54 protein-coding genes (1 of these 54 running past the window's edge) are annotated in these 57671 nt (G+C 74.5%); 27 read left to right on the top strand and 27 right to left on the bottom strand.

Annotated features, from left to right (window positions below; all coding sequences use genetic code 11):
* The 3 genes in view from ACI798_RS02055 to ACI798_RS02045 are tightly spaced (each overlapping or abutting the next) and all read left to right on the top strand, a layout consistent with a single transcriptional unit that may run on beyond the window.
* A protein-coding gene (locus ACI798_RS02055) for a Z1 domain-containing protein (RefSeq protein WP_457047077.1) crosses the window boundary here: on the top strand, positions 1-531 show its 3' portion. The gene continues 2379 nt to the left of window position 1, outside the view; the window shows 531 of its 2910 coding nt (coding positions 2380-2910); its start codon lies beyond the left edge, outside the window; it ends in the stop codon at positions 529-531.
* Positions 518-1528 (top strand): PD-(D/E)XK motif protein, encoded by a 1011-nt coding sequence (locus tag ACI798_RS02050; RefSeq protein WP_457047076.1) that lies wholly within the window; start codon positions 518-520, stop codon positions 1526-1528. Before ACI798_RS02055 ends, ACI798_RS02050 begins: the two co-directional genes overlap by 14 nt.
* A complete protein-coding gene (locus ACI798_RS02045; RefSeq protein ID WP_457047075.1) occupies positions 1525-3555 on the top strand; it encodes an AIPR family protein in 2031 nt (676 codons plus the stop codon). The genes ACI798_RS02050 and ACI798_RS02045 overlap by 4 nt, the downstream gene beginning before the upstream one ends.
* Before the next feature lie 368 nt (positions 3556-3923).
* On the opposite strand, the gene ACI798_RS02040 is transcribed toward ACI798_RS02045, so the two are convergent.
* From ACI798_RS02040 to ACI798_RS02015, 6 genes are all read right to left on the bottom strand, one after another.
* Entirely contained in the window at positions 3924-4364 is a 441-nt protein-coding gene (locus ACI798_RS02040; RefSeq protein ID WP_457047074.1) for a hypothetical protein, read from the bottom strand.
* A 356-nt stretch (positions 4365-4720) separates the two neighbouring features.
* On the bottom strand, positions 4721-6730 hold the full coding sequence (gene dcm, locus ACI798_RS02035; RefSeq protein ID WP_457047073.1) for a DNA (cytosine-5-)-methyltransferase: 2010 nt from the start codon (positions 6728-6730) through the stop codon (positions 4721-4723).
* On the bottom strand, positions 6727-8013 hold the full coding sequence (locus tag ACI798_RS02030) for an ATP-binding protein (RefSeq protein WP_457047216.1): 1287 nt from the start codon (positions 8011-8013) through the stop codon (positions 6727-6729). Before ACI798_RS02030 ends, dcm begins: the two co-directional genes overlap by 4 nt.
* Before the next feature lie 49 nt (positions 8014-8062).
* Complete coding sequence (locus ACI798_RS02025) at positions 8063-8491, bottom strand: very short patch repair endonuclease (RefSeq protein ID WP_457047072.1); 429 nt, start codon at positions 8489-8491, stop codon at positions 8063-8065.
* Between the two features lie 176 nt (positions 8492-8667).
* Positions 8668-9186: an HNH endonuclease gene (locus tag ACI798_RS02020; protein WP_457047071.1), complete on the bottom strand. Its 519-nt coding sequence runs from the start codon at positions 9184-9186 to the stop codon at positions 8668-8670.
* A gap of 98 nt (positions 9187-9284) precedes the next feature.
* Positions 9285-10544: a diguanylate cyclase domain-containing protein gene (locus ACI798_RS02015; protein WP_457047070.1), complete on the bottom strand. Its 1260-nt coding sequence runs from the start codon at positions 10542-10544 to the stop codon at positions 9285-9287.
* Between the two features lie 149 nt (positions 10545-10693).
* Here ACI798_RS02015 and ACI798_RS02010 point away from each other — a divergent pair, with 149 nt between their 5' ends.
* Complete coding sequence (locus ACI798_RS02010; protein ID WP_457047069.1) at positions 10694-12238, top strand: acyl-CoA synthetase; 1545 nt, start codon at positions 10694-10696, stop codon at positions 12236-12238.
* Positions 12239-12355: 117 nt separating this feature from the next.
* On the top strand, positions 12356-12979 hold the full coding sequence (locus ACI798_RS02005; RefSeq protein ID WP_457047068.1) for a hypothetical protein: 624 nt from the start codon (positions 12356-12358) through the stop codon (positions 12977-12979).
* Positions 12980-12985: 6 nt separating this feature from the next.
* Here ACI798_RS02005 and ACI798_RS02000 read toward each other — a convergent pair whose 3' ends face one another.
* On the bottom strand, positions 12986-13732 hold the full coding sequence (locus ACI798_RS02000) for an enoyl-CoA hydratase/isomerase family protein (protein ID WP_457047067.1): 747 nt from the start codon (positions 13730-13732) through the stop codon (positions 12986-12988).
* Between the two features lie 125 nt (positions 13733-13857).
* On the opposite strand from ACI798_RS02000, the gene ACI798_RS01995 reads away from it, so the two are divergent.
* The 4 genes from ACI798_RS01995 to ACI798_RS01980 all read left to right on the top strand — a co-directional run bounded on the left by ACI798_RS01995 (position 13858) and on the right by ACI798_RS01980 (position 17547).
* Positions 13858-14898, top strand: a complete 1041-nt coding sequence (locus ACI798_RS01995) for a hypothetical protein (protein WP_457047066.1) — start codon at positions 13858-13860, stop codon at positions 14896-14898.
* Between the two features lie 66 nt (positions 14899-14964).
* Positions 14965-15558 carry a DUF6318 family protein gene (locus ACI798_RS01990; protein ID WP_457047065.1) on the top strand — a complete coding sequence of 198 codons (594 nt, stop codon included), beginning with the start codon at positions 14965-14967 and terminating at the stop codon, positions 15556-15558.
* Positions 15559-15908: 350 nt separating this feature from the next.
* A complete protein-coding gene (locus tag ACI798_RS01985) occupies positions 15909-16454 on the top strand; it encodes a hypothetical protein (protein WP_457047064.1) in 546 nt (181 codons plus the stop codon).
* A gap of 82 nt (positions 16455-16536) precedes the next feature.
* On the top strand, positions 16537-17547 hold the full coding sequence (locus ACI798_RS01980) for a hypothetical protein (RefSeq protein ID WP_457047063.1): 1011 nt from the start codon (positions 16537-16539) through the stop codon (positions 17545-17547).
* On the opposite strand, the gene ACI798_RS01975 is transcribed toward ACI798_RS01980, so the two are convergent.
* Complete coding sequence (locus tag ACI798_RS01975; RefSeq protein ID WP_456939620.1) at positions 17544-18113, bottom strand: TIGR03086 family metal-binding protein; 570 nt, start codon at positions 18111-18113, stop codon at positions 17544-17546. The two genes, ACI798_RS01980 and ACI798_RS01975, sit on opposite strands and share 4 nt — an antisense overlap.
* A gap of 38 nt (positions 18114-18151) precedes the next feature.
* Here ACI798_RS01975 and ACI798_RS01970 point away from each other — a divergent pair, with 38 nt between their 5' ends.
* Together ACI798_RS01970 and ACI798_RS01965 are read left to right on the top strand one after the other, a co-directional pair.
* The gene (locus ACI798_RS01970; protein ID WP_457047062.1) at positions 18152-18628 is read left to right on the top strand and encodes a TY-Chap domain-containing protein; all 477 of its coding nucleotides are present in this window, start codon (positions 18152-18154) and stop codon (positions 18626-18628) included.
* A 25-nt stretch (positions 18629-18653) separates the two neighbouring features.
* A complete protein-coding gene (locus ACI798_RS01965; protein ID WP_457047061.1) occupies positions 18654-19430 on the top strand; it encodes a hypothetical protein in 777 nt (258 codons plus the stop codon).
* A 66-nt stretch (positions 19431-19496) separates the two neighbouring features.
* Here the strand turns inward: ACI798_RS01965 and ACI798_RS01960 are convergent, their stop codons facing one another.
* Both ACI798_RS01960 and ACI798_RS01955 read right to left on the bottom strand, forming a co-directional pair.
* On the bottom strand, positions 19497-20729 hold the full coding sequence (locus ACI798_RS01960) for a hypothetical protein (RefSeq protein ID WP_457047060.1): 1233 nt from the start codon (positions 20727-20729) through the stop codon (positions 19497-19499).
* On the bottom strand, positions 20726-21487 hold the full coding sequence (locus tag ACI798_RS01955) for a hypothetical protein (protein ID WP_457047059.1): 762 nt from the start codon (positions 21485-21487) through the stop codon (positions 20726-20728). Before ACI798_RS01955 ends, ACI798_RS01960 begins: the two co-directional genes overlap by 4 nt.
* A gap of 153 nt (positions 21488-21640) precedes the next feature.
* On the opposite strand from ACI798_RS01955, the gene ACI798_RS01950 reads away from it, so the two are divergent.
* The 5 genes from ACI798_RS01950 (at position 21641) to ACI798_RS01930 (ending at position 24272) form a co-directional block, all read left to right on the top strand.
* Positions 21641-21925 carry a hypothetical protein gene (locus ACI798_RS01950; RefSeq protein ID WP_456939615.1) on the top strand — a complete coding sequence of 95 codons (285 nt, stop codon included), beginning with the start codon at positions 21641-21643 and terminating at the stop codon, positions 21923-21925.
* 41 nt (positions 21926-21966) lie between these two features.
* On the top strand, positions 21967-22188 hold the full coding sequence (locus tag ACI798_RS01945; RefSeq protein ID WP_456939614.1) for a hypothetical protein: 222 nt from the start codon (positions 21967-21969) through the stop codon (positions 22186-22188).
* Positions 22185-22568 (top strand): type II toxin-antitoxin system VapC family toxin, encoded by a 384-nt coding sequence (locus ACI798_RS01940; RefSeq protein WP_457047058.1) that lies wholly within the window; start codon positions 22185-22187, stop codon positions 22566-22568. The genes ACI798_RS01945 and ACI798_RS01940 overlap by 4 nt, the downstream gene beginning before the upstream one ends.
* An 82-nt stretch (positions 22569-22650) precedes the next feature.
* Positions 22651-23073 carry a DUF1810 domain-containing protein gene (locus ACI798_RS01935; RefSeq protein WP_457047057.1) on the top strand — a complete coding sequence of 141 codons (423 nt, stop codon included), beginning with the start codon at positions 22651-22653 and terminating at the stop codon, positions 23071-23073.
* Positions 23074-23216: 143 nt separating this feature from the next.
* The gene (locus ACI798_RS01930; protein ID WP_457047056.1) at positions 23217-24272 is read left to right on the top strand and encodes a glutathione S-transferase family protein; all 1056 of its coding nucleotides are present in this window, start codon (positions 23217-23219) and stop codon (positions 24270-24272) included.
* A gap of 58 nt (positions 24273-24330) precedes the next feature.
* On the opposite strand, the gene ACI798_RS01925 is transcribed toward ACI798_RS01930, so the two are convergent.
* The 6 genes from ACI798_RS01925 to ACI798_RS01900 all read right to left on the bottom strand — a co-directional run bounded on the left by ACI798_RS01925 (position 24331) and on the right by ACI798_RS01900 (position 29840).
* Positions 24331-24549, bottom strand: a complete 219-nt coding sequence (locus tag ACI798_RS01925; RefSeq protein WP_457047055.1) for a hypothetical protein — start codon at positions 24547-24549, stop codon at positions 24331-24333.
* Between the two features lie 54 nt (positions 24550-24603).
* Positions 24604-24774 carry a hypothetical protein gene (locus ACI798_RS01920; RefSeq protein ID WP_457047054.1) on the bottom strand — a complete coding sequence of 57 codons (171 nt, stop codon included), beginning with the start codon at positions 24772-24774 and terminating at the stop codon, positions 24604-24606.
* 343 nt (positions 24775-25117) lie between these two features.
* Positions 25118-25288: a hypothetical protein gene (locus ACI798_RS01915; RefSeq protein ID WP_456939607.1), complete on the bottom strand. Its 171-nt coding sequence runs from the start codon at positions 25286-25288 to the stop codon at positions 25118-25120.
* A gap of 323 nt (positions 25289-25611) precedes the next feature.
* On the bottom strand, positions 25612-27609 hold the full coding sequence (locus ACI798_RS01910) for a hypothetical protein (protein WP_457047053.1): 1998 nt from the start codon (positions 27607-27609) through the stop codon (positions 25612-25614).
* 731 nt (positions 27610-28340) lie between these two features.
* Positions 28341-29075, bottom strand: a complete 735-nt coding sequence (locus tag ACI798_RS01905) for an alanyl-tRNA editing protein (RefSeq protein ID WP_456939605.1) — start codon at positions 29073-29075, stop codon at positions 28341-28343.
* Positions 29076-29105: 30 nt separating this feature from the next.
* The gene (locus ACI798_RS01900) at positions 29106-29840 is read right to left on the bottom strand and encodes a type 1 glutamine amidotransferase (protein ID WP_456939604.1); all 735 of its coding nucleotides are present in this window, start codon (positions 29838-29840) and stop codon (positions 29106-29108) included.
* Between the two features lie 140 nt (positions 29841-29980).
* Between ACI798_RS01900 and ACI798_RS01895 the strand changes: the two genes are divergently transcribed.
* On the top strand, positions 29981-30601 hold the full coding sequence (locus ACI798_RS01895) for a hypothetical protein (RefSeq protein ID WP_457047052.1): 621 nt from the start codon (positions 29981-29983) through the stop codon (positions 30599-30601).
* Between the two features lie 46 nt (positions 30602-30647).
* Here the strand turns inward: ACI798_RS01895 and ACI798_RS01890 are convergent, their stop codons facing one another.
* The 4 genes from ACI798_RS01890 to ACI798_RS01875 form a co-directional block, all read right to left on the bottom strand.
* The gene (locus ACI798_RS01890) at positions 30648-31721 is read right to left on the bottom strand and encodes an acyl-CoA dehydrogenase family protein (RefSeq protein ID WP_457047051.1); all 1074 of its coding nucleotides are present in this window, start codon (positions 31719-31721) and stop codon (positions 30648-30650) included.
* The gene (locus ACI798_RS01885) at positions 31718-32887 is read right to left on the bottom strand and encodes an acyl-CoA dehydrogenase family protein (protein ID WP_456939601.1); all 1170 of its coding nucleotides are present in this window, start codon (positions 32885-32887) and stop codon (positions 31718-31720) included. The genes ACI798_RS01890 and ACI798_RS01885 overlap by 4 nt, the downstream gene beginning before the upstream one ends.
* Before the next feature lie 117 nt (positions 32888-33004).
* The gene (locus ACI798_RS01880) at positions 33005-35644 is read right to left on the bottom strand and encodes a SpoIIE family protein phosphatase (protein ID WP_457047050.1); all 2640 of its coding nucleotides are present in this window, start codon (positions 35642-35644) and stop codon (positions 33005-33007) included.
* Positions 35641-36447 carry an alpha/beta fold hydrolase gene (locus ACI798_RS01875; protein ID WP_456939599.1) on the bottom strand — a complete coding sequence of 269 codons (807 nt, stop codon included), beginning with the start codon at positions 36445-36447 and terminating at the stop codon, positions 35641-35643. The genes ACI798_RS01880 and ACI798_RS01875 overlap by 4 nt, the downstream gene beginning before the upstream one ends.
* Positions 36448-36596: 149 nt before the next feature.
* Between ACI798_RS01875 and ACI798_RS01870 the strand changes: the two genes are divergently transcribed.
* The 5 genes from ACI798_RS01870 (at position 36597) to ACI798_RS01850 (ending at position 42912) form a co-directional block, all read left to right on the top strand.
* The gene (locus ACI798_RS01870) at positions 36597-37322 is read left to right on the top strand and encodes a hemerythrin domain-containing protein (RefSeq protein WP_457047049.1); all 726 of its coding nucleotides are present in this window, start codon (positions 36597-36599) and stop codon (positions 37320-37322) included.
* A gap of 417 nt (positions 37323-37739) precedes the next feature.
* On the top strand, positions 37740-38465 hold the full coding sequence (locus ACI798_RS01865; RefSeq protein ID WP_456939597.1) for a hypothetical protein: 726 nt from the start codon (positions 37740-37742) through the stop codon (positions 38463-38465).
* 8 nt (positions 38466-38473) lie between these two features.
* On the top strand, positions 38474-39220 hold the full coding sequence (locus ACI798_RS01860) for an alpha/beta fold hydrolase (protein ID WP_457047048.1): 747 nt from the start codon (positions 38474-38476) through the stop codon (positions 39218-39220).
* Between the two features lie 109 nt (positions 39221-39329).
* Entirely contained in the window at positions 39330-41654 is a 2325-nt protein-coding gene (locus tag ACI798_RS01855) for a HelD family protein (protein WP_457047047.1), read from the top strand.
* Positions 41655-41709: 55 nt separating this feature from the next.
* Positions 41710-42912 (top strand): hypothetical protein, encoded by a 1203-nt coding sequence (locus ACI798_RS01850; protein WP_457047046.1) that lies wholly within the window; start codon positions 41710-41712, stop codon positions 42910-42912.
* 68 nt (positions 42913-42980) lie between these two features.
* Here ACI798_RS01850 and ACI798_RS01845 read toward each other — a convergent pair whose 3' ends face one another.
* Both ACI798_RS01845 and ACI798_RS01840 read right to left on the bottom strand, forming a co-directional pair.
* Entirely contained in the window at positions 42981-44201 is a 1221-nt protein-coding gene (locus tag ACI798_RS01845) for a cytochrome P450 (RefSeq protein ID WP_457047045.1), read from the bottom strand.
* A 56-nt stretch (positions 44202-44257) separates the two neighbouring features.
* Positions 44258-45895, bottom strand: a complete 1638-nt coding sequence (locus ACI798_RS01840; RefSeq protein ID WP_457047044.1) for an SIR2 family protein — start codon at positions 45893-45895, stop codon at positions 44258-44260.
* A 96-nt stretch (positions 45896-45991) separates the two neighbouring features.
* On the opposite strand from ACI798_RS01840, the gene ACI798_RS01835 reads away from it, so the two are divergent.
* Positions 45992-47083 (top strand): hypothetical protein, encoded by a 1092-nt coding sequence (locus ACI798_RS01835; protein WP_457047043.1) that lies wholly within the window; start codon positions 45992-45994, stop codon positions 47081-47083.
* Here ACI798_RS01835 and ACI798_RS01830 read toward each other — a convergent pair.
* Positions 47080-47736, bottom strand: a complete 657-nt coding sequence (locus ACI798_RS01830; protein ID WP_457047042.1) for a hypothetical protein — start codon at positions 47734-47736, stop codon at positions 47080-47082. The genes ACI798_RS01835 and ACI798_RS01830 overlap by 4 nt on opposite strands.
* A 108-nt stretch (positions 47737-47844) precedes the next feature.
* On the opposite strand from ACI798_RS01830, the gene ACI798_RS01825 reads away from it, so the two are divergent.
* The 3 genes from ACI798_RS01825 (at position 47845) to ACI798_RS01815 (ending at position 50436) form a co-directional block, all read left to right on the top strand.
* Positions 47845-48687, top strand: a complete 843-nt coding sequence (locus ACI798_RS01825; RefSeq protein ID WP_457047041.1) for a DUF1206 domain-containing protein — start codon at positions 47845-47847, stop codon at positions 48685-48687.
* A 64-nt stretch (positions 48688-48751) separates the two neighbouring features.
* Positions 48752-49582: a DUF1206 domain-containing protein gene (locus tag ACI798_RS01820; RefSeq protein ID WP_457047040.1), complete on the top strand. Its 831-nt coding sequence runs from the start codon at positions 48752-48754 to the stop codon at positions 49580-49582.
* The gene (locus tag ACI798_RS01815; RefSeq protein ID WP_457047039.1) at positions 49579-50436 is read left to right on the top strand and encodes a DUF1206 domain-containing protein; all 858 of its coding nucleotides are present in this window, start codon (positions 49579-49581) and stop codon (positions 50434-50436) included. The genes ACI798_RS01820 and ACI798_RS01815 overlap by 4 nt, the downstream gene beginning before the upstream one ends.
* Before the next feature lie 72 nt (positions 50437-50508).
* Here ACI798_RS01815 and fabG read toward each other — a convergent pair whose 3' ends face one another.
* From fabG to ACI798_RS01800, 3 genes are all read right to left on the bottom strand, one after another.
* Positions 50509-51270: a 3-oxoacyl-ACP reductase FabG gene (gene fabG, locus ACI798_RS01810; protein WP_457047038.1), complete on the bottom strand. Its 762-nt coding sequence runs from the start codon at positions 51268-51270 to the stop codon at positions 50509-50511.
* 74 nt (positions 51271-51344) lie between these two features.
* On the bottom strand, positions 51345-52556 hold the full coding sequence (locus tag ACI798_RS01805; protein ID WP_456939585.1) for an acetyl-CoA C-acetyltransferase: 1212 nt from the start codon (positions 52554-52556) through the stop codon (positions 51345-51347).
* Positions 52557-52702: 146 nt separating this feature from the next.
* Positions 52703-53092, bottom strand: a complete 390-nt coding sequence (locus tag ACI798_RS01800) for an STAS domain-containing protein (RefSeq protein ID WP_456939584.1) — start codon at positions 53090-53092, stop codon at positions 52703-52705.
* A 274-nt stretch (positions 53093-53366) separates the two neighbouring features.
* Between ACI798_RS01800 and ACI798_RS01795 the strand changes: the two genes are divergently transcribed.
* A complete protein-coding gene (locus ACI798_RS01795; protein WP_456939583.1) occupies positions 53367-53681 on the top strand; it encodes a hypothetical protein in 315 nt (104 codons plus the stop codon).
* 596 nt (positions 53682-54277) lie between these two features.
* Here the strand turns inward: ACI798_RS01795 and ACI798_RS01790 are convergent.
* Entirely contained in the window at positions 54278-57280 is a 3003-nt protein-coding gene (locus tag ACI798_RS01790; RefSeq protein WP_457047037.1) for a sacsin N-terminal ATP-binding-like domain-containing protein, read from the bottom strand.
* Positions 57281-57671 lie beyond the last annotated feature (391 nt).

Here is a 57671-nt window from a genome sequence, read left to right as displayed (position 1 = left end):
AACAGCACTGCACCGGATGCCCGGGAAGTCAGGGTGGGAGGGTTGGAAGTAGGTCTGACGAGGCGCCAGGGGCATCCAGGGCAGACTGTGCCCGGTGACAGTGGCCGTTTCCCCATTCGCAGACTGATCAGCCCACCTCACGAACGCATCGACATCGTAGAGGGATCTCCGGAGTACAAGGAGGCTCTCGACCTCACGGCGAAGATCTGGGCTGAGAGTCCTCGGAAGGACCTGCGGGACAAGGACGCACCGTCGCAGCCCGCGGGGGTCGCCTGCCGGAGTGTCCGCCCAGCCTCTACGGGAGTGCTATTGCTCTATCCGCTCAATCCGACCGAGGCGCCTGACGCGGTGCGCGAAGGCAGGCCCTTCGTCGGCTTCGCGCTGTCTTTCCCGCACAGCGACCGTGCTCAGCCGGTCGACTACCAGGTGGCGAAGGACCTTTGGCTGAAGCTCACGAGTACGGGCTCGCTGTCCGCCGTAGAGGACGAGGACGACGAGGACGATGAGGGTCTGCGACATGATCGACATTGAGGCGGTCTGGGCTGCGTTGGACGCCGAGCCGGCAACGGCGCCCGGCGTACTGATGCGGCGCGTCGCTCACGCAGCGTTTGACGTCCATCTGATCCAGGAAAGACCCTCACGCCTTCTCGGCCTCCTCGTGAAGTGCAACGACGGACCTGGCGCACGTTGGAAGGAGCTCCGCGCTTCTCGGGGGCTTGACATCAGAATCGATGTCCGTCCCGGGCACGACGCAACGCTAATGCTCACCGAGAGGGACAGCAGCTTTCATGATGTCTTCTCCGCCTTGGTGTCCGACCTGATTCGGTGCCTCGATGCACTATCGGCCCGGCCGCCGGACGGACGCGCGTTGACCCTAGACTTCTTGGCATCGCGCATCACACGATGGCAGGCCGCTCTTCAAGCGAACCGCGACGGTCTCAGTGCAGAACGAGCCGCAGGCTTGTTCGGAGAGCTCACGATGATGCTGGCACTAGTGGATGCCGGCGTATCTCCGAACCATGTGGTGGATCGTTGGACGGGCCCCGAACAGGCGATTCAGGATTTCCAATTCGACGAAGTGACCCTAGAGGTTAAGACGACGCGGCAGACTCAACCCGTTCATGTTCGCATCAGCTCGGAGCGACAACTCGATACAAGCACGCTCTCGCGTCTCGTCCTGGCCCACTACGCACTTGATGAGCGGAGCGACGGGGGCGGATCGACGCTTCCGCAGGTCGTTGGTCGGGCACGATCGGCTCTGAGTCTTGGGCACGCAGGCGCTGCGCTCGAGGAAAAGCTGCTGAACTATGGCTACTTGGACCTGCATGCACCTCGATACTCCGAACGCTCGTATGTCATTCGAGCTGCACATTACTTCGATGTCAGGGACCCGATGCCTCGGATCGTTGAAGCGGACCTGCCGATAGGGGTCGGCAAGGTGAGTTACGACTTGGCACTATCCGCATGTGGGCCATACAGCATTGCCTGGGATGAAGTCGCTGCAATTTTTGAAGGGGGTCACCCGTGAGTGGGGCGGCGGACAACGACTACTTGGCGGAGCTTCAGCGCCGCATCCTCACCGACGCGGAGCGTACGGACGAACTGCAGGTAGTCGCCTTCACGGATTACATGCGCGAGGTCCTGAATGATAGTGGCGATCTAGACGGCGGCGAGACCGCCCTTTTCCACACTGCGGGTGCAAAAGGCATGTCGGCATCCGGCTATTCAATTTCCGACGACGGAGATCTCGTCGACATTCTGGTCACGGATTATGAGCCGTCGCACAACGTTCGGACGCTGACGAAGACCCAGGTGACGCGACTCTTTGCAGCTGCGCATCGCTTCGCCACCCAAGTCGACGAGCTCACAGAGATGCTCGAGGAGGCATTCCCGGCCTGGTCCATGTGTGCGGCGCTCGCCGCCGCGTTGCCTTCAGCCGAGCGGGTCCGCATCACCTTGTTGACTAGTGCGCGGGTCAAGTCCCCCCCTCCGTCGGTGCAAGCATTGCACCGCGCCCGCGTGACATATCACGTCTGGGATGTCGATCGGTTGTGCCGCTTGGAGCGGTCGGGAAGAGTGCGAGAGCCGATCACGGTCGACTTTGAGCGCCTCATTGGTAGTGCATTACCGACCCTCGGGCCAAGGGGAGTACCCGGAGACTACGAGGCCTACCTACTTCTCATCCCTGGCGAGGTTCTGGCCGACGTGTATGAAGAGCACGGGCCGCGGCTTTTGGAACTCAACGTGCGGTCATTCTTGCAGGCCCGTGGCAAGGTCAATCAAGGAATCCAGACAACAATCAGGACTGAGCCTCATCGCTTCCTCGCCTACAACAACGGCATCAGCATGACCGCGAGCCGCGTCGAGGTTGCGGAACTTCCCGACGGCTCCCATGGCATCACGCGTATCCACGACCTCCAAATCGTTAATGGAGGTCAAACGACTGCGTCACTGCACTACGCCCGGACTAAGCCTCGGCGCGACGAGTCTTTACTTAAGGGGATCCACGTACAGGCGAAACTGTCCGTCGTTCCCGAGAGTAATCTCCTAGAGCTGGTGCCCCGCATCTCTGAGTTCGCAAACAGTCAGAACACTGTGCGGACGGCAGATTTCAGCGCAAACGACCCCTTCCATATCGAGCTGCAGCGACTGTCGCGAACTGTGCTCGCGCCGGCCGCCGATGGATCGCAGCGTTCGACCCGGTGGTTCTACGAACGGGCGCGCGGTCAGTATGCCGACGCTGTGGCAAGCAAGCGCACTGCTGCAGAGCGGCGTGAGTACAAGACCGAGAATCCTGCCACTCAGGTGATCCGTAAGACGGACCTGGCCAAGTACGAGCTCTGCTGGGCTCAACGGCCGGACCTCGTGAGCTTGGGTGCGGAGAAAACGTTCCGCGAGTTCATGCTCAGGCTCAAGGAACGTCCCGAGTTCAAACCCGACACCACATACTTCCAGCAGTTGGTCGCCAAGGCGATTCTGTTCAACGAGACCGAGGCGATAGTCAAGGCACTGAGGCTCGGCGGCTACAAATCCCAGACTGTGGCATACACGCTTGCCCTCGTAAGTAAGCGGACCGCGCAGCAGATCGACCTTGAGCGCATCTGGAAGGCGCAGGGCATCCCTGAACTTTTGCGCGCCGCGATCGAGGAACTGGCCCCGAAGGTTCACGCGAAACTCATTTCCAGCGCAGGGACGTCGAACATCAGCGAGTGGGCCAAGAAGGACGGTGCCTGGACGGCCATCCAGACCTTGCCTTGGGAGCCCGACGAGCGGTTGTTGGCCCGAGCCCGTCAGGGCTCCAAGCTAGACCTCGAAGAGCAATGGACTCCGGAGGCGAAGGCGGCTGCGTTGAGGGTTTACGGACTGAACGAGACGGGATGGCAGGCGGTGCTCGACTGGGGAATTGCGACAAAGAACCTTAACGCGGGGCAGCGGAAGACCTGTCGCGCCTTACGGGACATGAACATCAAGGGGTCGATTCCGACTCCGAGCCTCATGCTTGAGGGTGCGGCCATCCTCGACCTCGCCGAGGAGGTCGGTTTTCGCGGAATTTAACGTTTTGGCGCAGGGGCTGGTAACTCTCCTAGTTGAGTGGCGATCTAGCCGCGACAGTGCGCCAGCATCCGCACAACGAGGCCCGCGTGCTTGCCGTCACGTCGGTCACGTGGTGCACGGCAGCCGGGGAAGGGACCTCCGATGCGTGGTCGGCTGAATCCTCTTGGAGGACTCGGAGGTCTCCTCCCCGGTGCCCATATCATCGCAACGCTGCGTTGGGGCGGGTCAGGCCGCCCGAAGGAGCACGCCGCCACCCTCGCAGGTGGTCTGCGGCCGGTGAGGCCGAGTCCGCCTCCGGATGATGCCCTGCGCGGCCCAGTCCCGGCGGGGGTGGCAGCCGCCGATGTCGGTCTGCATCCTCTGAGCAGTCACTCCACGAGCGGAAGACCACGCGGCGGCTCGGCGCAGCATCGCGGTGACACGGAACCGGTCTCGTCATCGCGAATCTCGGCGTAGGCGAAGCGGGGACGGTAGTCGAGCATGACGTGGATCAAGCGGGGGCCCGTAAGCGGGTTTGCGGTAGCAGCTGCGCGCGGCGCCATCGGCAGTGCGATTGGTGCCGCCCTGCTGCCGGCCGAAGAACCGCCAGCCTCGGCGGTCGGGATGTTGCACAGCTTCTTCACGTCGGCGTAGAGCAACGCGCCGGGCGCGGCGTGCTTGTGGCGTACAGGGTGCTGCGCGCGGTGCTCGAGCCGGGCTAGTCGGCTGATCCGGCAGCGGCGCAGCACCGCCTCGGCGGCCGAGGGCGTCACCCCCCACTCGGCGGCCGGCCGGACCGGTCCCCAGCGCTTGTGCAGCCGCAGGGACACGATCCGCTTCGTCCGCGCCGGATCGGCCTAGGCCGGGCTGGCGTGTGGCCGGCTGAACCGATCGACCATGCCCGCCTTGCCCGCAGCCCCGCAGCGCTCGGCCCACCGGTCGGCGGGCTTCCAGCTCAGCCGAATGCCTCCGCGGCCCGGCTTCGGGGCCACGAGTTCCGACGACCAGACGAGCCAGGCGCAGGCGCGGGGTCAGGACGGCATCAGCGTGGAGCCCCAAAATCTCCGGGTGCGTGTCGTGGTCGCCTTCAGCAGCTCTACTCCACGTCCGGAGGGCATGCATCCACAAGATCCCTCAGCTGGATCCCGTGGTCACATGCCCTCAGCCAACGTCCCAGTCAGTACAGCTAGAAGAGCATGGACGCCCGCCGCTCATCAGCTCGCGAACTGACGCACAGCTTCTGCAGGGGACACATGTCGCAGAGCGGCTCTGTGGGTCGGCAGATGCTCGCGGCTACCTCGATCAGTGCTAGGTGTGCGGCACGTGCGTTCGAACCACCACCGATCATCCGGGCCACTGCCATGCGGCCGTCGGTCAGACGGTTCTTGCGGTCTACGTTGTCACCGCTGACTCGCGCAGCCACTCGGAGAACACCCTTGGTGGAAAGCACCGGTTCCTCCGACGCTTCGTCACCAGCCACGGGAACTACAAGTGAGGCCAGCTCGAGCGCTGCTGAGGGCGCGATTGGGATGGGACCCGAGGATGCCTCGGCCTCCTCCAAGGCGCCTGGGTGCTCCGAGAGCCAGTCCGCGAGCTCAAGGACTTGGAGAGCACGTGGCCCCCGGCCCATGTGGGTCCCGATTTCACGAAGCGCCTCGTCGCTGTCCTGCGTCGACTCGGGTGTCTCCCATCCGCGAAGGATCGGCCACAGAAGTTTCGTGACGTCGGCTGTGGCTCGGTCGAGCAGGAGCTCCGCCGAGACGACCTGCCACCTCGTGGTGGCACTCAGCCAGGGGACTCCTCTCGGCTCGATCTCCGAAAACCAGTCCGAGAGCGCGGCTGCAACCGCTCTGGTGGAGGAGTGGGCCTTGTCCTTTGCATCGAGCGCGCGGTTGAGTGCGTGGCCGAGGTGCTCGGCCAGCAGCGGCGGTACCGCATTGCCGATCTGCTTGAAGGCCGCTGACGGAGGCCCTGCAAACCGGTACCAGTCCGGGAAGGTCTGAAGCCGCGCCGCCTCACGGACGGTGATCGTGCGCCCCTGACGAGGGTGGATGTACCAGTAACCGTCCTTGGCGATGTGCGCGGTGATCGTCCGCGACAGGTCGTTCTCGTCCAAACGCTTGTACTTGTCATCGAAGATGTCGTCGCGATAGCGCTTCATCTCTGCAGGGAGGTCCGAGTAGCGCGTCGACGAGTCCATCAGTTCAAAAGCTCGGGCGTCGTCTTCACGCACAGGCCTGGTGATGTGGTCGTACAGTCGCGACGCCTCCGACGCCGGGATTCCCTCACGCATTCGATGCTGGAACGACGTCAGCGGGCCGTCGTACTCCGCCCAGCCATCGGCACCACCTTCAGGCCGCCAGCCTCCGTCGACTTCAGGCATGTCACCGATAGCATTCCACACGGAGACGCGTTCGGCGGATTCCGTCGGCCACTGGAAGGCGAGCCCGTCCCGTAGGGCGACCAAAATCAGACGCTGCCGGAACTGTGGAACGCCGTACCGCCAGGTGTCCACGATCCGTTCCTCGACGCCGTAGCCGAGGTCCTCGAGCTCTTCCACCATCGACCGGAGGATGAACATCTCCCGGTCGAGCGCCATGTCGGGGACGTTCTCCATAAGAACGGCAGGGGGTCGCACCAACTGAACGACCTCGAGGAACGACCGCCACAGGTCCCTTCGCTGGTCATGCGGGTCGCGTAGCCCATGCCGCACTCGGTGTCTAATGCCGGAACGCCCAGCCTTGGAGAAGGGTTGGCACGGCGGCCCACCGGCGATCAAGTCGACTTGGATTGCAGCCAAGAGATCGGCCAGCTCCTCGATGCGCTCGACATCCGCGAGATCCCAGTCGAGGCTCATGCCCCGAAAATGGTGCCTATGGGTCTCGACGGCCTCGGGGTAGTGGTCGACGGCTACCACACTGCGGAAGCCGGATCGCTCCAGTCCCAGGCCGATCCCTCCGGCGCCGCTGAACAGGTCCGCCACTAGGCGGGCCTCCGGCTCTTGCTCTCGCAGACGGTCAACGATCGCAATCAGCTCTTCGCGGGTGGTTGCGCGCTCGGGATGCGGTGGCAGCTTGACAAAGGGGCCGCGGACGAGCTTGACGCCATAAGGGGCCCGCGCAGGTTCCGTACCCAACGTCTGGCCAACCTCTTCCTGCTGTTCCTGAAGGGAAATTGCACTACCCCCGTTGGTCATGAAGATGCGAAGCCGAGCGCTCGCCATACATCGGGCGCAACGGCCTCGAGTTGTTGCGCGATGCGCTTGAACGCTTCGTACTCCCCTGCCTGCAATGCTGCGCTTCGCAACGCGAGCCCCGTCATCGGCGGCAGCTCACCGGCCACAGCGTTGGAACGGTCAGCCCGACTGGCCCCTTGAACCCCGCCCGCGCGGTCGCGGTATCTCTGGTTCGCCGCCATGCACAGCTCGTTGATGGGACGCTCGAGTAGCTGCTTGAGTTGAGCAGGAACTGAAACGCGCATCTTGGCGACGTTGATCTGGAAGAGGTCGTCGAGCTCGGTGTCAAAGTCCAGCGAGGCTCTCGCCAGCTTGAGGTGCTCATCGATACCTCGAAGGCCGGCCCAACCTCCCCACTGCACGAGCCGGTCACCTCGGTAGATGTAGAGGCCCTGCTGGCGATTCCACTTGAGCGGTCCCGAGAGTTCGTCAAAGCGGGCCAAGGTACTGAAGTCGTCCTTTGCCGGGAGAACAAATCGGTCGAGGCGCACGCGCCCTAGAGATTCACCGGCGGTTAGCTCGAAGGTCTGTGTGGGCAGTCGCAGCGCGTGTTCCTCATCGACCGCAAACGGGTTCCACGGCTCGAGTTTTTCCCCGTTCACGGTGATGACCAAGCGTCGCTCGGCGATACCCTCCAGGAATCGATGGAACACCATCCGCAGATGGTCCGCCGTCTTCTTGGCCAACAACTCGATGCGCCGCCTGGCCCATCCGCCATCGGGATTCTTCTCAGGCAGGACTCGGTCGAGGTTCCGCCACACGACGACCGTACCTCGATCTTCACCGAGGAGCGCCCGCACATCCGCCGTCCTGGACTTCTCCGGAGCGGTGATGAGCCAGTCGTCCCATTCGACAATGGTGTCAAGGTTCAGTTCACGCGAGGCAACTGGGCCGTTCGGTACGCGACGGCTCACAACGGTGACGCTGCGACACTGAGAGAGCGATGCCGTCTTGAGCCCGAGGCCGTACCGGCCGAGGTCACTCGATCCGTAGGCCCGTCGACTGCCGAAACGGAGAGCCTCGACGAGGCCATTTGGACTCATCCCGGCCCCGTCGTCACAGATGAAGACAGTGGAGTTCACGCCATCGAATCGGACCACCACGTCAACACGTTCGGCGCCGGCCATCACGCTGTTGTCCACAAGATCGGCTACAGCCGAGGGAAAGTCGTAACCGATGTCCCTGAGCGACTCGGTGAGACGGGCCGCTGACGGAGCTACGGATCGATGCCGACTCGCGGACACATGCACTCCTTGCACCTATGGATCCCGTCCAGGCTCTCACACGGCGAGCTCAGGACCGCGGCGGCTCGCCACGCAACGTTCGCCACACCGCCTCGATCCGGTCACCGGCGATGTCGACGGGCTCATGCTCCCAGACCCGTACGACGGTCCAGCCGGCATCGGCCAACTGCCGGTCCTGTCTGCGGTCCCTTGCCACGTTGGCGTCGAGCTTGGCCTCCCACCATGCGGCATTTGTCTTCGGGCGGGTGGAGTGGAGCGGGCATCGGTGCCAGAAGCAGCCGTCGACGAAGACAGCTAGTTGAGCTCGCGTGAAGACGATGTCCGGACGACCCGGCAGGCCTTGGAACTCCTTCCGGAACCTAAGTCCCCGCGCGTGCAGCTCCCGCCGTAGGGCCACCTCTGGACCTGTGTCCCGTCGGGGCATCCGCTGCATCTGCCGGCTCACCTGCGCATCACGGGCGGGAGGTCGGTCAGCCATTGCGCCTCAGCCCCGACTTACCTCCGACCACCTGTCGAACATACGACCGCCGTAGTGACGGCGACGTGGCCAATGGGCCGGCCTCGTGCGACACACCGAGCTCGGTCTCACGCGCACCCGGGACACGCGGTGGCCTCGAACTCTTAGGGGTTGATCACCACAGCTCCGGGCGGCGTTCAGGTGGAAGGCGTCAGGTCGCCGACGACCGGCGCCGGCCCGTGCAGGCCTTGGAGGACCCCGGCGGAGGCGAGCAGGCCGAACTCGAGCAGCCCACGGGTCTGCCGGTCGGAGAGGTCATACAGCTTCGACACGATCAGCCGGAGCTGCTCCACGTCCGGCTCGTAGCGGTACTCGGCGATGAAGGCCGCGATGCGGTCGGTCCGCTCGGCTCTAACGGCGTTCGACAGCGGCAGCGCAGCCATGTGCTGCTTCCACGGAAAGCTCCGCTTCGCGGCGTTGCAGGGTTTGCAGGCCGGCACGAGGTTGCCCCAGGCGTGCAGCCCGACACTCTCCCGGTTGATCGGCACGACATGCTCCTCAACCAGTGGTCCGTGCTGCGCAGCGCAGTAGGCGCACTCGCGCCCGAAGTAGTCGAGCAGCTCTTCGGTCAGCTTGCTGTAGGGCTTGAAGCCTCGGCTGCGGTCGTACTGCTCGCCGGCGTGCTCGAGGAAGATCCGCACGATCCGGTTGGGCACGTCCGCCTTGCTACGCCTCGGCATGGGGCCACCGTAAGCTCTAGTAGGGCGCGATCCGTTTAACGCGGGCGATGTCCGCGGTCGGCACAGGGGCTGCGTTAGGTCTCCACCATGTGCAGGACGCCGCGGCCGCGCTCCTTGGCGCCGTACATCGCCCGGTCCGCCAGCGAGAGCACCTCGTCCAGCGTCGTCCCGGCGGAGGCCATCGCCAGCCCGATGGAGGCCGACACCCGCACGGTCCGCCGGCCCACCTCGACCTCGTCCACCAGGACGGTGGCCAGCCCGTGCCCGATGGCCTCCGCCGCTGCGGTGTCCACCCCAGGCAGGACCGCCACGAACTCGTCCCCACCCAGCCGGCCGACCACCGCCCCCGGCAGTTCCCTCTCCACGTGCCGGCGCAGCCGGTCGGCGAGCCGGACGAGCAGCTGGTCCCCCACCGCGTGCCCGCCGCGGTCGTTGACCTCCTTGAACCGGTCCACGTCCACGAACAGCACCGCTCCCCCGACTGCCAGCGCCGCAGGGCCGGTGTCGAGCAGGTGGCTGCGGTTCGCCAGCCCGGTCAGCGGATCCTGCCGGGCCGACCGCAGCAGCGCCTGCCGCCAGCCGTCGGCCTTGGTCGCCACCGCGGTGAGCCGGTCGACCGTCTCCTGCAGCCGCACCGCCTGGTCGGCGTCCGCTTCCTCGGCCAGCCCCGCCGTCGACGAGGCCAGCGTCTCGAGCACCGTCTCCAGCGGCAGGCCGGCCGCCACCGTCTCCAGCGTCCGGCCCTGCGCGGCCAGCAGCTCGCCGTCCCACAGGTGAGCGGCCACCTGCCGCCGGAGCGACAGCACGCTGCGCACCAGCCGCACCTGGTTCTCCAGCAGCTCCTGCTCGGCCAGGGAGAACGCCCGCGGCTCGTCGTCGAAGACGCCGAGCGAGCCGAGGACGAATCCGTCCTCGTCGATCAGCGGCACCCCGAGGTAGGAGCGGATCGCGCCGGCCGCCACGGCCGGGTTGTCGCGGAACACGGGGTGCTCGGCGGCGTCGGCCACCTGCAACGGCGCCCGCAGCGCCACCACGTACGCGCAGAACGACAGCTCGTCGGGCACGTACGAGTACGGCGCGCCCGCGCCCCGCTCGGCCGGGAAGCACTGCTCGTCCGGGCCGACCAGGTTGATGACCGCGATCGGCGCCTCCACCGTCCGCGCCATGTACGCGACGACGGCGTCGAGGTCGGACACCCCGGCGTGCCCTGGCAGCCGGTAGCTGGCGATCGCGGCCAGCCGGGCCGCCTCGGCGACAGCCGGCCGCGGATCGGGCAGCGGGTCGTCGACCGGCACGGAGTCGGGCAGGCGGGGCGTCGGGACGGCGGCGCTCACGCGCGGCGACCCTAGTGGCCGAGCGTCATCGACGGAACACGCTGCGGCACGGATCCATCCTCGACCGGGAAAGGGGCCGTCCGCCTCTTCCGCCGCAGAACCCGTCGTCGCGACGCTCCGGATCCCACCCGGAGCGGGAGGTCGGCACCGTGTACGTCACCCAGGGTCTGCACCGCCACGTCCAGCAACGCGCGGACGAGATCGCCACCGTCTGCGCCGGCCGCACCCGGACCCACGCCGAGTCCGTCGACCGGATCGCCCGCCTGGCCGCCGCACTCCAGCAGCTCGGGATCCGGGACGGCGAGCGCGCGGCGATCCTGTCGCTGAACTCCGACCGCTTCCACGAGTTCCTCGGCGCGACGCTGTGGGCCGGCGGCGTCGTCGTCCCGGTCAACATCCGGTGGAGCGTCCCCGAGATCGCCGACTCCCTCGCCGAGGTCGACGCCCGGGTCCTCGTCGTCGACGACGTCTTCGCCGCGTGGACCGAGCCCATCCGGGCGGCCCACCCGCGCCTGGAGCACCTCGTGCACGCGGGCGACGGCCCAACCCCCGACGGCATGCTCGCGTTCGAGGAGCTCGTGGACGGGCACGAGCCGGTCGAGGACGCCCGCCGCGGGGGCGACCAGCTGGCCGGCGTCTTCTACACCGGCGGCACCACCGGCCGGTCCAAGGGCGTCATGCTCAGCCACGACAACCTGCTGACGTCGTCGATGGGCGCGCTGGTCGCCAACCACTTCCCGCCCGGTGGAGTGGGCCTGCACTCCGCGCCCATGTTCCACCTCGCCGCCTTCTCCAACTGGGTCGGCGCCGTGGTGATCGGCGCCACCCAGGTGATGATCCCGGCGTTCGACCCGGTCGCCGTGCTGACCGCCGTCCAGGAGCACGGCGTCACCGACCTGCTGCTGGTCCCCACGATGATCCAGCTGGTGGTCGACCACCCGCGGGTCGACGAGTTCGACCTGAGCAGCGTCCGCCGGGTGGGGTACGGCGCCTCCCCCATGTCCGACGCCCTGCTCGGCCGGGTGATGAAGACCCTGCCCAACGCCCGCTTCCTGCAGGCCTACGGCATGACCGAGGTCGCCCCGGTGGCCACCCTGCTCACCGCCGAGGACCACGAGGACCCGGCGCACCGGCGCTCCGTCGGGCGCGCCGCCCCACACGCCGAGGTGCGCGTCGTCGGCCCGGACGACGCCGAGCTCCCCCGCCGGGAGGTCGGGGAGATCGTGGTCCGCGGCGGTCACGTGATGCTCGGCTACTGGGACCGGCCGGAGGAGACCGCCGAGGCGCTGCGCGGCGGCTGGATGCACACCGGCGACGCCGGCTGGATGGACGACGAGGGCTACGTGTACATCACCGACCGCATCAAGGACATGATCATCTCCGGCGGGGAGAACGTGTACTCCGTCGAGGTGGAGAACGTCCTGGCCCAGCACCCGGCGGTGGCCACCTGCGCGGTCATCGGGGTCCCCGACGAGACGTGGGGCGAGCGCGTGCACGCCGTCGTCGTCCCGGCGGCCGGCGCCGCCGTCACCCTCGAGGAGTTGCGGGCCTTCTGCGCCGACCGGCTGGCCGGATACAAGACGCCGCGGTCGATGAACGTCGTCGACGCGCTGCCCCTCTCCCCCGTCGGCAAGGTGCTCAAGCGGACCCTGCGCGAGCCCTTCTGGGCCGGGCAGGAGCGCGCCGTCCACTGAGGTGAGCCGGCCCGGCGAGGTTGCCCGGCAGCTGGGCCATTGCCTCGCGCACCGAGCGCCGACAGGCTGGGCCGGGAACGCCGTAGGGGCGTTCCCGCCAGGTCAGGAGAGCGGCCCATGCACGCACGGTCCACGAGCATCCGCGGCCACACGGCCGACATCGACGCCGCCATCGACTACGTGCGCGACGACGTCCTGCCCACGGTGCAGAACACCGACGGCTGCGTCGGCCTCTCCATGCTCGCCGACCGCGACAGCGGCCGCTGCATCGTCGCGACCGCCTGGAGGGACGAGCAGGCGATGCGCGCCACCGCCGCCGAGGACCGCACGGTGCAGCACCGCCTGCTGCACGTCCTCGGCGGCGGGCACGCCGACGTCCAGGAGTGGGACATCGCGGTCCTGCACCGGGACCGTCCGGCCGGGGACGGCGCCGGCGCACAGGTCACCTGGGCCCGCATCGCACCGAACCACCTCGACGGCCTGCTCGACGCCTACCGGCACAACCTGCTGCCCAAGCTCCAGGAGCTGCCCGGCTTCTGCAGCGTCAGCATGCTGGTCGACCGGCGCCTCGGCCGGACGGTCAGCGTCACCAGCTTCGAGGACCGCGACGCCGCGGGGCTGGTGCGCCGGCACGCCCGCTCACTGCGCGAGCAGTTCGCGCAGGCCCTGGGCGCCAAGATCGTGGACGTCGCCGAGATGGACCTCGTCCTCGCCCACCTGCACGTCCCCGAGGCGGTGTGAGCGGTCTCAGCCCTGGGACGACCGGCGCATCGACCACATCTGCGCGGGGCGCTCGAACTGGGTGGCGACCTCCCAGCTCACCGCGCCGTTGACGACCTCCCTGCGGAAGTTGTCCACGGCCACCCGGGCCAGCTCCGGGTCGGCGGCGACGCGGCGGGCCAGCTCCAGCGCGCGGTCCTCGACGGCGGCGTCCTCGACCGACTCCCAGGCCAGGCCCAGCTCCACGGCCTTGGTCCCGTTGATCTCCTCGCCGAACAGCGCCATCGCCGCGGCGGCCTCGCGGCCGATCAGCCGGGACAGGATGACGAAGTGCCCGCCGCCGGGGTGCAGGCCGCGCTTGAGGAAGCCGGCTAGCAGCCGGGCGTCGTCCGCGACGATCCGCAGGTCGGCGGCCAGCAGCATGTTCATCCCGGCACCGACGGCGGACCCGCGGACGGCCGCGATCGTCGGCACCTTGACCTGGCCGAGCCGGTAGAAGGAGTCGTAGATGCGGCCCATGCCCTCGTAGGCGTCGGGCGCGGCCGGGTCCTTGCCGGCGTTCGTCAGCGTCGCGACGTCGCCGCCCGCGCAGAACGACTTGCCCACCGCCCGGACGACGAGCGCCCCGACCTCCGGCCTGGCGTCCACCTCGTCGAAGACGTCGATCAGCTCGCCGGCCATCTGCGGCGTCAGCGCGTTGCGGCGGTCGGGCGCGTTGAGCGTCACCACCGCCACGCCGCCGTCGACCTCGAGCAGGACCTCGGCGTCAGCCACGAGTGCACCTCCGGATCGGGGCCCGCGGGCCCGGGGGACCATCCGCAGGCATCAGACCACGGCGCCGTGTTGCCGCCCTGCGCGGGCCGGTCGCACACTCGGCTCCCCACCTCCGGAGCTCTCGCATGCCCGCCCGCCGCACCGCGATCCTCGCCTTTGTCGCGCTATTGGCTACGGGGTGCACCGACGTCGAAGGTGACCCGAGCCCCGCGCCGACGACGTTCACCGAGCTCCTGGGCACCACCGACCTGGACGCCGTCGCACCCGCCGGGGTGGACGTCGTGGACCTCGAGGCCGGTCCGGACGGCGCGCTCGTCCTCCTCGCCGACAGCGCCGACCCGGCCGTCACCTACCTGGCGCCGGTCGGTGAAGACGGACTCGGGGACGTCCAACGGCTGGACGGCGCCGGCGAGCAGCTGTTCGTCGGGCCCGACGGCGCCGTCCTCGTCCTCGGCCCGGGCCGGTCGACCACCGTGGGTGGCGGGATCGTCGAGCTCAGCGTCGACGGGGAGGCCGCCGCGCTCTCCCCCGACGGCCGGCGGCTGTACGTGGTGGCCGAGGGCCGGCTGGCCGCGATAGACCCCGCTACCGGCGAGGTGCAGGCGACCGCCGACCTCGATCCTGGCCTCGCGGTGAAAGTCCTCGCCGCCGGACCGGACGGGCCGGTCGCGCTCATGAGCGACGCCCGCGCGCTCGACCTTGCCGACGTCGCCGTCCTGGGCACCTGGAGCGAGGACCTGGGGCAGGCCGAGCTCGTCGAGCTGGCCTCCGACCGCCCGGCCAGCATCCCGTCCGCACTGCGGCTGACCGACGACGGCGACGCGGTCGTCACGCTCACCGTCCACGGCGACGACCCGTTCCGCGTGACGGTCGTCGAGGACGGCGAGGTGACCGCCGCGCACCCCATCCCCGGCACCGACCGCGCCCCGGCCGACCTGGCCCTCTCCCCCGACGGGCGGGTCGCCTACCTGGCGGTGGCCGGGTTCGAGGTGGAGTCCGGCGCGATCACGCTCGACCTGTCCAGCGGTGAGCAGCTCGCGGCCGGCCGGCTGTGCGAGGGGCAGGGCACCTTCGGCCGGGTGGCGCTCACCGGCGACCGGCTCACCGTCATCGGCGCGTGCGTCGGAGGGGACAACTCGTCGACCACCGCGTTCGTGCTCGGGTAGCCGTTCGGGTGGGTTGTCCCCAGGGTGCGATCCGGAGCGGCGCTGTCCTGGTTATCGTCCGCGATCGTGCGGAATCCCGGCACCGGACGGACGAGCCTCATCGCGGTGGTCCTCGGCGCGACGCTGCTGCTGCCCGCCTGCGCGGCCAGTGACGACGACGAGGCACCGAGCACGAGCCTGCCGACGACGTCGGCGCCCGCGCCCAGCACCGAGGCGCTGCCCGTGGTGGGCCCGGCCGACTTCCCCGTGCCGCCCGAGGCCCGCACCCAGGACGCCGCCGGCGCCGAGGCCTTCCTCCGCTACTGGATCGACCTGCTGAACCGGCAGCGCGCCATCCCCGCCGGGCAGCCCCTACGCGACCTCGGGCCTGAGTGCAACGAGTGCCGGCGCATCGCCAACAACTATGACGAGGCGGCCGCTGCAGGAAATCGGTACGTCGGCGGGGAGGTGACCATCACTGCCGTAGCTCAGCCCGCACTCGACGGCCCAATCGCGCAGTACTCCTTCAGTGCGCGTCGAGAGCCTGTCTCATTGGTTGACGGCTCGGGTGCAGTCCTTGAGGCACAGCCCGATCCGGCGCCGCGGCTGTCCTCGGGTCTCTACCTCGAGTGGGACGAGAGCGCCCGCTCATGGCGGGTCACGTCCTTCCAGCTCGGATGAGACGTCCTTTCGCGGTGATCACCGCAGCCCTTGTGTTGGTCGTGTGGATGACGGCCTCGGTCGGGTCGTCATCCTTGGCTTGTTCATTCGACGACTGCGGCTCGACCGGTGTGGCTGACGGAGCGGCCTCTGTCGAGTACTCCGGCGGAGCGGTCAACCAATTGGTGAGCGGCGGTGGGGCCGCTGCCGTGGACTACGTCTGGCGACTGATTCAGCCTTGCGCCTTGACTGACGAGCGCGAGGGCGCCTGCACGGCCATCGACTTTCAGGACTGCCCCGCCGACCCCGGGCAGGTCATGCGCTATCTCTCCGTCCAACAGCGGCCCGTTGTACGTGCGGATGGCACAGCCGTGATTCCGGTGACCCCTGGCTTCGGTCCTGGGGACCTGCTCGGCTCCTGGACAACGCTCCGCACGGCGTGCATCGACATCACCGCGCTGAACCCGCCGCCATCGCCGGAGGAGGTGTTCGCCTACTTCCAGCGACTGCCGCTGCCGCAGCTGACCACCTCGCACGCGCCGCCGGGCCGGGGCCTGTCCGGACTCCCGGTCGTCTTCTGGACCGACGCCCCGACCACCCAGACCTTCACCGTCGACGTCCGCGGCTACGCCGTCGTCATCGTCGCCGAGGCCCAGCGCTACACCTGGCGCACCGGCGACCCCGCCGCGCCCACGCTCACCACCACCGTCCCCGGCGGGGCCTATCCCGAGCAGGCGACCGAGCACCTGTACCGCTCGGGCACCTACACCGCCTCGCTCACCGTCACCTGGGGCGCCACGTTCACGGTCGACGGCAGCGCGCCGGCCGACGTCCCCGGCACCACCACGACCGACGGTCCGCCGGTCACCTTCGACGTCGTCGAGGCCAGCGCCGTCCTCACGAACCCCTACGACTGACCAGCTCAGCGGACAGCCGCCCGCACGACGCCGCGCTGCGACTCCTTGTCGCGGCTAAAGGCCCCGGTCACACTCTGCCGACATGCGCCCCAGCCCCGGGCTCGTGCTCGCCGCTCTCCTGCTGACCGGCTGTGGCGGGGCGGTGGCGGGCACGGCGATCCCGGGGCCGACGACGGTGTCGCTGACCGACGTCGCGGGCGCGGACGCCGAGGTGCTCGACGTGGCCGCCACCGCCGACGGCCGGTCGGTCGCGCTGCTGGCGCCGCCCGGCGGCCCGCTCACGCTCGCCGACGTCGCCGCCGACGGCACCGTCACCGCCGTCCCGCTCCGCGGCCTCGACTCCGAGCGGCCCGGCCTCACCCGCATCGCCGCGGACGGCGAAGGCGTGGTGGTCGTCGGGTTCGCCGCCGGGCGCGTCGCCCTCGTCGAGGCGGACCTGCGGCGCGTCGACGCGCCGGAGCCGGTCGGCACGCTCGGTGCCGCCGACGTCGCGGCGCTCGACGCCGTCGTCATGGACGGCGTGCTGCTCCTCGCGCTCAGCGGCATCGACAGCGCGCACCGGCTGGTCGCCGTCGACCCCGAGAACGGCGTCGTCCGCGGCGAGGTCGCGCTGCCCGGCACGCCGCGCGACCTGCACACCTCGGGGGACGGCATGGTCGTCGTCGCCACGGACACCGGGCGCAGCGCGTCCGCCGTCATCGTCGACGCCGCGCTGCAGATCGTCGGCGAGGTGCCGGTCGGCCCGGGTGCCGCCGGCCCGCTGGCCGTCGTCGACGGCGACGTCTACGCGACCGTCGGCGGGTCCGGCGACGTCTCGATCACCCGCGGCTCGGAGGTCCTGGCCACCGTGCCCGGTGACCTGCCGGCGCTGGTGACGGTCGACGGGGACACGGCCACGCTCGTCGACACCGTGGCCGACGGCGAGGTGCCGCGGGTGCTGCAGCGCACCGTCGACCTGGCGGAAGGCGAGGTGGTCGCCGAGGTGGAGCTGTGCGACGGCGGCGCGGTCGACGGGTCCGACGTCGACGGGTCCGGCCGGGCGTCGGTGGTCAGCGACTGCCGCGGCGAGCCGGTGCTCTGGCGGATCGGCTAGGCCGGCGGCTTCCAGCCCGGGTCGCGGCCGGTGACGCCGAGCAGGCGGTCGAGCGCGGGGGCGTCGGCGGGCACCGGCACGACCGGGCCGTACAGACCCGGCGGGCGGTCGTCGCCGAAGGACTCGGCGAACGCGCGGCAGGTGTCGGCGTCGCCGTCGGCGACCGCGTACGGCTGCCCCGTGGCGGCGGCGAGGTCCCAACCGTGGACGACGACCTCGTCGAGCGCGACGACGGCCGTGACCTCGCCCGGCATCTCGACACCGCCGGCCGCCGTCATCCCCTCGTGCGCCGCGGGGTCGCGCCAGGCCACGGCCAGCGCGTCGAGCTGCGCGGGGATGAAGGTGCGCCAGTCGGCGGGCAGGTGCGTCGGGTCGGTGGAGGCGGTGCCGTCGACCGGCGTCTTCTCCGCGGCCATGCGGAAGGCGTAGGCGAGCCCGGCGAGGTGGCCGAGCAGCCCGGCCACGGTCGTCCCCTCGCACGGGGTCGGGGCGGTGAGCTGGTCGTCGCGGATCCCGGCCACGACCCCCGCCGTGGCGGCCGCTGCAGGTCCCAGGTCGATCGTCATGCCAGGGCAGACCGCCGCCGTCCCCGAGAATGAGCGGCGTGCCGAGGTACGACCGCGACGCCGCCCTGTGGGAACCGTTCCGCCGCCGGCTGGCCGGCCTGCTCGAGCGCCTCGGCGACGGCGGGTTCGTCATCGCGCAGGTCCCCGACGGCGCCTACGTGCAGTTCGTGAACGAGGGCAGGGACCTGCTCGGCGAGTGCTGCGACCCGCGCCTGTTCGACGACCTCGCGCCGCGCGCCGCCGTCCTCGACGAGCGGATCCACGCCGTCGGCTGGGACCCGATCGACCCGCACGGCGGCTCCCCCAACTACAGCGTCACCTGGTACCCGGGCGCGGGGACGCCGGTGGGCGCGGTCGACCCGGACGACGCCCGCGACGCCGCCGCGCTCGCCGTGGACACCTTCCGCCGGGTGTTCGACGTCGCCGACCCGCGCCGCCTGCACCTGCCCGACGACGGCGCCGGCGACGACGACGCCGCTCCCCCGGCGCAGGTGCTCCCGCTGCGGCCACGCTGAGCCGCGGACGGAGTTGAATGGGCCCGTGTCGGGAGGACCGGACGCCCTCGCCCTCGTGCTCCCGAGCGCGGGGCCCGACCCGATCCCGCTGGCCACCGCGCTGGCCGCCGTCCTCGGGTACGCCCGCGGCCGCCGTCCGCTCTTCTTCCGCTCGCCCAGCGTGCCGCAGGGCCGGTGGGTACAGGTGCTGGCGTACCCCTTCGACCGCTTCGACGCCCAGCGGCCCGAGGCAGCCGACGGCCCCACCGACCGCGACGTCCTGCTCGCCGAGGGCCTGCACGGCCGGCTCGACCCGGCGGGGTGGCGCGAGGTGCGCGGCCGGCTCGACGACGTCTGGGCGGACTACGCCACCGCGGTCGACCGCGCGGCCGGGCGCCCGCTGTGGGAGCTGCCCGCCGACGAGTTCTCGGTGCTCATGGAGCCGGGCACGGTCGGGGCGGCGCTGCGGTCGGCGACCGAGGGGCCGGGGGCGCGGCACGTCGTCGCCGCGCTGCACCACCGCTCCCCCGCGCTGGTGCCGCTGACCGACGGGCACACCCGCCGCCAGCTGTGGGGCCACCTGCGCGAGGGCGACAGCGGGCCCGCGGCGATCGTCCACCGGGAGCTCACCGCCAACGCCGACGCGTTCGCCGCGCTGGAGACGGCGACGGCGCGGCTGCTCGGCCGGCCCCTCGGCCGGGTGCGGCTGCACGACATCCTGCTGTGGCTGTCCGGCTCGCTGCGGATGACGCACGCGGTCGCCGTCGGCCGGGCGCTCGCCGCCGAGTCGGACGAGGGCCTGGAGGCGCTGCTGCCGGCGTGACCGTCGGACGCGTCGGGCACGGCGGGCCTGCGCCCGCCGACCTCCTCCGGCTCACACCGGAGTCCGTCACCTGGTGCTCGGGCCACCTCGCGTCGTGGAGGTGATCGGCGCGGCGATCGAGCCGGAGGCCACGTCGGGCAGGGTGCGGGCCGGCAGGCTCAGGAGGCTCGGCACCGCAGCACTGGCGTCGTCGACCACGTGCACCTGCCAGGGCACGTCAGCGGTGAGTGCCGTCAGCTGTCCTGCCGTGTAGGGACCGATCGCCGGCCTGGTCCGACCCCGGGACGTCTTCGGGGCGACGACGAGGTCTAGATGGACGACGCTGTCGTCCCCGGCCGGCCAGCCGAGGTCCGCGCGGATGGCCGGAGCGTGGGCACGCACCCAGACGGCGTAGTCGAGAGCTTGGAACACCAGCATCGGGTCCGAGCCGATCTTCGTCTCGATGACGTGGAACCGACCCTCCGGGTCGAGTCCGAGGAAGTCGATGAACCCCGGTGCGCCGTCGCCCCGCCACGCCGGGTACTCGCGCTCGAAGTGGGTGACTCCCAGACCCGTCAGCCGCGTAGCAGCCAGGGCTGCCTGCAGTTGGTGCTCGACGTGGGTCTCGTCGCGCCCGGTGAGCCGGTCCTGGACCGCCGTCGCGACCGCAGCCTCGATGCGAGCTCGCTGGACGCTCGTCGGGGCACCCGGCAGGACCTCCGTGAAGGGAGGACGGTCGGCCGGCGGCTCGCGGTACTGCACGCCCGCCTGCACCAGGACCCCACCGCTCTGCCTCATCATCTTGAGCACCTGGCGGCCCGCGCAGTGCCATGCCAGGTAGCTGCCACGGTGTGCAGGGTCCAGTGCCCAGTGACGGTCGGCCGCGTCCACGAGGTCGGTCACCCACGTCGACCGCTCACCGAGGTCGTGCGTCCCTTCTCGGCGGAGCCCCCGCCCCTGGGCCTCGGACACGGCCTCCTCGACCGACGGGATCGCCACGGACGACGTCGTGAGATCGTCCGCGACGGCCCAGAGCCGGACCTCCGTCGCCAGGAAGGCGATACGGGCGGCGATCGAGGGGACCGCGGCGGCCGGCACCAGGAGCGCCAGGGTGCGATCGCCCTGCCACGCCACGGCATGTGCGACTGCCGTGCTCACGTCCTCCAGAGGCCGACCAGGCGGTACCGCGAGGACGAGGGTCCCGCCGTCCCGGGTCAGGAACCACTTCCCCAGGGTGGTCAGCTTCCGCCCGGGCTCGAACAGCGTGGCGTCCCCGACGACGTTCGCGACGACCGGCTCGAGCGCAGGGACGCCGGTCATCGGCGGTGGCGACCGATGAGGCAGAGCTCGACGACCTTGTTCGTGAGCGGGTACCCCGCGGTGAGCGGTGCGCCGACCTGGTCGCGCAGGACCGTGTCGAGTTCCTTCTGCACCGCCTCCGAGGTGGACGCCCATTCCCGCTGCACGGCCTCGAAGTGCGCCCGGTAGTCGTAGCCGTGGGGAAGGCCCATGGCTGCCCTGTCGACGACGGGGAACACCGCGGGGAGGAGGAAGTGGCAGAACTTCGCCGTGAACACGGGCGACCGCACCGGCTCAGCCCGGAGCCGGCGTTGCTTGAGCGGCCGGACCACGGTCACGAAGTCCTCGACGTCCTCCCAGCACACCTCCGCCACGTCGCGGTCCTCAACCTGCGCGCAGGAGGTCTTCCATCTCTCCCGCAATGCCGGCAGGGCCTCGTGAACCCTCGCGGTCACGCCGCTCGGGCTGGCCGGGCGGATTGCCTTCCACGCCTTCAGGTGCGGCAGGAAGCCGCTCCACCACGCCTCGCTGAAGTCACCACGGGGGTTCTCCGCTGCGAGTCGGGAGTAGAAGTCGTTGTGGAAGTCCTTCGGCCAACGCGTCCCGCGCCAGTACGCGACACCGGCCCGGAGCTCCTCCACGGTCAACGGCATGTCGATCCCCTCAACGTCCGCCTGTTGCGTCTGGAGGATCGGCGGCCCGGACGACGTCTCAAGTGCTGTGGCGCGTGACTCCTCCGTTCGTGGCGTCGGGACGGTGGCCGCCGCCCTGTTGATCATCGGATGAGTGCACGCGACACGCGCCGACACGCCGGTGCGGGCGGCGCGCAGACGATGATCAACAGCCGCACCGGCGCGCCGTTCCGCCTGACGCCCGGTCTGCCGATACCAGTAGGGAACGGGCGCGACCACGGCCCGGAACGAGAGGACCGCATGCACCCCCGCACCCGGCTCGAGACGGTCATGGCCGCTCCCCTCACCACCGGGAACCTGCTGGCCGACTGCGAGCGCTGGTGCCGCGACACCCTCCCGCCCCGGGAGTCCGGTCCCGCCACCGTCCCCGCCCCGCGCCCCGCACCGCGCGAGCGGCGCAGCGCGCCGGAGCGGCTGGAGCGGCGCCGCGCCCCGGTCACCGGCGCCGCCGTGCGGGCCATCGCCCGGACGCTCACCGAGGCGGCCAAGGCCCACCACGACGGCGCGGAGGCCGGCGCCGCCTGAGCCGTCCGCGAGTTGCTTGCAGCTTGCTAGCATCCTGCGACATGAGGACTCTGTACCTCCGGAACGTCCCGGACGACGTCGTCGAGCGGCTGGAGCGGCTCGCCGCCCGCGAGGCGACGTCCGTGGGTGCGCTGGCCGTCCGGGAGCTGGCTGAGGCCTCCCGCCGCGCGGACAACCCGGCGCTCCTCGGTGTGCTGCCCGACCTCGGGGTCCCGGCCGGGGACGTCGTCGCGGACCTGGACGCCGAGCGCGCAGGGCGGTGATCGTCGCCGACGCCTCGGCGGTCGTCTCCGGCCTGCTGAACGCCGGTGCCGCCCGGGACCTGCTCGGGCGGGAGCGGATCCAGGTGCCGCACCTGGTCGACGTCGAGGCGGCCAGCGCGCTGCGGCGGGCCGCAGCGGCCGGTTCCGTGACGCCGGGCCAGGGGTGGGCGGCCCTCGACACCTGGCGCCGCCTCGGGGCCGCCCGGCACCCCGTCACCGGTCTGCTCGACCGCGTCTGGCAGCTGCGGGAGAACCTCACGGCGTACGACGCCACCTACGTCGCGCTGGCCGAGGCCCTCGGCTGTCCGCTCGTCACCGCCGACGGGCGCCTCGCGCGGGCGCCCGGCCTCCGCTGCCCCGTGACGGTCGTCCCGGGGTAGCTCCCCGCCGGCGTCGCGCGGCAGCGGCGCGCGAGCGTGGCCCCCGGGTGTCGCCCGGCGGGCCGGGGGAAAGCCCCTGCGCATGACCGACGACCCGTACCGGCTGGCCCGCTTCGTCGAGGCGCAGACCGACACCTACGCGCAGGCGCTCACCGAGCTGCGCGCCGGGCACAAGACCAGCCACTGGATGTGGTTCGTCTTCCCGCAGGTCGCCGGTCTCGGCCGCAGCGCGACGGCGCAGCGGTTCGCGATCTCCGGGCTCGACGAGGCCCGCGCCTACCTCGCCCACCCGGTGCTCGGCCCGCGGCTGGTCGAGTCCGCGCAGGCGCTCACCGAGCTGCCCGGCTCCGACGCCGCCGCGGTGCTCGGGTCGACCGACGCGGTGAAGCTGCGCTCGTCGATGACGCTGTTCGCGCACGCCGACCCCGACCAGCCGGTGTTCCGTGCCGTCCTGGACCGGTACTTCAGCGGCGAGGAGGACGACGCGACGACGTCCCGGCTGTAGTCCCGCGCGCAGTCGTGCTCTGCCCCGCCGGTGTGGGCAGAGCACGAGCGAGCGCGGACCTCCACCGGCACTCCTGGGGCAGGAGTTGCGGGTCACCCCGGTCCGCCGGGCGGCGGGGGGCGCGGTCGGCGAGAGTTGATCGTGTGAGCGACGACCAGGGATCGGGCTACGTCAGCAACGGCCAGGAGTACAAGCGCGACACGAACTACATCACCGACCGGATCACCGCCGACGGCTCGAGCGACTGGCCGGTCGAGCCGGGCCGCTACCGGCTGGTCATCGCCCGCGCCTGCCCCTGGGCCAACCGCGCCGCGATCGTGCGCCGGCTGCTCGGCCTCGAGCCGGTCATCTCGATGGGCATCTGCGGGCCCACGCACGACGAGCGCAGCTGGACCTTCGACCTCGACCCGGGCGGGCGCGACCCGGTGCTCGGCTACGAACGGCTGCAGGAGGCCTTCTTCGCCCGCGACCCGGAGTACCCGCGCGGGATCACGGTGCCGGCGATGGTCGACGTCCCGACGAAGGCCGTCGTCACCAACGACTTCGTGCAGATGACGCTCGACTTCTCCACGCAGTGGACCAAGTACCACCGCGACGGCGCCCCTGACCTCTACCCCGAGCACCTGCGGGACGAGATGGACGAGGTGATGCAGCGCGTCTACACCGAGGTCAACAACGGCGTGTACCGGTGCGGCTTCGCCGGCTCGCAGCGCGCCTACGACAAGGCCTACGACCGGCTGTGGACGGCGCTGGACTGGCTCGAGGAGCGGCTGTCGACGCGGCGCTTCCTCATGGGTGACACGATCACCGAGGCCGACGTCCGGCTGTTCACCACGCTGGCCCGCTTCGACGCCGTCTACCACGGCCACTTCAAGTGCAACCGGCAGAAGCTGTCCGAGATGCCGGCGCTGTGGGGCTACGCGCGCGACCTGTTCCAGACGCCAGGGTTCGGCGACACCACCGACTTCCCGCAGATCAAGGAGCACTACTACGTCGTCCACGCGGACATCAACCCGACGCAGGTCATCCCGATGGGCCCGGACACGTCGAACTGGCTGACCCCGCACGGGCGCGAGGCGCTCGGCGGCTCACCCTTCGGCGACGGCACCCCGCCCGGGCCCGTGGCCGCCGGCGAGGAGGTGCCGGCGTCGCACGGCCCCGGCGGCATCGGGCACCGGCCCGACGACGAGCGCCGCTGACCGGCACGCGGTGCCGAGGGGTCGGCGGACCGGACAGCACCCTCGGCGTGGCCGGGTCTCAGCCACCGTCGCCTCCGCCGCCACCGTCGAAGCCACCGCCCGCGTCGCCGCTCGCCCTGCCGCCGAGCGGTAAGCGGGACGGGTGGGGGCGCCCGCCCCACTCGCCGAGGCCGTGGTCGTCACCACGCCACTCCCCGGCACCCGTGCGGTACCGGTGCAGCGCGACGAGCAGGACGAGGACCACCGCGAGAGCCGCGAACACCACGATCACGGTCATGGCGCGAAGGTCCCGCGCGCACGAGCCGGACGACAGAGCCCTCCGACTCCGGGGTCAGTCCCCGCCGCCGCCGTCCCCGCCACCGTCTGAGCCGCCGTCGGAGCCGCTGTCGACCCCGTCGCCCCCGGACCAGCTGCCGTCGCCGGCACCGGGCCGCGGACGCTGCCAGGACAGGATGCAGTAGATCGCCATCGCCACGAAGGCGAGGATCGAGAGCGCGGCCACGGGCGGGCACCGTGCCGCACCGCGGGCCGGGGCGCCAGGGGTCCGCGCGCGGGTCAGTCCCCGCCGCCGCCCCCTCCGCCGCCGTCTCCCCCACCGCCACCGGAGTCGCCCCAGCCACCGCCGTCATGGTGGCCGTGGTGTCCGCCGTCGCCCCAGCCGCCGCCGTCGCCGTACCAGCCCCCGCCGTCACCGCCGGAGCGCCGGGGCCCGCCCCGCCGGGCGGCGCGTATCGCGGCAGTGAACATGGCGGTGGACACGAGCAGGACCAGGGCGATCACGATCCACGGGAGCACGAGCGGCACCGTGCCCGACAGGTCGACCGGACACCAGTGATCCCCGCGCCTCAACTCACCGCGCGGTCCTCGGCCCGGTCGACCTCGGCCGCGCACCGGGCCGTCGCCGCGGCGGTGGCGAGGGTGTCCCGGTCGAGCCACTCGAGCAGGAACCGGGAACCGTGCACGTCGACGAGCGTGGCGCGGTCCGGCAGCGGGCGCAGTGCGCACGAAGTCGTCATGACGTCATGACTAACACACGGACGTGTCGCGCACGTGGCCGTCCGGCGTCCTGCGGATGTCACGGGTCGGATCGGTCGACGGGGGCGGGGGCGCCGGTGTCGCCACCGCCCCCGTCGTCCGGAGTGTCGGGCGGGGAGGTCAGGGGTGCCGCGCGACCGGTCGGTGCGCGTAACCCCCATCCCCGATACCTCCCCGCCCGGTGGCCCCGGCCCAGCGGTGGCCAGATCGGGGTCACGCCCGGGAAGGCAGCGCCCAGTCGGCGGTGCGGTGCGGGAGAGATCCCCGACCTCGGCCGGCGGCTGGTGCGCGCCTGGCAGGGAGGTCAGTCGGGAGAGAAGGACGGGTCGCGCAGGACGGCGGCGACGGCGGCGGAGGCCGACGTCGGCGCCGGGGCGGTGCAGAGGGCGGTGGCCGGCACGCCCGACGGGCAGATCGCGGCCAGGGTGGTCAGCCAGGTCGAGGCCGACATGGTGGGCGCCGGGGGCGCGATCGGCCGCGGCTCGGGCGCCACCGGCGCCGTGGGCTCGGTGGGGAGGTCGTCCTCGAGCGCCGGGTCGACGGGCCGCGGGACGGTGGACCGCTGCCGCTGCGTGACCGTGGTCGCCGAGGTCTCGGTGGCGTCGTCGGCCGCGCCGCACTCGGCCTGAGGGGCGGTCAGCAGGACGGCCACGGTCGCCGGGGCGACGGCGAGTCCGGTGGCCCGCGCGGTCTGGGTAGTTGCGGTCCCGACCGCGGGGGCGGTCTTGGCGACCGGAGCCGAGGACGAGGTCGTGACCTGCGCGGTGGCGGTGCCGGCGACCGCGGTGGTCACCGCCTCGGCCTCGGCGGCGACCGGCTCGGTCACCGGCGTGACGGCCTCCGCCACCGCCACGGATTCGACGGCGGTCTCCACCACGGGCGCGACGGCTTCGACCACCTGCACGAGCGGCTGCGTCACCGACTCGACCACCGTGTCGATGACCGGGCCGACCGCCCCGTTGACGACCTGGGCCACCGGCACGACAGGCGCGGTGACCGTCTCGACGACAGACGCGACAGGATCGAGGACCGTCTCGAGGACGGGCGCGACCGGGTCGACCACGGTCCCGATCACCGGTGCGGCAACGTCCTCGACGACGGGAGTGACCGGTCCCAGGACCGGGACGACGTTCTCGACAGCAGGGACGAGCGGCTCGGTCACCGTCTCCACGATCGGCGCGGCCGGCTCCACGATCGCCTCGACGATCGGAGCGACCGGCTGCGTGATCGGCTCGACCACCGGCGTCACCGGCTCGACCACCGCATCGACCACCGGAGCCACAGGACCGGTGACCACCTCGACCACCGGCGGGATGACGTCCTCGACCACCGGGACGACCGGCTCGACGACCGTCCCCACCAGAGGCGGGACTACCCCGACGACAGGAGCCACCGGTCCGGTGACCGTCTCGACGACCCGAGCCACCGGCTCCGTCGCGGTCTCCACGACGGGTTCGACGACGGTCTCGACCACCGGAGCCACCGGCTCGGTCACCGTCCCGACGACCGGAGCCCCCGGCTCTGTCACGGTCTCCACGACGGGTTCGACGACGGTCTCGACCACCGGAGCCACCGGCTCGGTCACCGTCTCCACGACCGGAGCCCCCGGCTCTGTCACGGTCTCCACGACGGGTTCGACGACGGTCTCGACCACCGGAGCCACCGGCTCGGTCACCGTCTCCACGACCGGAGCCCCCGGCTCTGTCACGGTCTCCACGACGGGTTCGACGACGGTCTCGACCACCGGAGCGACCGGCTCGGTCACCGTCTCGACGACCGGAGCCACCGGCTCCGTCGCGGTGTCCACGACGGGTTCGACGACGGTCTCGACCACCGGAGCGACCGGCTCGGTCACCGTCTCGACGACCGGAGCCACCGGCTCGGTCACCGTCTCGACCACCGGCGCGACCGGCTCGGTCACGGTCTCGACCACTGGAGCCACCACCGGCGGCACCGGCTCGGTCACCGGCTCCACCACCGGCGCGACCGGCTCGGTCACGGTCTCGACCACCGGCGCCACCACCGGCGACACCGGCTCAGCAACCGTCTCGACGACCGGCGCCACCACCGGCGCCACCGGCTCCGTCACGGTCTCGACCACTGGAGCCACCACCGGCGCGACCGGCTCCGTAACTGTCTCGACCACCGGCGCCACCGGCTCGGTCACCGTCTCGACCACCGGCGCCACCGGCTCCGTCACGGTCTCGACCACTGGAGCCACCACCGGCGCGACCGGCTCGGTCACCGTCTCCACTGCCGGTGCGACCACGTCCTCCACGACCGGCAGAGGCGCCTCGCTCACCGGCTCGGGCGTCTCCGCGGGAACGTCCGCAACCGGCTCCACCACCGGTGCGACCACGTCCTCCACGACCGGCAGAGGCGCCTCGCTCACCGGCTCGGGCGTCTCCGCGGGAACGTCCGCAACCGGCTCCACCACCGGTGCGACCACGTCCTCGACGACCGGAACAGGCGCCTCGCTCACCGGCTCAGGCGTCTCCGCGGGGACGTCCGCGACCGGCTCCGGAGGGGACTCAGGCGCGGGAGCGGGCTCAGGCACAGGAGCCGGCTCGGGCACGGGAGCCGGCTCGGGCACAGGAGCCGGCTCGGGCACAGGAGCCGGCTCAGGCACGGGAGCCGGCTCAGGCGCGGGAGCCGGCTCAGGCGCGGGAGCCGGCTCAGGCGCGGGAGCGGGCTCAGGCGCCGCGGCGGGGACCTCCGCGACCGGCTCGACCACGGGCTCGACGGGGACCTCGTCGACCGTCGCGCCGACCTCCTCGACCGGCCCGCCGACCAAGGAGCCCGCCGGAGCGAGCGGGTCATCGGCACGGGCCGTGGCGGACGCGATCAGCAGGAGCGCGTAGACGCCGGCCACCAGGCCGATCAGGAAGAGGACCCGACGGGACCAGCCAGCGACTCCGGCGCTGCTCACCGACCCCCGTGTGGAAGTCCCCTTCCGCACGGACGCAGACTAGAACGACTCCATCCGGACCGCTCGTCGATCACGGCAACGCGGCGTACCGGGACCTCGCCGGACTAAACGACGCGGATGCGCAGCCGGCGGAACCCGCGGCCCTTGCTCTCCATCTTGACCACCTCGACCCGGCCGACCATCGCCGTCGAGGCGACGTGCGTGCCGCCGTCGGCCTGCAGATCGAGACCGACGATGTCGACGATCCGCACCTGCTCGATGTCGGGCGGCAGCAGGTCGGTCGCCGTCCGGATGAGGTCGGGGATGGCGTAGGCCTCCTCACGCGGGAGCGTGCGGACCCGGATCGGCCGGTCGGCGGTGATCTCGGCGTTCACCGCCTCGGCCACGCGGTCCTTGAAGTCGGCCGGCACCTCGGCGAGGTCGAAGTCCATCCGCGCGGTCAGCGGCTCCATGTTGCCGCCGGTGACCTTGGCGCCGAAGTCGCGCAGCACCACCCCGGTGAGCACGTGCAGCCCCGAGTGGGTGCGCATGAGCGCGGTCCGGCGCTCGTCGTCGAGCGCCCCGCGGACGGCGGTGCCCGGCGGCGGCACCGGGTCGCCCTCGACCGGGATGAGGTACAGCTCGTCGCCCTTGCGGGTGCCGGCGATCCGGGTGCGGACGCCGCCCCACAGCAGCACGCCCTCGTCCGGCGGCTGCCCGCCGCCGCCCGGGTAGAAGGCGGAGCGGTCGAGGACGATGCCCTGCTCGGGGTCGGCCGCGACAACGGTCGCGTCCCACTCCCGCACGGTGGCGTCGGCGAGGTCGAGGCGGTGGGTGTGCCCGTGCCGTTCAGCGCTCACGGGCACCCATCCTGCCGAACGCGCCCCGGCTCAAGCCGCCGTCTCGTCCTCCGTCTGCCACACCCGGTCGGCGCGGTCCAGGAACGCCTCGACGAGCCGGGCGCAGGCCGCGGCGGCCTCCGGCTCCCGCTCGGCGATCTCGCGGCGCAGCCCGGGCACCAGCGCGGCGGCCTCCGGCGGCGGCGGGCCGGTGAGCTCCCAGGTCTCCTCCCACGCGGAGAACGCGCCCGGGTCGATCTCCGGGTGGAACTGCACGCCGAGGTGCGGGCCCGCGGTGAACGCCTGCACCGCCCGGTCGGTCCGCGCGACCTCCACCGCGCCGGGCGGCACGGTGAACCGGTCCCCGTGGTACTCGAACCAGGGGCCGGCCGGCACCAGTGCGGGGTCGGCGGTCTCGACGTCGAGGAACCCGTGCTCGCCGGCGGGCGCCTGCGCGACCACGCCGCCCAGCACGCGCGACAGCGCCTGCCCGCCGAAGCAGACGCCGAGCACGGGCGTCCCGGCGTCGACCGCGCGCCGCAGGTACGCGAGCTCCGCGGCCAGCCACGGCACCGTGTCGTCGTAGGCAGCCGCGCCCGAGCCCATGACCACCAGCGTGCGCAGCGTCGCGGGGTCGGGCAGGTCGGTGAGCAGCGGGGAGTCGCCGACGGTCGTCCCGACGACGACCGTCAGCCCCTGCGCCTCCAGCGCCGGCCGCAGGGTGCCGACCAGCCGGTGCCCGCGCGAGGGGTCGGCGTCGTGGACGAGGACGAGCGCGGTGTGCACGCATCCAGTATCCGCGGCCTCACCGACCGTCCCGGACGTCCCGCGCCGGGGTGCCCCCCTTCCGCCGGGCCGCCGCCGGGAGCAGGCTGACGCCCGCGGCGGTGCCGCCCGGGCAGCGCCGCCCCCAGAGAGGAGCGGCCATGTACGCACGCTCGACCTCCGTCGCGGGCACACCGGAGAAGCTCGACGACGGGATCGCGTACGTCTGCGACGAGGTCATGCCCGCGCTGGCCGACATGCGCGGGTTCGTGGGCCTGTCGATGATCACCGACCGCGCCAGCGGTCGGGCCGTCGTCACCTCGTCCTGGCGCGACGTCGAGTCGATGCGGGCCAGCGCCGACCGGGTGCGCGCGATGCGCGAGCAGGCCGCGGAGGCCTTCGGCGGGGACGTCACGGTCCAGGAGTGGGAGGTCGCGGTCATGCACCGCCGCTCGGAGGCGCCGGCGGGCGCGTGCACGCGCGTGACCTGGTGGCGCACCGACCCCGCCGGGCTGGATCGGGTCATCGACGCCTACCGCAGCGTCCTGGTGCCGCGGATGGAGGACTACCCCGGCTTCTGCAGCGTGAGCCTCATGGTCGACCGGGAGAACGGGCGGGCCGCGTCCGCGGTGACCTTCGAGGACCGCGACGACATGGACGCCGGCCGCGCCCACGCCCGCGCCACCCGCGACGACTTCGCCCGGTCCATGAAGCTCGAGATCACCGACGCCGAGGAGTTCGACCTCGTCCTCGTCCACCTGCGGGTGCCCGAGACCGTCTGAGACCCGCCCGTCCGCCTCCCCCACACGGGAGGCGGACGGGACGGGCTCACACGACGGCGGTGAAGGCCGGCCAGACGTCCTGGGGGCCGGCGGCCACCAGCCCCGCGCCGAGGAACCGCGACCAGGTCAGCTCGCTGCCCGCCTCGTCGCGCCAGGACCAGCAGCGCCGGGTGAGGTGGTGCAGCCGGTGCTCCTGGGTGAAGCCGATCGCGCCGTGCACCTGGTGGGCCAGCTTCGCGACCCGCTCGACGGCCTCCCCCGCGCGCACCTTCGCGGCGGCCGCGGCCAGCCCGATCGTCGTCTCCCCACGGTCCAGCGCCTGGACGGCGGCGTCGACCAGCGCGGCGGTCGAGGTGACCTCGCCGGCCATCTGCGCCAGCTCCACCTGGATCGCCTGGAACTTGCCCAGCGGCCGGCCGAACTGGTGCCGCTCGCCGGCGTACTGCACCGTCCACGCCAGCACCTGCTCCAGCGCGGCCGAGATCTGCACCGCGCGGGCGAGCGCGTAGCGGGCGCGCACCTCCGCGGCCCGCGCCGGGCTCAGCAGCGCACCGCGCGCGCCGACGCCGTCGAGCACCAGCGACCCGCGCGGCTCCCCGGCCAGGTTCACCGCCCGCGACGCCGTCAGCCCCGCCGCGTCGACCAGGGCCAGCACCGCGCCCTCGATCCCGGCCGGGGGCGTGGCGAGCACCGCGACGTGCCGGGCCACACCGGCCCACGCGACGTCGGTGGCGGTGCCGGAGAGGGTGAACCGGCCGGGCCCGTCGCCATCGTCGGAGGGCTCGGCGGCGACCGTCCCGTCGACGGCGACGGTCAGTGGCTCCTCCGGCGAGGGCAGGTCGAGGTCGGCGGCCACCACGGCCGGGCCGGCCACGAGGAGCTGCTCGGCCACCGGCACCGCGGCGGCGCCGGCCGCCAGCGTGCGCACGATCGCGACGGCGTCGGCGAGCTCGCCGCCGGAGCCGCCGGCCTCCTCGGGCAGCCCGACGCCGGTGAGCCCGGCCCCGGCCAGCGCCGACCACAGGCCCTCGTCCCACGGCCGCTCGGCGGTGAGGACGAACGGCTCGTGCCCGGACAGGATGTCCCGGACGGTCTCGACCACCAGGTCCTGATCGCTCATCGCAGCCCCAGCCCCCGCGCCACGATCCCCTTGAGGATCTCGTTGGTGCCGCCGCGCAGCGTGTAGCCCGGCGCGTGCAGCTGTGCCTCGGCCAGCGCCCGGCCCAGCGGGTCGGGGCTGTCCAGGGACGCCGGGACGTCGACCACCCGGCGCACCTCGTCGACGACGTCCTGCTCGAACGTCGTCCCCATGTCCTTGACCAGCGCGGCCGGGATGTCGGGCAGCTCCCCCCGGTCCAGCGCGGCGGCGATCCGCAGCGACAGCTGGCGCAGCGCCAGCGCCCGGGAGGACAGCCGGCCCAGCACCGCCAGCTGCGCGGGGTCGCCGGTCGCGGCGGCGCGGCGGCCGAACTCGGCCAGCAGCGGCCAGGTCGAGAGGAACCGCTCGGGCCCGGACCGCTCGAAGGCCAGCTCCGCGGTCACCTGGTGCCAGCCGGCGCCCTCGGTGCCCAGCAGCATGTCGCCGGGCACGACGACGTCCTGGAACACCACCTCGTTGAAGTGGTGGCCGCCGTCGAGGATGCGGATCGGGTTGACCGTGATGCCGGGCAGCGACAGGTCGACCAGCAGCTGGGTCAGCCCCTGGTGCTTGCCGCGCGGGCCCTCGCCGGGCGGGCCGGTGCGCACCAGCACGATCCCGTAGTGGGAGTGGTGCGCGTTCGACGTCCAGACCTTGGCGCCGTTGACCACCCAGTCGCCGTCGGCGTTGCGGGTGGCGCGGGTGCGGATCGAGGCGAGGTCGGAGCCGCTGTCGGGCTCGCTCATGCCGATGACGAAGTAGCACTCGCCCGCGGCGATGCGCGGCAGGATCTCCTTGCGCTGCGCCTCGGTGCCGTAGCGGAGGAGGTTCGGCCCGGACTGCCGGTCGGCGATCCAGTGCGCGGCCACCGGGGCGCCGGCGGCGAGCAGCTCCTCGGTGACGGCGTAGCGCTCCTGCGCGGTGCGCTCGTGGCCGCCGTACTCCTTGGGCCAGGTCATGCCCAGCCAGCCGCGGGCGCCGAGCTTGCGCGAGAACTCCGGGTCGACGCCGGACAGCCAGGTGTCGACGTGCGTGGTGAAGGTCCCCGCGGCGAGCTCCTGCGCGAGGAACTCCCGGACCTCCAGGCGGACCCGCTCGGCGGCCTCGGACGGCGGTGCGGGCGCCAGGGTCAACTGGTTGCTGCTCATGACGGACACGTCCCCACGTCGGCGTGGCAGTTGTCCCCCCGGTTCTACCGTGCGCCGGCGCGCAACACCCGCGCCCGGGTGTGTCGGACGCCGTCCGCCTGCCGGGCGGGGCGGCGGTCAGTGCCGGTCGTCGCCGGGGAACGCGTCCCGGGCGAGCTGGCGCAGCCCGTCGGCCACGTCGCCGGCCACCGTGGTGAGCCGGTCGACGGCGCCGGAGACCAGGCGGCGCACCGCGGCGGGGTCCAGCCCGAGCACCGAGCCGAGACCCGCGGCGACGTCGATCCCCGGAAATCCGGGGACCGGGTCGGGCGGCTCCGCCCGCCCCGGTGTCCAGCGCATCGCGTCACCGGAGACCGTGACGTCCCCGGTCGCGCCCTCGAGCACGTCGGTCAGCTCACTGCGCGTCTGCTCCACGGCGGCCTCCTCGCGCCCGGCCCCGCGGACGGGGCGGTGGCTGCGATGGTCCGCCTCCTCCTCCCGGCCCGCCAGACCCTCGCCCGGCAGCCGGGTGAGCACGAGCAGGGCGACGTCGTCGGCGCGGCGGGGCCCGGCCAGCGCGTCGAGCAGCCGGTCGCACAGCGCGTCCGGGTCGGTGTCGCCGGGGGCCGCGGCGGCGACGGCGCGCAGCCGGTCCAGCCCGGCGTCGATGTCGGCGGTGCGGCTCTCCACCAGGCCGTCGGTGAACAGGACGAGCGTGGCGCCGGGCCGCAGCCGGCCCCGCCACTCCGGCGCGGGACCCGGCGGCGCGCCGAGCAGCCGGCCCGGGCGGACGTCGAGCAGCCCGGCCCGCCCGCCCTCGACCAGCAGCGGCGGCGGGTGGCCGGCCGAGGCGATCCGCAGCCCGCCGGTGGGCGGGTGCAGCCGGGCGAACAGCGCGGTGGCCATCCGCGGCAGGCCGAGCAGCGGCCAGCTGCCGTGCAGCCGGTCGACCAGCGCCGCCGGGCCCGGCCGGTCCACCAGCAGCGCGCGGTGCACGCTGCGCAGCTGGCCCATCGTCGCCGCGGCCGTCACGTCGTGCCCGACGACGTCGCCGACGACCAGCGCCACCTCGCCGCCGGGCAGCGGGACGACGTCGTGGAAGTCGCCGCCCACGTCGGCGCCGCGGCTGGCCGGCAGGTAGCGGACGGCGACGGCGTACCCCGGGACCGCCGGCGGCGCGGGCGGCAGCAGGCTGGCCTGCAGCGTGTGCGAGGTGTGCTCGTCGAGCTCGTGGCGCTGGGCGACGTCCATGCCCTGCGACATCTGCAGCGCGAGCTGCTCGGCGGTCTCGACGTCGGCCTCGGTGAACGGGCCGCGGCGCACGTCGGCGGCGAGCGAGAGCACCCCGAGCGGCCGGTTCTCCGCGACCAGCGGCACGCAGACGAGGTCGGCCAGCTCCAGCGCGCGGGTGACCTCCCGGTGCCGCGGGCTGGTGGTGGCCCGGGCGAGCTCGGCGTCGGCCGCCCCGCGCAGCCAGACCGTGCGGTGCTGGGTCAGCGCCCGCACGCTCGGGTGCGAGCCGTCGCGACGGGGCAGGTGGACGTCGCGCAGCTCCTCGACCAGGGGGCGGCGGGCCGGGTCGGCGTGCGCGACCACCGGCTCGGCCAGTCCGTGCTCGGTGAGCACGTCGACGACGCACACGTCGGCCAGCCGGCGGACGGTCAGCTCGGCGAGCCCCGCGATCGTCTCGGTGACCCCGTGCCCGGCGGCCATGAGCCGGGCGGCCTCGAGCAGGAACGCCGACCGGGCCGCCTGCCGGACGGTCTCCTCGTGCAGCCGGACGCGCTCGAGCGCCTGCCCGGCCTGCCGGCCAAGGGTGGCCAGCAGGTCGGCGTCGGCCGGCGCCAGGGAGCCGCGGGCGCCGGGCTCGGCCAGGCTGATCAGCTCGCTGTCGTCGGTGACGCCGAGGACCAGCACCAGCGCGCCCAGGTGCCGGTCGTCGGCCGCCGTCACCGGCACGACGACGACCGCCTCCTGCCCGGCCTCGGCCATCGCCTCCGCGAGCCCCGGCCACCGGTCGCGCAACGCCGGCCCGACCGGCACCGACCGGACGCCGCCGGTGCGGACCAGCTCCGCGCCGTCCCGCGCCGCCGCGGCCAGCTCGCCGAGCAGGTGCGGCGCCACGTGGTCGCTGGCGGCCAGGGTGACCGGCGGCGGCGCCCCCTCGGGCCCGGGCGCGGCCAGCCACAGCGCGGCGCCGCCGGCCTCCACCGCCGCCCGCGCCCGGTGGACGACGACCTCGGCGACCTGCTCGGGCGACGCCGCGGCGGCCAGCTCGGAGACGACCTGCTGCAGCGTGCGCGCCCGCGCCTCGGACTCGGCCGCGGCCCGCTGCGCGGTGAGCAGCGCCCGCTCGTAGCGTCGCCGCGAGGTCGCCTCGAAGACCGTGGCGCGCACCAGCAGCGGCAGCCCGGCCTCGTCGCGGACCTCGACCGCGTTGACCAGGCACGGCAGCACCGACCCGTCCGCGCGGACGACGTCGAGCGCGACCTCGCGGACCGCCCCCTGCAGCCGCAGCAGCGGCGCGAGGTGGGTCTCGTAGAACACCCGGCCGCCGGCGTTGAGCAGGTCGGGCAGCCGGCGGCCGCGGACGTCGCCGGGCTCCCGGCCGGTCCAGGTGCAGAAGGTGCGGTTGACCTTGACCACCCGACCGTCGGGGACCATCGACAGGTAGCCGCAGGGGGCGTTCTCGTAGAGGTCGGCGGGGTCCTCCTCCAGCAGCCGCGCGAGGCCCTCCGGCTGCTCGAGCCGGTCCGGGGGCGGTGCGGGGTCGGTCACGGGCCGACCGGGCCCCCGAGGAAGGCGCGGATCGCCGCGGTCGTCTCCTCGGGCGCGGACAGGTGCGGGCAGTGCCCGGTGGCGGACAGCCGCCTGAAGACGCTGCCCGGGACCTGCGCGTGCACGAACCGGCCGACGGGCTCGGGCGCGATCGCGTCGTCGGAGCACTGCAGCACCAGCGTCGGGACCCGGACCGCGGGGAGGTCGGTGCGGTTGTCGGAGAGGAAGGTGACCCGGGCGAAGTCGCGGGCGACGCGGGGGTCGGTGCGGCAGAAGCTCTCGGCCAGCTCCGCGGCCACGTCGGGGTGGTCCGGCCCGGCGACCACCGCGGCCAGCCCCGCCGCCCACTGCGCCGGGTTGCTGTCGAGCGACTCCAGCAGCGCGGCGACGTCGGCCCGGCTGAAGCCGCCGGTGTAGTCCTCGTCGTCGACGTAGCGGGGGCTCGGTCCGATCATCACCAGCGCCCCGAACCGGCCGGGGTCGGCCCGCACCGCCAGGACGCCGATCATCGCGCTCACGGAGTGGCCGACCAGGACGACGTCGGTCAGGTCCAGCTCCCGGACGACGTCGAGGAGGTCCTCGGCGTAGCCGCGCAGGGTGCCGTGGCGGACGGGATCGTAGGCGGAGACGTCGGACCCGCCGGCGCCGACGTGGTCAAAGGTGACCACCCGGTGGTCGACGGCGAACTCGGGCACCAGGGCCCGCCACATCGTCTGGTCGCAGCCGTACCCGTGCGCGAGGACCATCGGCCGGGCCCCCTCCGGCCCGCTCACGCGTACGCAGTTCCGCGTGACCACCGTCACGCCCGGGACGGTAACGGACGCGGGCGTCCCTGTCCCCGCCCGCCCGCGCACGGACCCCTGTCCCCCCGGCCGGCGGGCTCCTACCCTGCCCCCGTCCCGGACGAGACCCGGTCCGGTCCCTCCCTCCTGAGCTGCACCGGAGGTGCCCCGTGACCGCCGTCCCGACCTCCCTGCGTCCCCCCGCACCCGCCGCGGAGATGTCCGCCGCGACCCGGGCCGGGGACTCCCAGCGCGTCCTGCACCGGCTGGTCCGCCGGGAGCTGCGGACCCTCGCCGAGCTGGCGACCTGGGCGCCGCCCGGCGACGCCGCGCGCACCGCGGCGCTCACCCGGCACGCCGACCTGGTCAGCCGGGTGCTGCTGGGCCACCACGCGATGGAGCGAGAGCTGCTGTGGCCGGCCCTGGAGCGCGCGCTGCCGGCCGCCGTCGCCGGGTCGGGCCGGGCGCGGGTCGCCGCGTGGACCACCCGCTGCGCCGCCGTCGACAACCGGCTGCGCGACCTGTCCACCGCCGCCCGGCAGTGGGCGGTCGCCGGCACGCCGCCGGCCCGGGACGCCTTCGCGCTGGCCTGCCTGGACCTCGCGGCCGTCGTGGACGCGCAGACGGCGGCCGAGGAGCGGGAGCTGGTGCCGCTGCTGGAGGCGCACCTGCCGGCGCGGGAGTGGACGGCGATCGTGCACGCCGCGCGGCCGGCGCTGTCGGGCCGCGAGCGGCTGACGGTGCTGGGGCTGGCCCTGGAGGACGCCTCACCGGCGGAGCAGGCGCGGCTGCTGGCGGGGCTGGGCCGGGGGACCCGGCTGGTCTGGCGGCTGGCCGGGCGGGCGCGCTACCGCGCGGCGGTGGTCCGGCTGCGGGGTGCCCCGCCCTCGCACTGAAGGCCGGGCCGAGGGAGCGGGCGCGACGACGAGCCCGCTCCCGGAGGGGTCAGAAGCGCGACGTGCCACAGTCCCGGCAGCGCTTCTTGGCCGTGGTGGTCTCGCCGTGGCAGTTCGGGCAGATCCAGGACGCCCGCTCGGTGGGGCGCTCGGTGGTGGTCGTGGACATGGTGTTCTCCCCTGTCGTCCGGGAGCCCCCGACGGTAGGCAGCCGGGATGTCGGGCAGGTGTCCTGCGGGTTGCGGGACGACACGGTCTCCCCTGACTCCCCACCCATCCCGCCACGGGGCACTGGCAGCGCACTGGTACGCGGGTGCAAGCCGGGGCTCCAGTCGGCGTCCAGTCCCGTCCATGCGGCGCGCGGGAGCGTCCTCGCAGCGAGCCGGACAGCGGCTCGACGACCGAGGAGGCACTGCCGTGACCCGTACTGCCGTGACCCGCACTGCTCTGACCCGCACCCGCGCCGCCCGCACCCTGCTGCGCACCGCCGTCCCCGCGACCGCGTTCGCCGCCGTGCTCGCCACCGCCGGCACCGCGTCGGCCGGTTCCGTCGCCTACAACGCCTACGACACCGACGCCAACGGCTACGTCGACCTCTACGCCTTCGACGACAGCGGCGACTGGTACGAGGACACCTGGGCGGTCGACTGGGACGAGGACGGCTACGTCGAGCAGGTCGCCCTCGACACCGACCTCGACGGCTGGGCCGACACCTTCGCCTTCGACGGCGACGAGGACGGCTACGTCGAGGAGGTCGGCGTCGACACCACCGGCAACGGCCTGCCCGACGTGTGGGGCGCCGACTCCGACCACGACGGGTACGTGGACGCCGCCGCCTACGACGTCGACGACGACGGGTACGCCGACTGGTCCGAGCCGATGGCCCCGACCTCCTACGCCTACGCGACGGTGACCTACGTCTTCGCCGAGGCCGACGGCTGGACCTACTGGGAGCTGTCGGTCGAGTACGGCTACGGCCTGACCTCCGACCGGGACGACAGCGGGATCAGCCCGGCGGCCGGCGGGACGTTCACCGCCGCCGGGGACACCGCCGCCGACGACACCGCCGCCGACGACACGGCGCACGAGTGGACCGGCGACACCGTCGCCACCGCGCTGCAGGAGCTGGCCGGCCTCCTCTGAGCCGGCCGATGAGTCCGGCGCCCGGCGCCGGTCCCGAGGAGGTGGCCGTCTTCCTCCTCGTCCCCGGCGCCGGCGGACACGCGTGGTACTGGCACCGCCTGGTCCCCGAGGTCGAACGCCGGGGGCACCGGGCGGTCGCCGTCGACCTGCCCGCCGACGACGACACCGCCGGACTCGAGCGGTACGCCGACGTGGCGACGGCCGCGCTCGACGCCCGGTCCGCGGACGGGGACGCCGTGGTGGTCGGGCAGTCCATGGGCGGGCTCACCGCGCCGCTGGTGGCGGCCCGCCGGCCGGTGCGGCTGCTGGTCCTGCTCAACGCGATGGTGCCGCGGCCCGGCGAGACCGGCGGGGAGTGGTGGGACGCCGTCGGGCAGGCGGAGGCCCGGGCGGCGTGTGCCCGCGCGCAGGGCCGGCCCGTGGACGACGACGTCCAGACCGACCTCTCCCACGACGTGCCGCCCGAGGTGTGGGCGGCCGGGGCCGGGCACGCCGGCGACCAGTCGGGGACCCCGTTCGGCGAGCCGTGGCCGCTGGCCGCCTGGCCCGACGTGCCCACGCGGGTGCTCGCCGGCGCGGAGGACCGCTTCTTCCCGGTCGCGCTGCAGCGGCGGGTGGCCCGCGAGCGGCTGGGGCTGGAGGTCGACGAGGTCCCCGGCGGGCACCTCTGCGCGCTGAGCCGGCCCGTCGAGCTGGCGGACGCCCTCGACGCCCTCGTGGCGCAGACCTCGCCCCGACACGCGGGCGGGAGATGACAGCGAGGGGGTGAAAGGCGCAGGATGGTCGATTGCCGCGCGCGTCAGGAATGGCGCCCGGAATGGCACCGAAGAGAGATTGCCGACCATTCTAGCAGAGGGAAGTGCATTGCCGGCGAGCCCGTCCGACGTCGCCCCCGACCCAGGCCTCGACACCGAGGTGGCCCTCGAGCAGGTGTACGTCACCGACCTGTACCGCCGGCTCGACGCCGCCCGCGAGCTGGCCAGCACCCGCTGGCGGCAGGCGATCACCTGGCCGGCGGTCGACCCGCAGGCGCTGCAGGAGCGCGACGCCACCGTCCGCTTCCACGGCGAGCGGGTGGTCGCGCTCGACGCCGCCGAGGCCGGGCTGGTGGTCGGCCGCATCGACCGCGCCGACGACGGCGGCGCCCTCTACGTCGGCCGGATCGGCCTGCCCGGCGACGACCCGGCGCAGGACCCGGCGCTGGTCGACTGGCGGGCCCCCGCGGCCCGGCCGTTCTACGTCGCGACGCCGGTGCAGCCGCTGGGCATCGTGCGCCGCCGGCACATCCGCACCCGCGGGCGCACCGTCGTCCGCCTCGACGACGAGGTGCTCACCGACGGCGTCATGGGCTCGGGCCTGACCGGCGAGACCGCGCTGCTGGCCGCGCTCGACGCCTCGCGCACCGGGCGGATGACCGACATCGTCCGCACCATCCAGGCCGAGCAGGACCGGGTGATCCGCAGCGACGCCGCGGGCGTGCTCGTCGTCCAGGGCGGGCCGGGCACCGGCAAGACCGCGGTCGCGCTGCACCGGGCGGCCTACCTGCTCTACACGCACCGCGAGCGGCTGGCCCGCCGCGGCCTGCTCGTCGTCGGCCCGACGCCGACCTTCCTGCGCTACATCGCCGACGTGCTGCCCTCCCTCGGCGAGACCGGCGTGCTGCTGGCCGGGCTGGGGCAGCTGCGTCCGGGACTGGACGCCCGCGGCGAGGAGTCGCCGGAGACCGCGGCGGTCAAGGGCCGGCTGGAGATGGTCGACGTGCTGCGCGCCGCGATCGCCGACCGTCAGGTGGTGCCCGCCGCGCCGCGGGAGGTCGAGGTCGACGGGTTCCGGCTGCGGCTGCGGCCGATCGACGTCACCCGCGCGCAGAACGCGGCCCGCAGGGCCGACCCGCTGCACAACCTGGCCCGGCCGGTGTTCGTCCGGCGCGTCGTCGACACGCTGACCAAGCGCTACGCCGACCGGCTCGGCCGGGACGTGGACGGCGGCGCGGGCCTGCTCGACCGGGAGGACGTCGCCGCGCTGCGCCGTGAGGTGAGCGAGGACCCGGGCGTGCGGTCGCTGCTGGCCGAGCTGTGGCCGGTGCTCACCCCCGAGCGGCTGCTCACCGACCTGTTCGCCGACCCGGGGCGGATCGCCGCGGCCACCGTCGGCTGGTCCGACGCCGACCGCGCGCTGCTGCACCGCCCGCGCGGCAGCGAGTGGACCCCCGCCGACGTCCCGCTGCTGGAGGAGGCCGAGGAGCTGCTCGGGTTCGACGACAGCGCGCAGCGCGCCCGCGCCGACCGGGACCGCCGCCGCGCGCTGCAGCGGGCCCAGGAGACCCTCGACGTGCTGCACGGCTCCCGGTCGGTGGACCTGGAGGACGAGCACCTGGAGGCCGAGGTGCTCAGCGCCGGCGACCTGCTGTCGGCCGAGGACCTCGCCGACCGGCAGCGCGAGCTGGACCTGCGCACCACCGCCGAGCGGGCCGCCGCGGACCGCACGTGGACCTTCGGGCACGTCGTCGTCGACGAGGCGCAGGAGCTCTCCCCGATGGCCTGGCGGCTGCTGGTGCGCCGCTGCCCCACCCGGTCGATGACCGTCGTCGGCGACGTCGCGCAGACCGGCAGCCTGGGCGGCGCGCAGCGGTGGGACGCCGTCCTCCGCCCGCACGTCGGGGACGCGTTCCGGCTGGAGGAGCTGACCGTCAACTACCGCACCCCGGCCGAGGTGATGGCGGTGGCCGCCGACGTGCTGGCCGCGACCGGCACCGGGCTGCGGCCGCCGCGGTCGGTGCGCACCGGCGGCGCGCCGCCGGCCGCCGAGGTCACCGGGGAGTCCGCGCTGGCCGGGCGGGTCGCCGCAGTGGCCGCGGACCTCGCCGGCCGGGAGGGGACGACGGCCGTGCTCGTGCCGCCGAGCCGGGTGGCCGCCGTCGTCGCCGCGCTCGGGGAGCTGCGGCCGGACGTGCAGTCCGGGCCGGGCGCGGACTCCTCGCTGGGGCCGGTGGTGCTGACCCCGGGCGAGGCCAAGGGCCTGGAGTTCGACTCGGTGGTGGTCGCCGACCCGCAGGGCGTGCTCGACGAGGGCGTGCGCGGGCTCAACGACCTCTACGTCGCCCTCACCCGCGCCACCCAGCGGCTGACCGTGCTCTCCCCCGGCCCGCTGCCCGCGGTGCTCGGCCGGCTGGCGCCCGCGGCGGCCTAGCGGGGTCCAACCGCGGGCGCAGTGGGGCGCAAGCGCCGTCCGGAGGGTGGACGGCGTGTCCCGCTCCCGTCTGCTGACCGTGTCCGCCCTGCTCCCCGCCGTGCTGCTCGCGACGGCCGCCTGCTCCCCGGCTCCAGCGGCCGCGCCCTGGTCCGCCGCGCCGGCGACGGAGGCCGCGCGGACCACCGTGTCCGTCCCCGGCAGCGGTCCGGCCGGGGACCACACCGACGCCCACGCGGTCTCCGCCGGTCCGGACGGCACCACGCTGGTCCTGCTCGCCGGTGTCGACGCCGCCGTGGACGACACCGCGCCGGGCGCCGCGCTCGCCGTCGTCGGCCCGGACGGCACGACGGTGCAGGCGACGACGGAGCTCGCGCCCGGCTCTCACCCGGACGCCGCGTTCGGCTCCGGTGGTGCGGCCGTGGTGGCCGGGCTGGTGTGGCCGGGCACGGGACCGGTCGGCTACGCGCTGCAGGTCGTCGACCCGGCGACCGGGACGGTCACCGCCACCCTCCCGGTCGCCGTGCCCGCGGACGTGCTGCTCACCGGCTCGGCCGCGGCCGTGGGCCCCGACGGCGTGCTGTACGTGGCCGTGTCCCGCAGCGGCGGCCCCCCGCTGCTGCTCGCCGTGGACCCGGCCACGGGCTCGGTCCTGACCTCGGCCGACGTCGACCTCGCCATCGACGGGGTCGAGCCCACCTCCGCGGAGGTCGGGGCGGTCGCGGTCTCCCCCGACGGCTCCCGCGTGGTCCTGGTGGCGGAGACCCTGGGGCCCGACACGTGGGCACCGGCCCGCAGCCTGCTGCTGGCCCTGACGCCGGACCTCCTGCCGCGGAGCGCACCGGTCGACCTCGCGCCCGGCTTCGTCCGCGCCGTCGTCGAGGACGTGGTCGTCACCGGCGACGGGACCGCGTACGCGGTCGTCCGCGGTGCCGACGCCGACCGCACCGACCGCGAGCACGTGGTGGCCGTCGCGGTGGGCGCGACGGAGCCCACGGTGCTCACCGCCGACGGCGCCTTCCGCGGCACGCCGGTCACCGACGCCGCGTTCGACGGGACGGCGCTGTGGCTGACGCTGCAGCAGGAGTCGGCCGCGGCGTCGCTGGTCGCCGTCGACCTGACCACCGGTGGGGTCGGGGCGCCGCTCGGCCTGTGCGACGACCGGGCCGGGTACCTCCACGCCGGCGACGACGGCCGGATCGCGGTGACCGCGCGGTGCGACGGCGAGGCCGTGCTCTGGTGGCTCGACCCCCGCTGACCCTGCTCCGCGGACGCTCGTGCTCTGCCCCCACGTGCGGGGCAGAGCACGAGCGCGCGTGGAACGGGTCAGTGGGGCTGCATCACCACGCGGCTGGCCGGCAGGGCGGGGATGCGGCGCAGCGAGATGCTCAGGTCCTGGCCGGGGGCGAAGTCCGCCCGCAGCCGGGCGAGCCGGGGCGCCAGCGCGGCGAGCAACGCGACCGTGATCCGCTCGCCGGGGCAGCGGTGGTTGGTCCGCGGGTCGCCGCCGCCCTGGGGCACCAGGTCGAACTCGCCGATCTCCCGGTCGAGGAACCGCTCGGGGCGGAAGGCGTAGGGCTCCTCCCACAGGTCCGGGTCGTGGTTCTGCCCGTAGAGGTCGAGCAGCACCATCGCGTTCCTCGGGATCGTCTGCCCGGCGAACTCCAACCGCTGCGGCGCCCGGCCGCCGATGAACGGCGCGAAGGGGTAGAAGCGCCGCACCTCGTGCGCCCACGCCTCGGCGAAGGGGGCGTCGGCGGCGGCCAGCTTGCCGCGGTAGTCGGGCCAGGTGGCGAGCGCGTGCCCGGAGAAGGCCAGGAACCAGGCGACGGCGGTGGTCGGGCGGATGACGTTGAGCAACTCGACGGCGGCCACCCGCGGGTCGAGCAGCCCGCCGTCGGCGTCCCGGTGCGCGGCCACGACCTGCAGCACCGACCCCGGCGGCACCACCAGCTCCCCGGACCGGACCTGCTGGACGATCCCCGCGAGCCACTCCTCGCGCCGGCCACGGGCCCGCCGCGCGCGCCAGTGCCGCGGCCCGCCGGTGGCGAAGCCGTCGACCATCGCCAGCAGGTCGCGGGCCAGCGCGGGCACCTCGGCGTCGGTGACCGTGATGCCGGCCCACCGGGTGACGGCGCCGGCGATCACCCGCGCCGACTCGTCGAACAGCACGAACTCCGGGCGGGCGGCCCACTGGCGGGCGGCGTCGTCCCAGGCGGCGGCGGCCCGCTCGGTGAGCGCCTCGACCGCGGCGGGGTCCATGAGCACCTGGACGAACATCGCCTTGCGCACCCGGTGCGCCTCGCCGTCGAGGGTGTGCACCGCGCCCTTCCCGAACAGCGTGCCCTGCACCGGCTCGGGGATGGCGTGCGCGCGGTGCACGTGGGCCTCGTCGTAGAGGAACCGCGCCGCCTCCGGGCCCTCGACGCCGACCGCGGGCAGGCCGCCCAGCCGCGTCCCGACGGCGTGCCGGCCGGAGGCGCGGCGCAGGTCGGGCAGCCAGGCGTAGCCCTTGGTGAGCAGGGCGAGGGAGTTCTCCAGGCGCATGGGTCCCGCGGTTCCCCGGACGAGGGCGGGTCAACCTCGGCCGGGTGGGGCCGGCCTCAGCCCGGGCGCTGCTGCTGCAGCCGGTCGTCGCGGGCGTCGGTGGCCTCGTCGACGGGGCGGTCGTCGACGAGGCGGTCGTCGGCGGACCCGTCGCGCGCGCCGGCCGACCGCCCGGCGCCCAGCCGGCGCAGCAGCGCGGCCACCTCCCCCGCCGCCGACGGTGTCGACGCCCCCTCCGGCAGGCGCTCGGCGACCGGCTGCAGCGCCTCGGCCAGCACTCGCTCCTCGTCCGAGAGCATCCCGCGGTAGGCCGGGTCGAGCAGGTAGCCGGTGGGCGGCGTGGACAGGCAGCCGAGCAGGTCCAGCAGCACCTCCAGCCGGCGCGCGGCCTCGGCCGGGGAGGCGTCCGGCCCGCCCATCGCCACGGTCTCGACGTCCTGCTCCCACAGCCGGCTGCGGGCGGCGTCCTCGTGCAGCGCGAGCACCGTGCCGGAGCGGCGGCGCGGCTCGCGCCCGGGCACCTGCACCGCGCTGCGCACCTGGTGGGCGATGCGGATGAGGTCGTCGTCGAGCATCGAGGTGCCCACGAACAGCACGTGCCGGGTGAGCAGCAGCGAGTGCAGGACGCCGGAGAGCGCGGCGCGGGAGTCGCCGAGCTGCAGGTACTCCTCGCGGGTCAGGACGACGCCGGCCGGGTGCGCGGCGTCGCCATGCAGCTTGAGCAGCCACGGCCGGCCGGGCCGGGGCTCGTCGTAGGGCAGCACCGACAGCTCCCGGCCCATGTCGGCGGCGGCGAGCTCGACCAGCGGGTCGTAGTTGGTGGTCACGAACTCCTGCACCGGCAGGTCGGCGATCAGCGCGTGCGCCAGCGCGTACGGCCCGGGGCCGAAGCGCTCCTGCACGAAGCGCTCGAGCTCGTCGCGGCCGAGCTCCCGGGCGAGCAGCGCCGCGGCGTCCTGCGGGGGCAGCCGGGACAGCCCCTCGCGCAGGTCGTCGTCGAGGCCCGAGCGGGCGGCCAGCTCCCCGAGCAGCTCCTCCCACGTCGGCAGGCCGGCGGCGGCGCTGACCCCGGCGCCGATGAACAGCGCCAGCTGGCCGCGGCGGGCGCGCTCCCCCAGCTGCTCGGCCAGCTCCTTCAGCGGCTCGGGCAGGTCCCAGCCGGCGTCGTCGCCGCGGCGCACCCGCTGGGCGGCGGCGAGGTCGCTGGGCCCGCGCAGCACCAGCGCGACGTCGAAGCCGTGCTCGTCGGCGGCCTCGCGCAGCACCGGCAGCAGCTGCTGCAGCAGGTCCCCGCGCCGCCCGGCGGCCCCGCCCCAGCCGGTGCCCAGCGCCGGCAGCCCGACCAGCCGCCGCGCCCGGCCGTGCACCGGCTCGGTCACGTCTCGGCGGGCGACGGCGGCCAGCGCCTCGCGGGCGCCGTCGAGCAGCCAGCCCAGCCCGCGGCCGCAGTCATCGACGGTGTCGAGCAGCCAGGCCCGCCGCGGCCCGGTGCCGGGGACCTCGAGCACCCGCTCGTCGCCGCGCCACGCCAGGTCGACGCACACGCCGTCGGCGTCCTCGTCGCGCACCAGGTCGTCGGGCAGCAGCGCCCGCCAGCTGGCGCCGACGCGCAGCGTCCGGCCGGTGGGCACGAGGACGTCGTCGCAGGACAGGCGGGTGAGGTCGGCACCCACGACGAAGACGTGTCCACTCACGCCCGCTCCCCTACCCACGGCACCGCCGCGACGGAACGGGACCGGGTGCAAGTCGCGCCCAAGCCCGGCGCGAGCGGGCACCCCCACGGTGGTCCCGTGCCCAGCCGCCTCCTGACCGCCGCCGCGCCGCTCGCCCTGGCCGCCGCGCTGACCGCCTGCACGACGACCGTCCCCGGCTCCGCCACCGGCGCGGCCCCGCTGACGGTACTCACGTCGACCGTCTCCACCGGCAGCACCGGCGGGCTGGTCAACGGCGTGACGGTCGCCGGCGAGGAGGTGCTGCTGCTGGTCGCCGACCCCTACGGGGGCGCCGGGCTGACCGTCGTCGACCCCACCTCCGGGGAGGTCCCCGGCGAGGTACCGCTGCCCGACGGCACGCGGGCCGACGTCGTGCTCGCCACCGGCGGCGGGACGCTCGTCGCCGGCGAGTTCCCGTCGGGGTACGCGGTGGCCGCGGTGGACCCGGGCGGCGGGCGGGTCACCGCCACCACCCCGGTCGCCCCCTTCCCCGCGGACGCCATCGGCACGGTGGCCGCGGCGACCCCCGACGGCGGCCTGCTGGTCGGGGTGCAGCGCGCCGACGGCGTGCCGGTCGTGCTCCGCGTCGACCCGGCGACCGGCGCGGTGACCGGCACCGCCGAGCTGCCGCTGGCCGGTCTCGCCGAGGGCGCGGGCCGGTTCGCCGTCGACGCGCTCGCACCGACGCCCGACGGCGGGGTGGTCGTGTCGGCGTCCGTGCCGCGCGAGGGGCGCGGGCCCTCGGTCGCGGTGCTGGTCCGCCTCGGCGCGGACCTCGCCGCGGTGGGCGAGCCGGTGGTGCTGCTGCCCGGCGAGGAGGAGTCCGGCGCGACCGGTCTGGCGGTCGGCCCGGACGGGACGGCGTACACCGTCGTGGCGCCGGACGTCTCCGGCCCGGCGGCGCTGGTCGCGCTGACCCCCGGCGCGGACGCGCCCGTGCGGCTGGCGGTCGTCGACGCCGCGCCGGCCGCGCTGGCCGTCGTCGACGGGGAGCTGTGGGTGCTGCACGACCGGGTCGCGCTCACCCGCGTCGACCCCGACGGCTCGGTGACCGGCCGGGTGGAGCTGTGCGCCGACGGGACCGCCGACGGCCTCGGGGTGGGTGCCGACGGCGCGCTGGTCGCCGTCACCACCTGCGACCGGGCGACGGTGTGGCGGGTGGAGCGCTAGCCCGCCTGCGGGACGCCGCAGCCGCCGGCCGAGCAGGCGCAGCCCCCGCACCCGGCCGGGCGGGCCGGCGCCGGGGCGTTCGCGACCGCGCGCAGTCCCGCCGCGGCGACCAGCAGCGGCACCGCCGCCAGGCCCGCGGCCAGGGCGGCGACCACCGTGGCGACGTCGGCGGCGCGGCCGGCCCCCTGGACGGCGAGCGTGCCGGCGAGCAGCGCGCCGACCAGCACCGTCCACACCAGCAGCGCAGCGCCGCCGCGGCGGGCGGCGCCCCCGCGGGCGAGCGCGACGGCCGAGCCGGCCAGCAGCGTCAGCGGGACGCCGGCGAGCAGCACCCAGCCGGTCGCGGCGGCGGAGACGACGGCGACCGCGACCGCGGCGACCCCACCGGCGACGGCGGCCGCCCCGGCCGGGACCGACCCCGCGCGCAGCAGCCCGGCGCCGCGGGCGGCGGCGAGGACGCCCAGCCCGCCGAGCAGCAGCCGGGCGCCGAGCTCCCCAGTCACGACGGCGAGCACCGCGAGGACGACGAGCACGACGCCGACGGCGGCGCGCAGCGGCCAGGCGCGGCGGGCGGCGTCCCGCTCGGTGCGGAGGGGGGCGGTGCCCGCCTTCGTGCGTGCCGTCTTCGTGCGTGCCGTCGTCGCGTTGACCACGACGCCCAGTGTCCCGCATCGGCCGCCGGACCCGGCGCGGCGGCCCGGTGCGTGCGACGCTCGGGGTCCCGCGCGAGCAGGCGCACGGGCGAGGACGACGGGGGCGGCGTGACCGAGGGCGGGGTCCGGGCGCCGCAGCGCGCTGCCCGCAGCCGCCTGCTCGAGCACGTCGCCCGCGCCGGGCTGGTCGGGTACGCCCTCATCCACCTGCTGGTCGCCTGGCTGGCCCTGCAGCTGGGCTTCGGGACGCCGGGGCTGGTCACCCCCGCCGAGTCGACCGACTCCGCCGGCGCGCTCGCCCTGCTCGCCGCCACCCCGCTGGGCAACGTGCTGCTGTGGGTGCTGGCCGGCGCGCTGGCCGGCCTGTGCCTGTGGCAGGCGGTCGAGGTGCTGCGCCACCACCACCGGCTGCCGCCGCCGGGCCGCGAGCGCCGCGCGGCGCTGGTGCAGGTGGTCAAGACCGTGGGGACGGCGGTGTTCTACGGCTACCTGGCGCTGGCCGCGGTCCGGCAGGCCCTGGGCCTGGTCCACGAGCCGGCCGAGGACCGCGAGGCGGTGCGGGGCGTGCTGTCGTGGCCGGCCGGGCAGGAGCTGGTGGTGGGCGTCGCGGCGGCCGTCGTCGGCATCGGGCTCTACCACGTGCGCAAGGGCCTGCGGTCGGACTTCCTCGGCGAGATCGACCTCCGCACCGTCGCCCCGGCGCTGTGTCGGCTCACCCACCGCTCCGCTCAGGTCGGCTTCGTGCTCAAGGGCGTGGCGCTGGTCCTCGTCGGCGGCATCGTCGGCTGGGCCGCGGCGACCTTCGACCCGGCGCGCGCCACCGGTCTCGACGGTGCGCTGCGTGCCGTCGCCGGGGAGCCCTACGGCCGGTGGCTGCTGGTCGTCGTCGCCACCGGGCTGGCCTCCTTCGCCGTCTACCTGCTGGCCCGGGCGCGGCACCCGGTCGGCTGACCGGCGCGGCGGCCGTCCCCGTGCCACGCTGACGCCGCACAGGAGCGGACGGAGGAGGGCGGCCATGGCCGGGACGGGGACGGCGTCAGGGACGTCGGGCAGGAGCGACGCCCTCGAGAACCTGGCCCGCGTGGGGCTGGTCGCGTACGGCGTCGTCCACCTGCTCGTGGCGTGGCTGGCGCTGCAGCTGGCCTGGGGCGGCGGCGACCAGCCGGCCGACCAGTCCGGCGCGCTCGGCACCCTCGCCGAGACGCCGGTCGGGAAGCCGCTGCTGTGGGTGCTCGGCATCGGGCTGGTGGCGCTCGCGCTGTGGCAGGCCGCCGAGGTGCTGCGCTGGCGGTACGGCTGGTCGGCGTCGGGCGAGCTGCGCAAGAAGGCGGTCACGAAGTCGGTCAAGGCGCTGGCCAAGGCGGTCGTCTACGCGGTGGTGGCGGTGGCCGCCTTCCGGTTCGCCGCCGGCGTGGGCCAGTCGAGCGCGGCCCAGCAGCAGCAGGCCGCGGCCGGCGTCTTCGGCTGGCCCGGCGGCCGCTGGCTGGTCGGCGTGGCCGGCCTGGTGGTCATCGGCATCGGCATCCACCAGGTGGTCAAGGGCGTGAAGAAGAGCTTCGTCGACGAGATCGACCTCACCTCGGCGCCGCCGGCCGCCCGCCGCACGGTCACCCGGCTCGGCCAGGTCGGCTACCCCGCCAAGGGCGTGGCGTTCGGCGTCGTCGGCGGGCTGCTGGTCTACGCGGCGGTCACCTTCGACCCGGCGAAGGTCTCGGGCCTCGACGGCGCGATGCGCACCATCCTCGAGGCCCCGTTCGGGAAGGCGCTGCTGACCCTGGTGGCCGTGGGCATCGCCGCGTTCGGCGTCTTCTGCTTCGTCCGGGCCCGCTACCCCGAGCGGACGTGACGGGGCCGCTCTCCCGCGTGCACCGGGCGGTCGCGGCCGCCCGGGAGGTCACCGACCACCCGGTGCTGGAGGCCGCCGCCCGCGTCGGGCTGGTCGCCTACGGGGTGGTCCACCTGCTCATCGGCTGGCTGACCTGGCGGCTCTCCCGCGGCGCGGCCGGCACCGACGCCGACCAGACCGGGGCGCTGGAGACGGTCGCGGCCACCCCCGGCGGGTCGGTGCTGCTGTGGGCGATCGGCCTGGGTCTGCTGGCGCTGGCGCTCTGGCAGGCCGGTGAGGTGCTGCTGTGGTGGCGCGGGCTGCTCGACCGCGCGCACCGCACCCGCACCGCCGTCGTCTGCGCCAAGTGCCTGGCCAAGGCGCTCGTGTACGCCGTCCTCGGGGTCACCGCGCTGCTGTTCGGCGTCGGCGCCGAGTACGAGGCCGACGAGCGGCTGCGCGAGCTGACCGGCGAGACCCTCGAGGTGCCCGGCGGCGCGGTGGCGGTGGCGGTCGCGGCCACCGGCGTCGTCGCCGTGGGGCTGTACTCGCTGTGGCGCGGGGCCACCGGCGGCTTCATGAAGGACGTCGACCTGCCCGCCGCGCCCGACCGGTGGGAGCCGGTGATCGAGGCCGTCGGGCGGGTCGGGTACGTGGCGAAGGGCGTGGCGTTCGGCGTCGTCGGGGTGCTGCTGTGGCGCGCGGCGACGACGGCCGACGTCTCCACCGCCACCGGCCTGGACGGCGCGATGACCACGATCGGCCGGACCGGCGCGGGACCGTGGCTGCTCACCGTCGTCGCGGCCGGGTTCGCGGCGTTCGGCGTCTACGCCCTGGCCCGCGCCCGCTACCCCGACCGCGACCCGTCGCGGTGACGTGCTGGACCGGCTCCCGTGCCGGGGCCCTCCGCCTGCGCGTGCGTGGCGTGGGGGCACGGGGGTCCTCCGTCAGGTGCGGGGGCCGCCGGCGACGTAGACCACCTGGCCGGAGACGAAGCCCGCGCCCTCGCTGACGAAGAACGACACGGTGTGCGCGATGTCCTCGGGCACGCCGGCGCGGGCCACCGGGATCGCCGCGGCGCGCTCGGCCACGTACTCCTCCCAGTCCCGGCCGATCCGCTCGGCGGTCGCCTTCGTCATCTCGGTCTGGATGAAGCCCGGGGCGATCGCGTTGGCGGTGACGCCGAACTTGCCCAGCTCGATGGCGAGGGTCTTGGTGAAGCCCTGCAGCCCGGCCTTGGCGGTGGCGTAGTTGGCCTGGCCGCGGTTGCCCAGCGCCGAGGTCGAGGACAGGTTGACCACCCGGCCCCACTGCGCCTCGACCATGTGCTTCTGGCAGGCGCGGGTCATGAGGAACGAGCCGCGCAGGTGGACGTGCATGACCACGTCCCAGTCGGCGTCGGTCATCTTGAACAGCATGTTGTCGCGGGTGACGCCCGCGTTGTTGACCAGCACGACCGGCGGGCCGAGCTCGGCGGCGATCCGGTCGACGGCGGCCTGCACCTGCTCGGCGTCGCCGACGTCGGCCCCCACCCCCAGCGCGCGCCCGCCCGCGGCCTCGATCGCCTGGACGGTGCCGGCGGTGGAGGACTCGTCGAGGTCGAGCACCGCGACGGCGAAGCCGTCGGCGGCCAGGCGCAGCGCGGTGGCCGCACCGATGCCGCGGGCGGCGCCCGTGACGATCGCGACGCGGGCGGGGGACTCGCTCATGGGGAGGTTCTCCTCGGGGTCGGGGGCTGCCGGCCGATCATGCCGGGCAGCCCCCGGACACGCCGGGCGAGGTGTCACACGCGCTCGAGGACGGCGGCCAGACCCTGCCCGCCGCCGATGCACATCGTCTCCAGGCCGTAGCGGGCGCCGCGGCGGTCCATCTCGCGGGTCAGCGTCGCGAGGATCCGCCCGCCGGTGGCGCCGACCGGGTGGCCCAGGGAGATGCCCGAGCCGTTGACGTTCATCCGGTCGAAGTCGGACTCGGTGAAGCCCCACTCCCGGGTCACCGCCAGCACCTGGCTGGCGAAGGCCTCGTTGAGCTCGATGAGGTCGATGTCGGAGAGCTTGAGGCCGGCGAGGTCCAGTGCCTTCGCCGTCGCCGGGACCGGGCCGATGCCCATGGTCCGCGGCGGGACGCCGGCCACCGCCCAGGACACGACGCGCGCCAGCGGGCGCAGGCCGTGCTCGGCGGCCTTCTCCGGCGAGGTGACGACGCAGACCGCGGCGCCGTCGTTCTGGCCGCTGGCGTTGCCGGCGGTGACGGTGGCCTCGGGGTCGTCCCTGCCCATGATCGGGCGGAGCTTCGCGAGGGTCTCGACGGTCGAGTCGGGGCGGATGTGCTCGTCGCGGTCGACGACGGTGTCGCCCTTCCGGCCCTTCACCGTCACCGGGACGATCTCGTCGGCGAACCGGCCCTCCTCGGTGGCGGCGGCGGCGCGCCGGTGGCTGCGGACGGAGTACTCGTCCTGCTCCTCGCGGCCGATCGAGTACTCGCGGCGCAGGTTCTCCGCGGTCTCGAGCATGCCGCCGGGCACCGGGTGGTTCACGCCGCCGGCGGTGACGCGGCCGCGGGCCAGGCCGTCCTGGAGCAGGACGCCGGGACCGGCCTTGACGCCCCAGCGCATGGCGGTCGAGTAGAAGGGCGCGTTGCTCATCGACTCGGCGCCACCGGCCAGCACGACCTCGGCGGCGCCGGTCTGCACCTGCATCGCGGCGTACAGCACCGCCTGCAGGCCCGAGCCGCAGCGACGGTCGACCTGGATGCCGCTCGCGGTCACCGGCAGGCCGGCGTCGAGGGCGGCGACGCGGCCGATGGCCGGCGCCTCCATGGTCGGGTAGCAGTGGCCGAGGACGACGTCGTCGACCGACTCCGGCGGCAGGCCGGTGCGCTCCACGAGCGCCCTGACGACGGTGGAGGCGAGGTCCTGCACGGGCACGTCCCGCAGCGACCCCCCGAAGCCCCCGACCGGGGTCCGCAGCGGCTCACAGATGACCGCGTCACGCACGGCGTCCTCCTCCTCGACTCGGCCGGCGGGCAGGCCCCGCACCGCCGCCGAGTCTGCTCCCCGGCGAGGGGCCGCGCGCAGTCAGGTCGGGAGGACGGGTGCCACGAGGACGGGTGCCATGAGGACGGGTGCCACGACGACGGGTGCTAGGCGGCGCCGGCTCCGGTGCCGGGCCGGACCTGCTCGACGCCCAGCAGGTCCCACAGGCCGGTGACCTGCAGCGCCCGGACCACGGCCCGGGTGCCGACCAGCACCCGCAGGCGCGTGCCCTGCGCCTCGGCGGTGCGGTGGGCGATCGCCAGCGCGGACAGGCCGGCCGAGTCGAGGAAGGTCACGGCCTCGAGGTCCACGGTCACCACCCGCGCGCCCGAGGCGAACGCGCCGTCGAGCTCGCGGCGGAGCAGCGGCGCGCTGGCGCAGTCGACCTCGCCGGTGCACAGGAGCCGGGTCGCGCCGTCGACGGAGACGGTCTCGACGGTCAGGAGGTCATCGGCGGAGCCCGAGGTGGCCGGAGGGCCGGAGGAGAGAGTGGTCACGGTGCGCCTCTCGATAGAGGGCGGGCCCGTGCGGAGGACAGCGGCTCGAGAGCCACACCACGGCGCGGAGTCCGACATCGGCGGAGCACGGCTGGATGTTGAACCGCAACCCGGACGGTAGGCGCGGGACGGGTGGGGCGCAAGGTCCGCCACGGCGTGCACGCCCTGCCGGGACCGGCGTGTCGCCCCCGGCGCGCGGGGCCGTGACCAGGGACTCCCCACCCGGGACGCAGGGGACGGCCCCCGCCCCGCGGAGGCGGGGATACTGGACGGCGTGAACGCGCGACTGGTGCTGGCGGGCCTGATCTGGGCGGCGGTCTCGGTCGTGGCGTTCCTCGCGATCCCGGACGTGATCGTCGCCGCCGGGCTGGTCATCTTCGGGGCCGTGCTCCTCCTGGTGCTGGTCATGGCCCGGGACTGGGACACGCACTCCTCCTTCGAGGAGCGGGAGATGCTCCGCGCGCGCCGGCGCAGGGCCCGCTGGGAGCGCACCGCGGACTCCCGTGCCCGCGACCGCGAGCGGTGGGAGGCCCACCAGGCGCGCAAGGCCGCCCGCGCGGCCGGAGCCGACGACGCCCCGCAGCGGTGACCGCGCCCCGGTGAAGCATTCGACGGGCCGGACCGGGACTCCCTATCGTCGCCGCATGCGCTCCTGAGCCGACCGCCTCGCCGCGACGTCCGCGTCCTGCCACCGGGACGCCCGCGGGTCGAGCTGCCGCTCCCCGCTCCCCTCCGCCCTCCCGGGCGCGCCCTCCCCTGGCTGCCGGCTGCCCGCGGCCGGTCCGACCTCCTCCCGGAGGCACCCGTGTCACGCCCCTCCCGTCCCCTGCCCGCCGCGGCCGCCGCCGCGCGCGACGTTCTCCCGCCCGCGGACGCCGCCGCCTTCGAGCGGCTGGCCTCGGCCGTGCTCGCCTCGCCCGGTGCGGCGCTGGGCCCGGTCCTGCGCGCCCAGCTGCCCGGCGTCGCCGGGATCCGCTGGCTGCGGACCGCGGGGCTCGCCCCGACCACCCGGGCCGGGTCCCCGTCCGCCGAGCAGTGGTCGAAGGACCCCTCTGCCCCCCCACCGCTCGCACGCTCGCGGCGGGCCCCTGCGGAGGGGCCGGAAGACAGCCGGCCGGGCCTCCGCCCACGGGCACGCCCCCGGCGCCCAGGCCGTCCCGCGCTGGTTCTGAGCACCCGGCTGGGCTAGCCGATCGCGTCCTCCGCGGCGAGGTCGGCGGCCCGGCCGGGGTCGGCGAACGCCTCGGCCAGCGCCTGCCGCAGCGGCCAGGCGCCGGCCCGCCAGGCCAGCGCCCGGCCGAGGGCGGCGGGGCTGCCGTCCACGTGGTCGACGCCGTCGCCGGGCCACCACGGCACCGGCCGGCCGCCGGCCAGCAGCGGCTCGTGGACGGCGACCTCGCCGGTCAGCTCCGGCAGGCCCAGCCGGGCGGCGGCCAGGCCGGCGCCCGGCACCGCCGCCCACGGCTGCCGGAGCACCGGGGTGCTGGTCACCCCGGCCCGCACCCGCTCGCCGGCCAGCGGCAGGTCGAGCAGGTCGGCCACCGCCCCCGGCGCGCCGCCGGCCGGGACCAGCAGCGCGTCGACCAGCGGCTGCACCCACGGGACGTCGAGCACGACGACGGCCTCCCGCGCCGGGTCGGCGACCCGGTCCGGCGCCACCCGCACCCGGCGCGGCGGGTCGACGTCGACACCGTCGAGCGCGCGCGCCAGCCGGGCGTGGACCGTGCGCAGCACCGGCGCCGGCACCGCGCGCGCGGGGTCGCCGAGCCGGTCGAGCAGGTCGAGCGCGGTGTCGACGTCGGCGAGGACGTCGTCGACGGTGGCCGGCAGCCGCAGCCGCCCGAGCACCGCGGCCGGCCCGTCGGCCGGGTCGTCGGCCGGGTCGTACAGCCCCCGCAGCTCGCGGCTGCCCGGCGCGCACAGCCGGTCGGGGCGCCGGCCGCCGAGCACCGGGTGGGTGGACAGCCACCAGCGCAGGTAGCAGGGCACCGCGACCCCGTCGAGGACGACGTCGGCCCACGCCTCCTCCGGCGCGGCGGCCAGCAGCGGCAACGCGCCGGCCCAGTCGGCGACCAGCTCCAGGTCCCGGACGGCGGTCAGCGCCGGCCACGCCGGCGGGGGTCCGCCGGGCGGCAGGCGGTCGAGGGCGGCGTCGGCCCACTCGCCGGCGGCGTCGACGTCGAGGTCGTCGGGGTCCTCCGCGCGCACCAGCGCGAACTCGGCGAGCACGCCCGCCGCGCGCAGCACGGCCGGGTCGTGCGCGGCGGCGAAGTCCGGGTCCAGCGTCCCGAGGGCGCCGTCGCGGAGGACGGCGGCGAGCGGGGCGCCGGGCAGCAGCAGCTCCCCCGCCGGCGCCCACGCGCCCTCGGTGTCGGGCAGCGCGAGCTCGGCCAGCCAGGGCAGCTCCCCCGGCGCGGTGCCGGCGGCGGCCACCAGCGCGAGCACCGCCTCGGCCAGCGCCGCCGGGTCGCCGTCGTCGAAGCCCTCCTCGACCGCGTCGACCGACTCCTCCACCGCGCCCCGCACGTCCGGGTCGGCGAGCACGACCGCGGCGGTCGCCGGGCGCGCGCCCAGCCGCTCGAGCAGCCGTCGGGCGGCCGGGTCGGCGACGGCGCCGGGGTCGGCGACCCGCAGGTGCAGCGGGCCCAGCCGCGCCACCGGCAGGTCCTCGCCGGGCAGCAGCACCCCGGCCGGGCCGGGTGCGGTCCGCCCGTCGGCCAGCGGCACCGGCAACGCGCCCAGCTCCTCGCGGTCGGCGCCGTCGAGGGCGGCGTACAGCCGCGCCCACCAGTCCGCCGGCCGGCCGATCCCGGAGACGGCCTCCACCACCTGCGCGGGGCCGACCCGCCGCACGCCGAGGGCGGCCAGCGCGGGTGCGCCGTCGCCCCGGGACCAGCCCGCCGGTAGCAGCCCGGGCACGACGCCGGCGAGGACGGCGACCCGCTCGTCGGTCTCGTCGGCGAGGACCGCGGCCCGGCCCGGCGGCTGCCGGGTGCCGGAGTCGTCGGCGGCCGGCAGCCAGGCGGCGGCGCGCAGCCGGTCGAGGACGGCGGAGCCCAGCGCGGCGTCGAGCTCGGCGGCGGCCAGCCCGATGCGGGGCACCAGGCCGAGCACGGCGGGGTCGGCCGGGAGCCCGGTGACCAGGTCGGCGTAGGTGTCCGCGGCGACGTCGACCAGCGCGTCGGTGACCGGGCCGGGCGCCACGTGCCGGCGGTCGGGGCCGAGCGGGAACGGCGCGACGAGCCGGACCGGCAGCGACAGCGGCTCGTCGCTCGGGGTCGGGGCGTGCACCACCTGGCGCCCGGCCAGCGGCACCGGCCGGCCGTCGTCGTCGAGGGGCACCGCCCAGGTGACGTCGTAGCCGCGGCGGGCGCGCTCCTCGACCGGGCGGCCGGCCAGCAGCCCGGCGGGCAGCTCGCCGCCGCGGGTCGCCAGCCGCCAGGTGGTGGTGCGGTCGCCGTCGCGGACCCGGGCCAGGGGCGGGGTGCGCGTGCAGGACAGGGTGCGGACGGCACCGTCGACGGCGACCTCGACCTCGGCGAGGCCCGGCAGCGCCAGAAGCAGCTCGGCCTCCAGCTCCTCGAGCGCGGTGCGGACGGCGGCCCGCGACCCGGCGCGCAACGGGAGGACCACCTCGGTGGCGAAGCCGTCCGGCGGGGGCCCGTCGGCCGGCCACGGCAGCCGCAGCACCGGCACGGCGCCGTCGCGGCGGGCCAGCTCGCCGGCCAGCGCGGGGACGTCGGCCACCGCGGCGCGGGTGTGCGCCGCGCTGAACCGGACGCCGCCGGTGGTCGAGTGGACGGCGGGCTCGTCGGAGACCGCGAGGACGGCGGCGAAGCCCACTCCGAACCGGCCCACCGTCTGCACCTCGTCGCGCTTGGCCGAGGCCCGCAGGGTCGCCAGGCCGCTGACCCCGGCGGCGTCCAGCGGGGCGCCGGTGTTGGCCGCGCGCAGCACCTCTCCCCCGCCGCCCACCGTGGCCAGCTCCAGCCGCAGCCGCCCGGGCACGCCCGCGCGCACGGCGGCGTCGGCGGCGTTCTGCGCCAGCTCGACCAGCAGCCGGTCCCGGTAGCCGCCGCGGACCAGGTCCTCCTCGGCGTTGGCGTCCTCGCGGAAGCGCGCCGGGGAGTCGGTCCACGCGGCGAGCACGCGGCGGCGCAGCCCCGCGGTGTCGAAGGGGTCGGCCACGGGCGCCAGCATGGCAGCGCGCGGACTCCCCGGACGGGTCCCGGACCGGACCTACGCACCGGTAACTTGCCGGGTAACCTGCGCCACATGTCGCTCGCCGAGCAGATGGACACGGTCACCGACGCCGCCGCGGGGACGGTCGACCGGCACGCCACCACCCAGACCTTCGAGTCGACGAACCCGGCCAGCGGCGCCGTCGTCGGCGTCTTCCCGGTCCACGACGCCGACGCCGTCCGCGGGACCGTCGAGGGGGGGGGGGGGGGGGCGGGGGGCGGGGCCGGCGGGGGGGGGGGGGGGGGGGGGGGGGGGGGGGGGGGGGGGGGGGGGGGCGGGGGCCCCCCCCCCCCCGCCGGCCCGGCCCGGCCGCCCCGCGCGCCGCCCTGGCGGGGGG

Source organism: Geodermatophilus sp. SYSU D01045 (genome assembly GCF_054050295.1).
This window is presented reverse-complemented; position numbering and strand designations above follow the sequence as displayed.

Excerpts from the sequence above, each read along its gene's own strand:
- ACI798_RS02050 (WP_457047076.1), top strand. The coding sequence starts at position 518 with ATGATCGACATTGAGGCGGTCTGGGCTGCGTTGGACGCCGAGCCGGCA.
- dcm (WP_457047073.1), bottom strand. The coding sequence starts at position 6,730 with ATGACCAACGGGGGTAGTGCAATTTCCCTTCAGGAACAGCAGGAAGAG.
- ACI798_RS02025 (WP_457047072.1), bottom strand. The coding sequence starts at position 8,491 with ATGGCTGACCGACCTCCCGCCCGTGATGCGCAGGTGAGCCGGCAGATG.
- ACI798_RS02005 (WP_457047068.1), top strand. The coding sequence starts at position 12,356 with ATGCACGCACGGTCCACGAGCATCCGCGGCCACACGGCCGACATCGAC.
- ACI798_RS01995 (WP_457047066.1), top strand. The coding sequence starts at position 13,858 with ATGCCCGCCCGCCGCACCGCGATCCTCGCCTTTGTCGCGCTATTGGCT.
- ACI798_RS01980 (WP_457047063.1), top strand. The coding sequence starts at position 16,537 with ATGCGCCCCAGCCCCGGGCTCGTGCTCGCCGCTCTCCTGCTGACCGGC.
- ACI798_RS01975 (WP_456939620.1), bottom strand. The coding sequence starts at position 18,113 with ATGACGATCGACCTGGGACCTGCAGCGGCCGCCACGGCGGGGGTCGTG.
- ACI798_RS01960 (WP_457047060.1), bottom strand. The coding sequence starts at position 20,729 with ATGACCGGCGTCCCTGCGCTCGAGCCGGTCGTCGCGAACGTCGTCGGG.
- ACI798_RS01955 (WP_457047059.1), bottom strand. The coding sequence starts at position 21,487 with ATGATCAACAGGGCGGCGGCCACCGTCCCGACGCCACGAACGGAGGAG.
- ACI798_RS01950 (WP_456939615.1), top strand. The coding sequence starts at position 21,641 with ATGCACCCCCGCACCCGGCTCGAGACGGTCATGGCCGCTCCCCTCACC.
- ACI798_RS01945 (WP_456939614.1), top strand. The coding sequence starts at position 21,967 with ATGAGGACTCTGTACCTCCGGAACGTCCCGGACGACGTCGTCGAGCGG.
- ACI798_RS01935 (WP_457047057.1), top strand. The coding sequence starts at position 22,651 with ATGACCGACGACCCGTACCGGCTGGCCCGCTTCGTCGAGGCGCAGACC.
- ACI798_RS01925 (WP_457047055.1), bottom strand. The coding sequence starts at position 24,549 with ATGACCGTGATCGTGGTGTTCGCGGCTCTCGCGGTGGTCCTCGTCCTG.
- ACI798_RS01915 (WP_456939607.1), bottom strand. The coding sequence starts at position 25,288 with ATGACGACTTCGTGCGCACTGCGCCCGCTGCCGGACCGCGCCACGCTC.
- ACI798_RS01895 (WP_457047052.1), top strand. The coding sequence starts at position 29,981 with ATGTACGCACGCTCGACCTCCGTCGCGGGCACACCGGAGAAGCTCGAC.
- ACI798_RS01890 (WP_457047051.1), bottom strand. The coding sequence starts at position 31,721 with ATGAGCGATCAGGACCTGGTGGTCGAGACCGTCCGGGACATCCTGTCC.
- ACI798_RS01885 (WP_456939601.1), bottom strand. The coding sequence starts at position 32,887 with ATGAGCAGCAACCAGTTGACCCTGGCGCCCGCACCGCCGTCCGAGGCC.
- ACI798_RS01860 (WP_457047048.1), top strand. The coding sequence starts at position 38,474 with ATGAGTCCGGCGCCCGGCGCCGGTCCCGAGGAGGTGGCCGTCTTCCTC.
- ACI798_RS01845 (WP_457047045.1), bottom strand. The coding sequence starts at position 44,201 with ATGCGCCTGGAGAACTCCCTCGCCCTGCTCACCAAGGGCTACGCCTGG.
- ACI798_RS01820 (WP_457047040.1), top strand. The coding sequence starts at position 48,752 with ATGGCCGGGACGGGGACGGCGTCAGGGACGTCGGGCAGGAGCGACGCC.
- fabG (WP_457047038.1), bottom strand. The coding sequence starts at position 51,270 with ATGAGCGAGTCCCCCGCCCGCGTCGCGATCGTCACGGGCGCCGCCCGC.